The 56,583-nt window shown below is 48.2% G+C and carries 55 protein-coding genes (2 of these 55 only partly in view); 32 read left to right on the plus strand and 23 right to left on the minus strand.

From position 1 onward, the window contains the following. Positions 1–251, minus strand: the beginning of a protein-coding gene (locus FMS18_RS15855) for an ACP S-malonyltransferase (RefSeq protein ID WP_163295659.1). It extends 673 nt beyond the left edge of the window; the window shows 251 of its 924 coding nt (coding positions 1–251); its start codon is at positions 249–251; its stop codon lies beyond the left edge, outside the window. Between the two features lie 246 nt (positions 252–497). Between FMS18_RS15855 and FMS18_RS15860 the strand changes: the two genes are divergently transcribed. Continuing rightward, complete coding sequence (locus tag FMS18_RS15860; RefSeq protein WP_163295660.1) at positions 498–1,616, plus strand: FIST signal transduction protein; 1,119 nt, start codon at positions 498–500, stop codon at positions 1,614–1,616. Continuing rightward, positions 1,613–2,488 (plus strand): PAS domain S-box protein, encoded by an 876-nt coding sequence (locus tag FMS18_RS21090; RefSeq protein WP_163295661.1) that lies wholly within the window; start codon positions 1,613–1,615, stop codon positions 2,486–2,488. The genes FMS18_RS15860 and FMS18_RS21090 overlap by 4 nt, the downstream gene beginning before the upstream one ends. 1 nt (position 2,489) lies before the next feature. Here the strand turns inward: FMS18_RS21090 and FMS18_RS15870 are convergent, their stop codons facing one another. After that, the gene (locus FMS18_RS15870) at positions 2,490–2,849 is read right to left on the minus strand and encodes a response regulator (protein WP_163295662.1); all 360 of its coding nucleotides are present in this window, start codon (positions 2,847–2,849) and stop codon (positions 2,490–2,492) included. A gap of 420 nt (positions 2,850–3,269) precedes the next feature. On the opposite strand from FMS18_RS15870, the gene FMS18_RS15875 reads away from it, so the two are divergent. The 3 genes from FMS18_RS15875 (at position 3,270) to FMS18_RS15885 (ending at position 5,774) form a co-directional block, all read left to right on the plus strand. After that, entirely contained in the window at positions 3,270–4,778 is a 1,509-nt protein-coding gene (locus FMS18_RS15875; RefSeq protein WP_163295663.1) for a sodium-dependent transporter, read from the plus strand. Positions 4,779–4,781: 3 nt separating this feature from the next. Next, positions 4,782–4,877: a MetS family NSS transporter small subunit gene (locus FMS18_RS15880; protein ID WP_136675377.1), complete on the plus strand. Its 96-nt coding sequence runs from the start codon at positions 4,782–4,784 to the stop codon at positions 4,875–4,877. A 387-nt stretch (positions 4,878–5,264) separates the two neighbouring features. Continuing rightward, positions 5,265–5,774, plus strand: coding sequence for a nitroreductase family protein (locus tag FMS18_RS15885; RefSeq protein ID WP_163295664.1), 510 nt, complete (start codon positions 5,265–5,267; stop codon positions 5,772–5,774). A gap of 63 nt (positions 5,775–5,837) precedes the next feature. Here the strand turns inward: FMS18_RS15885 and FMS18_RS15890 are convergent, their stop codons facing one another. Together FMS18_RS15890 and FMS18_RS15895 are read right to left on the minus strand one after the other, a co-directional pair. Beyond that, entirely contained in the window at positions 5,838–6,530 is a 693-nt protein-coding gene (locus tag FMS18_RS15890; protein ID WP_163295665.1) for a dienelactone hydrolase family protein, read from the minus strand. Positions 6,531–6,536: 6 nt separating this feature from the next. After that, complete coding sequence (locus FMS18_RS15895; RefSeq protein ID WP_163295666.1) at positions 6,537–7,487, minus strand: cation diffusion facilitator family transporter; 951 nt, start codon at positions 7,485–7,487, stop codon at positions 6,537–6,539. 405 nt (positions 7,488–7,892) lie between these two features. Between FMS18_RS15895 and sstT the strand changes: the two genes are divergently transcribed. From sstT to FMS18_RS15910, 3 genes are all read left to right on the plus strand, one after another. Then, complete coding sequence (sstT, locus tag FMS18_RS15900) at positions 7,893–9,134, plus strand: serine/threonine transporter SstT (RefSeq protein WP_163295667.1); 1,242 nt, start codon at positions 7,893–7,895, stop codon at positions 9,132–9,134. A 180-nt stretch (positions 9,135–9,314) separates the two neighbouring features. Continuing rightward, positions 9,315–12,191, plus strand: coding sequence for a DEAD/DEAH box helicase (locus tag FMS18_RS15905; protein ID WP_163295668.1), 2,877 nt, complete (start codon positions 9,315–9,317; stop codon positions 12,189–12,191). A gap of 67 nt (positions 12,192–12,258) precedes the next feature. Then, positions 12,259–12,915 carry a toxin-antitoxin system YwqK family antitoxin gene (locus FMS18_RS15910; protein ID WP_163295669.1) on the plus strand — a complete coding sequence of 219 codons (657 nt, stop codon included), beginning with the start codon at positions 12,259–12,261 and terminating at the stop codon, positions 12,913–12,915. 47 nt (positions 12,916–12,962) lie between these two features. Here FMS18_RS15910 and FMS18_RS15915 read toward each other — a convergent pair whose 3' ends face one another. The 4 genes from FMS18_RS15915 to FMS18_RS15930 form a co-directional block, all read right to left on the minus strand. Beyond that, on the minus strand, positions 12,963–14,336 hold the full coding sequence (locus FMS18_RS15915) for a sigma-54 dependent transcriptional regulator (protein ID WP_163295670.1): 1,374 nt from the start codon (positions 14,334–14,336) through the stop codon (positions 12,963–12,965). A 3-nt stretch (positions 14,337–14,339) separates the two neighbouring features. Beyond that, positions 14,340–15,770, minus strand: coding sequence for a sensor histidine kinase (locus FMS18_RS15920; RefSeq protein ID WP_163295671.1), 1,431 nt, complete (start codon positions 15,768–15,770; stop codon positions 14,340–14,342). 120 nt (positions 15,771–15,890) lie between these two features. Next, positions 15,891–17,234, minus strand: coding sequence for a glucose-6-phosphate isomerase (locus tag FMS18_RS15925; protein WP_163295672.1), 1,344 nt, complete (start codon positions 17,232–17,234; stop codon positions 15,891–15,893). Positions 17,235–17,334: 100 nt separating this feature from the next. Then, positions 17,335–18,510, minus strand: a complete 1,176-nt coding sequence (locus tag FMS18_RS15930) for a pyridoxal phosphate-dependent aminotransferase (RefSeq protein WP_163295673.1) — start codon at positions 18,508–18,510, stop codon at positions 17,335–17,337. Between the two features lie 335 nt (positions 18,511–18,845). Between FMS18_RS15930 and FMS18_RS15935 the strand changes: the two genes are divergently transcribed. From FMS18_RS15935 to FMS18_RS15960, 6 genes are all read left to right on the plus strand, one after another. Continuing rightward, positions 18,846–19,199: a hypothetical protein gene (locus tag FMS18_RS15935; protein ID WP_163295674.1), complete on the plus strand. Its 354-nt coding sequence runs from the start codon at positions 18,846–18,848 to the stop codon at positions 19,197–19,199. 20 nt (positions 19,200–19,219) lie between these two features. Further along, positions 19,220–19,909 (plus strand): cell division ATP-binding protein FtsE, encoded by a 690-nt coding sequence (gene ftsE, locus FMS18_RS15940; protein WP_163295675.1) that lies wholly within the window; start codon positions 19,220–19,222, stop codon positions 19,907–19,909. Next, positions 19,903–20,784 (plus strand): ABC transporter permease, encoded by an 882-nt coding sequence (locus tag FMS18_RS15945; protein WP_163295676.1) that lies wholly within the window; start codon positions 19,903–19,905, stop codon positions 20,782–20,784. The genes ftsE and FMS18_RS15945 overlap by 7 nt, the downstream gene beginning before the upstream one ends. A 312-nt stretch (positions 20,785–21,096) precedes the next feature. Continuing rightward, positions 21,097–22,764 carry a dihydroxy-acid dehydratase gene (gene ilvD, locus FMS18_RS15950; protein WP_163295677.1) on the plus strand — a complete coding sequence of 556 codons (1,668 nt, stop codon included), beginning with the start codon at positions 21,097–21,099 and terminating at the stop codon, positions 22,762–22,764. A gap of 239 nt (positions 22,765–23,003) precedes the next feature. Further along, complete coding sequence (locus FMS18_RS15955) at positions 23,004–24,596, plus strand: hypothetical protein (RefSeq protein WP_163295678.1); 1,593 nt, start codon at positions 23,004–23,006, stop codon at positions 24,594–24,596. A 14-nt stretch (positions 24,597–24,610) separates the two neighbouring features. After that, positions 24,611–25,492 carry an alpha/beta fold hydrolase gene (locus FMS18_RS15960; RefSeq protein WP_163295679.1) on the plus strand — a complete coding sequence of 294 codons (882 nt, stop codon included), beginning with the start codon at positions 24,611–24,613 and terminating at the stop codon, positions 25,490–25,492. Between the two features lie 146 nt (positions 25,493–25,638). On the opposite strand, the gene FMS18_RS15965 is transcribed toward FMS18_RS15960, so the two are convergent. Continuing rightward, a complete protein-coding gene (locus tag FMS18_RS15965) occupies positions 25,639–27,306 on the minus strand; it encodes an FAD-dependent oxidoreductase (RefSeq protein WP_163295680.1) in 1,668 nt (555 codons plus the stop codon). Between the two features lie 173 nt (positions 27,307–27,479). Further along, a complete protein-coding gene (locus tag FMS18_RS15970; RefSeq protein WP_163295681.1) occupies positions 27,480–28,514 on the minus strand; it encodes an elongator complex protein 3 in 1,035 nt (344 codons plus the stop codon). A gap of 179 nt (positions 28,515–28,693) precedes the next feature. Here FMS18_RS15970 and FMS18_RS15975 point away from each other — a divergent pair, with 179 nt between their 5' ends. After that, positions 28,694–29,116: an HIT family protein gene (locus FMS18_RS15975; protein ID WP_163295682.1), complete on the plus strand. Its 423-nt coding sequence runs from the start codon at positions 28,694–28,696 to the stop codon at positions 29,114–29,116. A 128-nt stretch (positions 29,117–29,244) separates the two neighbouring features. Further along, positions 29,245–29,535, plus strand: coding sequence for an integration host factor subunit alpha (locus FMS18_RS15980; protein ID WP_163295683.1), 291 nt, complete (start codon positions 29,245–29,247; stop codon positions 29,533–29,535). A 243-nt stretch (positions 29,536–29,778) separates the two neighbouring features. Here the strand turns inward: FMS18_RS15980 and FMS18_RS15985 are convergent, their stop codons facing one another. After that, positions 29,779–30,648, minus strand: coding sequence for a septal ring lytic transglycosylase RlpA family protein (locus FMS18_RS15985; RefSeq protein WP_163295684.1), 870 nt, complete (start codon positions 30,646–30,648; stop codon positions 29,779–29,781). Positions 30,649–30,895: 247 nt separating this feature from the next. Between FMS18_RS15985 and FMS18_RS15990 the strand changes: the two genes are divergently transcribed. Both FMS18_RS15990 and FMS18_RS15995 read left to right on the plus strand, forming a co-directional pair. Continuing rightward, on the plus strand, positions 30,896–31,591 hold the full coding sequence (locus FMS18_RS15990; RefSeq protein WP_163295685.1) for a Crp/Fnr family transcriptional regulator: 696 nt from the start codon (positions 30,896–30,898) through the stop codon (positions 31,589–31,591). A gap of 144 nt (positions 31,592–31,735) precedes the next feature. Further along, complete coding sequence (locus FMS18_RS15995) at positions 31,736–32,017, plus strand: TIGR04076 family protein (protein ID WP_163295686.1); 282 nt, start codon at positions 31,736–31,738, stop codon at positions 32,015–32,017. 98 nt (positions 32,018–32,115) lie between these two features. On the opposite strand, the gene FMS18_RS16000 is transcribed toward FMS18_RS15995, so the two are convergent. From FMS18_RS16000 to FMS18_RS16020, 5 genes are all read right to left on the minus strand, one after another. After that, complete coding sequence (locus FMS18_RS16000; RefSeq protein ID WP_163295687.1) at positions 32,116–32,631, minus strand: cyclic nucleotide-binding domain-containing protein; 516 nt, start codon at positions 32,629–32,631, stop codon at positions 32,116–32,118. After that, the gene (locus FMS18_RS16005; RefSeq protein WP_163295688.1) at positions 32,624–33,772 is read right to left on the minus strand and encodes a potassium channel family protein; all 1,149 of its coding nucleotides are present in this window, start codon (positions 33,770–33,772) and stop codon (positions 32,624–32,626) included. Before FMS18_RS16005 ends, FMS18_RS16000 begins: the two co-directional genes overlap by 8 nt. Positions 33,773–33,936: 164 nt before the next feature. After that, complete coding sequence (locus FMS18_RS16010; RefSeq protein ID WP_163295689.1) at positions 33,937–34,419, minus strand: LysM peptidoglycan-binding domain-containing protein; 483 nt, start codon at positions 34,417–34,419, stop codon at positions 33,937–33,939. A gap of 56 nt (positions 34,420–34,475) precedes the next feature. Then, entirely contained in the window at positions 34,476–35,246 is a 771-nt protein-coding gene (locus FMS18_RS16015; RefSeq protein ID WP_163295690.1) for a hypothetical protein, read from the minus strand. A gap of 18 nt (positions 35,247–35,264) precedes the next feature. Continuing rightward, positions 35,265–37,676 carry an AAA family ATPase gene (locus tag FMS18_RS16020; RefSeq protein WP_163295691.1) on the minus strand — a complete coding sequence of 804 codons (2,412 nt, stop codon included), beginning with the start codon at positions 37,674–37,676 and terminating at the stop codon, positions 35,265–35,267. A 446-nt stretch (positions 37,677–38,122) separates the two neighbouring features. On the opposite strand from FMS18_RS16020, the gene FMS18_RS16025 reads away from it, so the two are divergent. The 5 genes from FMS18_RS16025 (at position 38,123) to FMS18_RS16045 (ending at position 40,867) form a co-directional block, all read left to right on the plus strand. Beyond that, positions 38,123–38,392 (plus strand): AtpZ/AtpI family protein, encoded by a 270-nt coding sequence (locus FMS18_RS16025; RefSeq protein ID WP_163295692.1) that lies wholly within the window; start codon positions 38,123–38,125, stop codon positions 38,390–38,392. Beyond that, complete coding sequence (locus FMS18_RS16030) at positions 38,370–38,792, plus strand: ATP synthase subunit I (protein WP_163295693.1); 423 nt, start codon at positions 38,370–38,372, stop codon at positions 38,790–38,792. Before FMS18_RS16025 ends, FMS18_RS16030 begins: the two co-directional genes overlap by 23 nt. A gap of 5 nt (positions 38,793–38,797) precedes the next feature. After that, entirely contained in the window at positions 38,798–39,484 is a 687-nt protein-coding gene (atpB, locus tag FMS18_RS16035; protein ID WP_136675343.1) for a F0F1 ATP synthase subunit A, read from the plus strand. Positions 39,485–39,559: 75 nt separating this feature from the next. Then, entirely contained in the window at positions 39,560–39,883 is a 324-nt protein-coding gene (gene atpE / locus FMS18_RS16040; protein ID WP_015853585.1) for an ATP synthase F0 subunit C, read from the plus strand. A 354-nt stretch (positions 39,884–40,237) separates the two neighbouring features. Then, positions 40,238–40,867: a redox-sensing transcriptional repressor Rex gene (locus FMS18_RS16045; RefSeq protein WP_015853584.1), complete on the plus strand. Its 630-nt coding sequence runs from the start codon at positions 40,238–40,240 to the stop codon at positions 40,865–40,867. A gap of 65 nt (positions 40,868–40,932) precedes the next feature. Here the strand turns inward: FMS18_RS16045 and FMS18_RS16050 are convergent, their stop codons facing one another. Continuing rightward, positions 40,933–42,408 carry a sigma-54 dependent transcriptional regulator gene (locus FMS18_RS16050; protein ID WP_163295694.1) on the minus strand — a complete coding sequence of 492 codons (1,476 nt, stop codon included), beginning with the start codon at positions 42,406–42,408 and terminating at the stop codon, positions 40,933–40,935. A gap of 174 nt (positions 42,409–42,582) precedes the next feature. Between FMS18_RS16050 and FMS18_RS16055 the strand changes: the two genes are divergently transcribed. Genes FMS18_RS16055 through rsmG form a run of 3 tightly spaced genes read left to right on the plus strand, consistent with a single transcriptional unit; the run spans position 42,583 to position 45,170 of the window. Continuing rightward, entirely contained in the window at positions 42,583–43,041 is a 459-nt protein-coding gene (locus FMS18_RS16055) for a MarR family winged helix-turn-helix transcriptional regulator (protein ID WP_163295695.1), read from the plus strand. A gap of 18 nt (positions 43,042–43,059) precedes the next feature. After that, positions 43,060–44,484 carry an MFS transporter gene (locus FMS18_RS16060; RefSeq protein ID WP_163295696.1) on the plus strand — a complete coding sequence of 475 codons (1,425 nt, stop codon included), beginning with the start codon at positions 43,060–43,062 and terminating at the stop codon, positions 44,482–44,484. After that, positions 44,484–45,170 carry a 16S rRNA (guanine(527)-N(7))-methyltransferase RsmG gene (gene rsmG, locus FMS18_RS16065; protein WP_163295697.1) on the plus strand — a complete coding sequence of 229 codons (687 nt, stop codon included), beginning with the start codon at positions 44,484–44,486 and terminating at the stop codon, positions 45,168–45,170. Before FMS18_RS16060 ends, rsmG begins: the two co-directional genes overlap by 1 nt. Positions 45,171–45,293: 123 nt before the next feature. On the opposite strand, the gene FMS18_RS16070 is transcribed toward rsmG, so the two are convergent. The 3 genes from FMS18_RS16070 to FMS18_RS16080 all read right to left on the minus strand — a co-directional run bounded on the left by FMS18_RS16070 (position 45,294) and on the right by FMS18_RS16080 (position 46,880). Then, positions 45,294–45,518, minus strand: a complete 225-nt coding sequence (locus tag FMS18_RS16070; RefSeq protein WP_163295698.1) for a hypothetical protein — start codon at positions 45,516–45,518, stop codon at positions 45,294–45,296. Between the two features lie 217 nt (positions 45,519–45,735). After that, complete coding sequence (locus FMS18_RS16075; RefSeq protein ID WP_163295699.1) at positions 45,736–46,206, minus strand: 23S rRNA (pseudouridine(1915)-N(3))-methyltransferase RlmH; 471 nt, start codon at positions 46,204–46,206, stop codon at positions 45,736–45,738. A gap of 2 nt (positions 46,207–46,208) precedes the next feature. Next, positions 46,209–46,880 carry a metallophosphoesterase gene (locus tag FMS18_RS16080; protein WP_163295700.1) on the minus strand — a complete coding sequence of 224 codons (672 nt, stop codon included), beginning with the start codon at positions 46,878–46,880 and terminating at the stop codon, positions 46,209–46,211. 212 nt (positions 46,881–47,092) lie between these two features. On the opposite strand from FMS18_RS16080, the gene FMS18_RS16085 reads away from it, so the two are divergent. Both FMS18_RS16085 and FMS18_RS16090 read left to right on the plus strand, forming a co-directional pair. Continuing rightward, positions 47,093–47,677 carry a 5-formyltetrahydrofolate cyclo-ligase gene (locus FMS18_RS16085; protein WP_163295701.1) on the plus strand — a complete coding sequence of 195 codons (585 nt, stop codon included), beginning with the start codon at positions 47,093–47,095 and terminating at the stop codon, positions 47,675–47,677. Further along, complete coding sequence (locus FMS18_RS16090; protein WP_163295702.1) at positions 47,665–48,411, plus strand: polyphenol oxidase family protein; 747 nt, start codon at positions 47,665–47,667, stop codon at positions 48,409–48,411. Before FMS18_RS16085 ends, FMS18_RS16090 begins: the two co-directional genes overlap by 13 nt. An 84-nt stretch (positions 48,412–48,495) precedes the next feature. Here the strand turns inward: FMS18_RS16090 and FMS18_RS16095 are convergent, their stop codons facing one another. From FMS18_RS16095 to FMS18_RS16105, 3 genes are all read right to left on the minus strand, one after another. After that, a complete protein-coding gene (locus FMS18_RS16095) occupies positions 48,496–49,461 on the minus strand; it encodes a chemotaxis protein (RefSeq protein ID WP_163295703.1) in 966 nt (321 codons plus the stop codon). A 220-nt stretch (positions 49,462–49,681) separates the two neighbouring features. Continuing rightward, complete coding sequence (locus FMS18_RS16100; protein ID WP_163295704.1) at positions 49,682–50,767, minus strand: glycosyltransferase; 1,086 nt, start codon at positions 50,765–50,767, stop codon at positions 49,682–49,684. After that, a complete protein-coding gene (locus FMS18_RS16105; protein ID WP_163295705.1) occupies positions 50,761–52,419 on the minus strand; it encodes a glycosyltransferase family 4 protein in 1,659 nt (552 codons plus the stop codon). The genes FMS18_RS16100 and FMS18_RS16105 overlap by 7 nt, the downstream gene beginning before the upstream one ends. A 328-nt stretch (positions 52,420–52,747) precedes the next feature. On the opposite strand from FMS18_RS16105, the gene FMS18_RS16110 reads away from it, so the two are divergent. The 4 genes from FMS18_RS16110 to FMS18_RS16125 form a co-directional block, all read left to right on the plus strand. Then, a complete protein-coding gene (locus FMS18_RS16110) occupies positions 52,748–54,220 on the plus strand; it encodes a GGDEF domain-containing protein (RefSeq protein WP_163295706.1) in 1,473 nt (490 codons plus the stop codon). A gap of 280 nt (positions 54,221–54,500) precedes the next feature. Then, positions 54,501–55,181, plus strand: coding sequence for a queuosine precursor transporter (locus FMS18_RS16115; protein ID WP_163295707.1), 681 nt, complete (start codon positions 54,501–54,503; stop codon positions 55,179–55,181). A gap of 70 nt (positions 55,182–55,251) precedes the next feature. Continuing rightward, positions 55,252–56,097, plus strand: a complete 846-nt coding sequence (gene dapF, locus FMS18_RS16120) for a diaminopimelate epimerase (RefSeq protein WP_203544671.1) — start codon at positions 55,252–55,254, stop codon at positions 56,095–56,097. Positions 56,098–56,468: 371 nt separating this feature from the next. Further along, positions 56,469–56,583 carry the beginning of a phage regulatory CII family protein gene (locus tag FMS18_RS16125; RefSeq protein WP_163295708.1) on the plus strand. It continues 371 nt past the right edge of the window, so only the first 115 of its 486 coding nucleotides appear in the window; the start codon lies at positions 56,469–56,471; the stop codon falls past the right edge of the window.

The raw sequence follows: 56,583 nt of genomic DNA on the forward strand, positions 1-56,583 counted from the left end.
GCAGGCTTGAGACTTTCTTTGAGGTAGGACCAGATGGAAAGGTTGACCACGGTCAGACCGGGCTGAAGGGCATCGGTCTTGGCCATATCAGCTGCATTGCCTTCCCAGTAGATTTCACGCAGGGGCAGGCCGGACTCAGCTTCGGCAAATTTCCACATATCCATGGCAGCAGACCATTTTTCAGCAAGATCACGTCCCATACCGGGTTCCTGAGAACCCTGACCGGGAAAAAGTATAGATAAATCAGACATTTTAAATACTCCTTGAATTAATGGCGGATAAAAAACCGACCATCTATATGATAAACATTGTTTATGTTTTAGTAGTTGCGCACTTTCACGCTGGAAGCGTGCCTATAGAAAGCAGATTTAGGAACGTTGTTCAAGCTCAATAATTATAAATTCATCAACGTATCTAATACATAACCTTTTTGCCTGCATAATATTAGTTTTTTTGGTAATCAGTTATGAAGCTCAAAAAAATAGTGGAGAATATGCATGCATTTTGAACTGGAAAGAACAGGCAGTGCCCAAGCTTTTGAGACCGTGTTGAAAACAATGTATTCTAGGAACGAGGTAAAAGGAATCATCGTTTTTGCCTGTGATAAAAATGGGTTTAAACCGGAGAATCTGGACCACATTCTCAAAGATTGTCCAGTTCCAATTGCCGGGGGAATCTTTCCGGGCATAGTCCACCAGAAAGAAACACTGGAAACCGGAACCCTTGTCATCGGCCTTTCCCACAAACCGGATCTCTCTATCATTCGGGAAATGAGCAATCCCGATACAGACTTCATGCAGTCCCTGCGTGACGTTTTCAACATAGATAATATCCCCGATACCATTTTCGTTTTGACCGACGGCTTTTCCAGCCGTATCTCATCGTTCATAAATGCCATGTTCGTTAATATCGGACTTGAACGCAACATTGTTGGAGGCGGTGCCGGGTCCCTGAGCCTTGAAAAACGACCTTGTATAATCACCAATGAAGGGTTGCTGGAGGACGCATCCATAGTTGCCCTGCTGGACACCAAAAGCACGGTGAATATCAGCCACGGCTGGCATCCCATTAAAGGTCCGTTCAAAGTCACTGAAGCGGACCGCAATGTAATCAAAAGCATCAACTGGATGCCTGCTTTCAATACCTACAGGGAAGTAATTCGCGAACATTCCGGGCAATACATCACCCCGGACAATTTTTCACGTATTGCCATGTCCTATCCTTTCGGCATTTCAAGGATGTGTTGCGACCCCATCGTCCGTGATCCGGTGATGGTTGATGAGACCGGAGCACTGACCTGCGTGGGTGAAATAGTGGAAGGCGCATTTGTGAACATATTACACGGTAACCCAGAATCTCTGATCTATGCCTCGAGTAAACTTCCCACCTGCACAGCCGGATTCAGTCTCGGAGACAACTCAGTGGGGCTGATAATTGACTGTATTTCAAGAGCCTTGTTCCTCAAGGATCGCTTCAAGCATGAGCTGGATGCCATCCACCTCCCGGACATTCCTTTGTTGGGCTTCCTTTCTTTCGGGGAAATAGCCACTCAGGAAAAACAATTTCTGGAGTTTCATAATAAAACCACTGTATTGTCCATACTGGAGGAATTGTGAGTATCAGAGTTCAAGAGCAACTTCTTTATGAAATAGCCATGTCTGTGGGCAAAAGCCTTGATCTGGAAAAGATGCTGGAAGCGGCAATTTCTACATACCTGCGCCGTTTATGCTGTATGAGCGCAAGAGTATTTCTGCGAGATGAAAAAAAACTCTTGTTCAGCAAAGCATTCGCCATCCCTCTCAGAGAAAGGAAGAACAATTATTTTGATGAGTTCATCGAAAAAATATCAATTTTCAACACAGAGGATGAACTTAATAATTTAAGGGAAAGCCTGCCGCTACATAATGCTATTGGAGAAAATCACTACTATCTCATGGACTTACCCGGAGCAGGATTTCTGATGTTCAGCAAAGGAGGATCTCCGCTTCCGCACTCCATGTTGAAATCATTGCAGAAAATTAACATCAGGATCGCTGAATCCATAATTTCCTGTCAGACCCACCGCCGCAATGAAATACTGAATATGAAACTCCAGAATCAGATTAAAGAAAGAGAGAAGGCAGAACTGGCAATCTTGGAAGAAAGACAAAAATACCGGATAATATTTGAAAACTCACCATTAGGCTTGATTTATTTCGACCATGAGGGAGTAATCAGGGATTGCAACCCGATATTCATGGAGATGATGGGGTCATCCCGTGACAAATTAATCGGTTTCAGTACTGCCCGAAAGGGAACCCCGGAAATGCGCCGGGTACTGGCAAAAGCCCAGACCGGTGAACCGGCAATTTTTGAAGGAAATTACATCTCTGCAACAGGAAATAAAAAAATGTACTTACGGGCTGTCTTCAATCCTGTTTCACCGGGCAGCACAAAAACCGAAGTTATTGCCACTGTGGAAAAACTGGGAGAATTCCGCGAAGAATAAATTATCCGGCTAACACGTCCTCTACCTTGGACTCCAGTTCTTCCTTATCGATAGGCTTGACGCAATACTCATTGGCTCCGTGTTTAAGTGATTCACGGGCAGTCTCAAGAGTCGGGTAACCGGTAAGCATGATCACCTTCAGTCCGGGCAATTGCTTTTTCATCTCCTCCAGCACTTCCACCCCGGTCATTTTCTTAAGCTTGATATCAAGAATGGCCAGTTCGACATCACTGCCGGACACAAAGGAAAGGGCTTCCTCCTCCTCGGAAAAAACACTGACTTTATGCCCCTTGCGCTCCAAAATGCGCTTGAGGAGTATTCCCGCATCAACAACATCATCAAGAACAAGAATATGTGCCATAAACAGACTCCTTAAAATTAACTGCCAAAGCATAATATCAACATCTGTTTTAGTCGAGTGCTCTATTTTATGTTTTCTTTTGCTCCCATGCAGCAGAACTCAAAATATTTTTCATTTCCAGCAAAATTGTTTTTACTCATATTTTCTTCAATGTACCTTTTGTTTTCGAAATACAAAATTTATCATACATAAATTGCTTTTTCCCTAATTCAACATTCAAGATATGCATAATAATATCACGACTACGCCTGTTTTTGTTTCCATCCCGAAAATGAGATGCCGAATTTGATAGACAATAATCGAAATGTATTCTAATGGGTATGCTCAATTATGCGTTTAGCGCATTTTACATATAGTTTTTGCTGAATCAGTAAAATGGTTGCTGTTTCAGCTTGTTTTTTCTTAAGGAGTTCAAACAACATGCAAAAAAGAGAAACATGGGGTTCCCGTTCCGGCTTTATTCTTGCCGCCGTGGGCTCTGCAATTGGATTGGGTAACATCTGGCGTTTTCCCTACATGGTTTATGAAAACGGTGGTGGTGCATTCCTCATCCCCTATTTCGTAGCAATGCTTGCTGCGGGTATCCCATTCATGATTCTTGAATTCGGCCTCGGCCAGAAATTCAAGGGTTCCGCGCCAAAAATTTTCTCATCCATTTCCAGAAAATGGGAATGGCTCGGCTGGTGGCAGGTAGTGGTATCATTCATCATTGCCTCTTATTATGTAGTAGTTATCGCATGGGCGATGAACTACGTGGGCCTTGCCTTCACTCAAGGATGGGGAGCATCTCCCAAAGACTTTTTCTTTGGCGAATTCCTCGGTCTTACCGACTCCCCCATGAACATGGGTAGTGTTCAGGGCTCTATCTTCCTGGCAACCGCCGCAGCCTGGGCATTCACTTTCGTGGCCCTGTTTACCGGAGTTAAAGCCGGTATTGAAAGGGTCAACAAGATCTTTATGCCCCTTCTCTTCCTGCTTGTGTTCATCTTCATTGGAAGAGGACTCATGCTCCCCGGAGCAATGGACGGACTGAACTGGCTCTTCAAACCTGATTTCGGAGCCATCATGGACGGAAAAGTCTGGGCTGACGCATTCGGCCAGATCTTCTTCAGTCTCTCCATCGGGTTTGGTATCATGCTGTCTTACTCCAGCTACCTGCCCAAAGAGTCTGACATCAACAACAACGCCTGCATGACTGTGTTCATCAACTGCGGATTCAGCATAATCTCCGGTATCATGATCTTCAGCGTGCTCGGTTACATGGCCCAGCAGCAGGGCGTTCCCATCAAGGACGTTGCCGGTGCGGGTGTAGGCCTTGCCTTCGTCACCCTGCCCACCGCAATCAACCTGATGCCCGCCCCGGCCTTCTTCGGCGTGCTCTTCTTTGCGGCTCTGACTGTTGCAGGTCTTTCTTCCATGATCTCCATCAATGAAGTTGTGGCCTCTTCCGTCATCGACAAATTCGGTGTTTCCCGCAAAAAAGCTGTTAGCGTATGCTGTGCCCTCGGTTTTCTGGTCAGCTTGGTCTTCACCACCGGTGGTGGCCTGTTGCTGCTCGATATTGTTGACCACTTTGTCAACAACTTCGGTATCCTCATCGGCGGATTCCTTGAAATCGTGTTCATTGCATGGTTCTGCAATCTCGATGAAATGCGCGTTCATGTTAACAAAACCTCTGAGTTCACTGTCGGTTCCCTGTGGCTGAACAGCCTGCGCTTCGTTGTTCCGGCAATGCTCGGTTTCATGATCGTGACCAACTTCATCGGCGATATCTCCAAAAACTACGGTGGATACTCCAATACTGCTATCATCGCATTCGGCTGGGCATCCCTTGCCGTATGTCTTGCTGTAGGCTTTGCACTTTCCAGTCAGAGTCGTGCATTCGCATCAGTATCCTCCACCAACAGCAGCTTCCTTAAAAGGGGATAGAACATGACTACCAGCGCAATCATTATGATGATCTTCGGCCTCGGTATCACCTGGGGCGGAGCAATCGCCTGCTTCCGCATCGCTTTTAAAAACAAATAGCGTTTCGGACAGAAAATAAAATCAAAGAAAGGGTGCACTTCTCAGGAAGCGCACCCTTTCTTCTTTAGGAAAAGGATGACGGTGCCGAACGGTTAGCGAGGGAGGAGAACGGCACCGCCAAAAGGGGTTGGACTGCAAAATAACCAAAAGTATTTCAGACCAAATCAGGGGTGTGATTATGTGTAGAATACAATAGTGCGAGCTAAAATCAAGCACTATTTATAATTACCCCTGTCCGTTTATAAGAAATTATAATTCAGAGCTATCCATGACCTGCTCCAGCATCCATAAATATCTATCTTATAATCAGACAAAAATATGATCCTTTTTATTAATTTCATGTGGTACAAACAACCATTCACTCAAATTTAAACGGAGATAATAAAAATGGATGTATTTGAAGCGATCCACTCCCGCAGAAGCGTCAGAAAATATGAAGATAAGCCTGTTTCCGAGGAAATAATTAAAGAAATCCTCAGCGCGGCCATGATGGCTCCCAGTGCCGGGAATGCCCAGCCGTGGCAGTTCGTGGTTGTTGACGATCGCGAAAAACTTGAAACTATCTCAGCCATTAACCAATACGCAGCTATGGCTAAAAATGCTCCCATGGGTATTCTGGTCTGCGGTGATTTGAGCCTTGAAAAATATCCCGGTTACTGGTCACAGGACTGTGCAGCAGCAATGCAGAATCTACTGCTGGCTGCTCATGCAAAAGGTCTTGGAGCGGTCTGGACTGGAATTCATCCAGAAAAAGAAAGGGTCGAGGGATTTAAAAAGCTGTTCAATCTGCCCGAACAGGTCATCCCGCTGGGTTTTGCGGTCATGGGCTGGTCCAAGCAGGAATCGAAAAGAAAAGACCGTTACAAAGAAGAAAGAGTTCGCCGCAACAGCTGGTAAATTTTTTTATCCCCGGTGCAAAAGTGCCGGGGATTTTGCTATTTTAAAAAAGTGTACGCTCGGTTACTTTTTGCCGTCCAACCAGTCCAGCACCTGCGCCCACATTTTTTCCGCAAGCCTCGCATCAAAACCATCATCATCCGAGTTGGCAAAGCCGTGTTGTGCGTTATCAAGACGGGTCAAATCATAATCCACTTTTGCGTAGTCCATTTCTTCTTCAAACATGCGCAGATGCTCTGCGGGAACTACGGGATCATTATTCACATGAATAGCCAGCAGGGGACATTTCATGTCTCCGGGAGATGCAAGATGCGTGGTATCAAGATAGCCATAAACAGATACCGCCCCTTTCAACTCGGCTCCGGAACGGGCCAGCTCCAGCGCAACTCCTCCGCCAAATGAAAAACCGAGAGTGTAAATACAGGACGAACCAACTTCAGGTTGACCGCGCAGAACATCAAGACAAGCTTTAGCCCCCTCACGCATTAAAAGACGGTCATTGCGATAAATACGGTGGGTGGTGCGCGCTTCATCTATAGTTGAAGGCCGATTGTGAACTCCATAAAAATCAGCGGCTAATACTGCATATCCATTCCGGGCCAGCCTACGCGCATGGCTGATAATAACCTCATTCAGCCCGGTATATTCATGAAAAAGCAACACAGCCGGAAACGGCCCTTGGCCCTCTGGAAGCAGCAGGACGCTCTCAAACTCTATATTTAAATGAATATGACTGATGCTGCGTTGCTCATGCATCGGTAACTACTCCTTCTCCCCGAACTTCTCTCTAAGCCTGATCATGGAACCGCATAAGCCGCCGGTCTCTTCACAATCGTAGGAAGCAACATCTTCCTTGGGTTCCACATGGATAGTCACATGGCAATTTTTAAGATCCGACTTGATACAGTCTTCAATCTCCGTACACAAATTATGGGAATCAGTGATGGAAGATTCACCGGGTAGAAGCAAATGAAAATCAACAAAGCGTTGTGATCCGGCCTTGCGGGTCCTCAATCCATGATAAAGCACATCTTCACCGCCGCAACTACGCACAGCAGCGTCAATTACCAGCAGCTCTTCATGAGGCAAGGCGTTGTCCATAAGTCCGGAATACGACTTTTTAATCAGCGAGAATCCGGTGAAAACGATATTCCCGGCCATGATCATGGCGATAAGCGGATCAATGAACGCCCATGACGGAGGAGTAAAAAGCATTGTTCCTAACCCGGCTACCAGTCCCACCGAAGTCCAGACATCGGCCAGAAGGTGTTTTGCGTCCGCTTCAAGGATGATGGAATCGTGAACTTTGGCCCCTTTAAGCATAATCTTGGCTGTCACATAATTCACTACAGACGAGAGTAGCGCGATACCCAGACCGATCTCCAGATTCTGCGGAATAGACGGACTCAGAAATCTTTCCACCGAAGCGTAAACAATTCCAATCGCAGCAATAAGAATAAGCATCCCCTCGGCTCCGCTGGAAAAATACTCAGCCTTGCCATGCCCGTATGTATGATTGTCGTCAGCAGGCTTCAAGGCCAAAGTCAGGACCGTAAGAGCAAAGAGTGCGGCAGAAAGGTTAACCAGAGTTTCCAATGCATCGGAAAGTAATCCCACTGAATCAGTAAGGTACCAGGCCCATGTTTTAAGGACCATGGTGATAATTGAAGCCGCAATAGAGTAATAAATGTACTTCTGTGGAGATTCAGCCATGCTTTTATCCTGTTTTCAATTAAGGTCTCAAAAAAAGTTACATAGTGGTCATCAGTACAACAATAAACCTTGGCAATTGCGTTTTTAGTAAAATATGAGCTTAAAATTTTGCAATTAGAAATTATTCAAATAAATAATATCGAATTAGTTTATAATAAAACGCATTATTGACTGAATATTCATTCAGTAATTTATTCTAAACTGATCAATATACAATAGTAACCTAATGTTGTGCAACTATCTATGCTTGTGTTTTGCTTATTGTTTTTTTGCTCAATACGAAAAAAAACAGGGATGAAATTAACTATTCGTTTATTTATCACAAAATTGTTGACAAGAATCTCAACATCTACCTATGACCAAAACCGTCTAGCATAAATTTTTTCAAAAACACGGGGGATAAACATGACACAATCATCCAACATCTTTAAGCGTATTGCATCCGGCAGTCTGGTAGTCCAGATCATGGTCGGTATTGCAGCAGGTATTGCTCTGGCAACCGCTGCTCCTGAAGCAGCAAAATCCGTAGGACTTCTGGGAAGCCTCTTTGTTAAAGGCCTCAAGGCAGTTGCTCCTATTCTGGTTTTCGTAATTGTTGCGGCATCCATCGCAAACCAGAAAAAAGGCGCACACACAAACATGCGCTCCATTATTTCTCTTTACCTTGTGGGTACCTTCATGGCTGCACTTGTTGCTGTTACCATGAGCTTCCTGATGCCCACCACCCTGACTCTTGTTGCCACCGACACCGCAGCCACCCCTCCCGGCGGCATTGCAGAAGTTCTGAACACCCTGCTCTTTAAGATTGTGGATAACCCGGTCACCGCCCTCTACAACGGCAACTTTATCGGAATCCTTGCCTGGGCTCTCGCTCTCGGCTTCTTTTTCCAGCACGCAAGCGATGCAACCAAGCAGGTTCTGACCGACCTCTCTGACGGCGTATCCAAAATCGTTAAGCTTGTTATCCGCTTTGCTCCCCTCGGTATTTTCGGCCTCGTATCCAACACTATTGCCAACACCGGTTTTTCCGCACTGGCAGGCTACAGCCACCTGATTATGGTTCTGCTCATCTCCATGGGTACCATGGCCCTGATCATCAACCCCGCGATTGTATGGTTCAAAACCAAACGCAATCCCTATCCCCTTGTTTTCACCTGCCTGCGTGAAAGTGGTATCACCGCATTCTTTACCCGCAGCTCCGCAGCGAACATTCCTGTGAACATGGAACTCTGTAAGAAACTCGACCTGCACGAAGACACTTACTCCGTATCCATCCCCCTCGGCGCTACCGTAAACATGGGCGGCGCAGCTATCACCATCACAGTTATGACCCTTGCTGCTGTACATACTCTCGGCATTCAGGTTGATATTGCTACCGCACTGCTGCTCAGCCTTATCGCTTCCGTATCCGCATGCGGTGCTTCCGGTGTTGCCGGCGGTTCCCTGCTGCTGATCCCCCTCGCATGTTCCCTCTTCGGTGTTCCCAACGAAATCTCCATGCAGGTTGTTGCTGCCGGTTTCATCGTTGGTGTAATTCAGGACTCCGCTGAGACCGCACTGAACAGCTCCACCGACGTAATCTTCACCGCCGCTGCCGACATCGCAGCCAAGCGTGGCGAAGTTGCAGGTGAAACTGTAAAGGCATAAAGCAATGCCTCCGGCGGCCCTTCGGGGACCAAAGAACCTTTTTGAAAAAAGGTTCTCTGGACTCTCCCAAAACTTTTAGTAGGGCTTCGCCACATATAGCTTATTAAAAGGACCGTGTATTTCGATATGCGGTCCTTTTTTCTTGACTGATTGCCGTTCCATGATGACTCTGTTTGTCTGATGCATGATCAAGACAGAATACAGGAATATATAAGCTCCCTTTTAGCCTCTCCCACCATGGGTGATCAGGTGGTCCATCACCGGACCATGGACGGAACCGATGCCTCCTATGGAGAACCTCGCCGTCCTTTCTCCCCTTCAGTAAACTCTGTGCTCAGCTTTCGGGATATTGAACAACTTTACTCCCATCAGGCTGAAGCCACCGATTACGCCCGCGCCGGACGAAATGTGGTCGTTGCCACCCCCACTGCCAGCGGAAAAACCCTGACCTACAACCTGCCCGTGCTGGAGCAGTGCCTGCGTGATCCAGACTCCCACGCCCTCTATCTTTTCCCGCTCAAGGCCCTTGCGCAGGATCAGCTCAAGACATTTAATGAAATGGCGGCTCTGCTCCCTGAACATGCCCGTCCAGAAGCTGCAATCTACGATGGGGACACTTCTCCCTACAGACGCAAGAAAATCCGCGACACCCCGCCCTCGGTGATCCTGACCAACCCGGAAATGCTGCATCTTTCCATGCTGCCCTACCATGAAAGATGGTCGCCCTTCCTTGCCGGACTGACCCACATTGTGGTGGATGAAGTACACACCTACCGGGGAGTGATGGGCTCGCACATGGCCATGGTTTTCCGTCGTCTGCTGCGCATCTGCAAATATTACGGAGCCAATCCATCATTTATCTTTTCATCGGCCACCGTGGGCAACCCGGCGCAGCTTTGTCATGACCTGACCGGACTCGACGTAAGTCCCATAACCGAATCCGGCGCGGCTTCAGGCAAACGCAATTACATTTTCTTCAACCCGGTGGTTTCGCCCTACAGCGCGGCGATTCAATTGCTAAAGGCCGGACTTGCGCGGGGCTTACGGACCATCGTCTATACCCAGTCCCGCAAGATGACCGAGCTTATCGCCATGTGGGTCAATGAGAAGGCCGGAGAATACAAGGACCGCATCAGTGCCTACCGGGCCGGATTCCTGCCCGAGGAACGGCGCGAAATTGAACAAAAGATGTCTTCCGGGGAACTATTGGCGGTTATCTCCACCAGTGCCCTTGAACTGGGTATCGATATCGGCGGTCTTGATCTCTGCATTATGGTTGGCTACCCCGGATCGGTCATGGCGACCTTGCAACGCGGAGGACGCGTAGGACGCAGCCAGCGCGAATCTGCGGTCATCCTCATCGGGCAGGAAGATGCCCTTGATCAATATTTCATGCGCAACCCGGAAGACTTCTTTTCCCGTCCGGCGGAAAACGCGGTACTCAATCCTTACAACCCGGTAATCATGCAGCGTCATCTGGTCTGCGCCGCAGCGGAACTGACCCTGCGCGACAACGACTACCTGCTTCGCGATGATGAGATTAAAAAAAGAGTCTACGAGCTTGAGAAGGAAGGAATACTCCTGCGCAACAAACGCGGAGACGAAATCTATTCCACCCGCAAACGCCCGCACCGTGAAGTATCCTTGCGCGGAGCCGGATCGACCATGCACATCGAGGACTCCGCCAACGGTGCCACCATCGGCACCATTGATGAAGTTCGGGCATACTCCGAAGCCCACGAAGGCGCGGTCTATATTCATCGCGGTTCTACCTATTGCATCAAGGAACTGGATCTTGGAGCCAAGAAGATCAAAGCCGCCAAGGAACGGGTCGGTTACTACACCCGGGCCCGCAAAAACAAATCCACGGAAATTCTTGAAGTCTACGACCAGAAAAAAGTCTTCGGCATTGTCATGCGTTTCGGCAGGCTGCGGGTAACAGAAGAGGTCACCGGATATGAAAAACGGGCTGTAAGGGGCGGTAAACTGCTCGGGATCGTACCTCTGGACATGCCCCCGGTAGTTTTTGAAACCCAAGGGCTGTGGATGGAAATTTCCCCGGAAATAAAACGTAGGTCTGAAGATGATTTCATTCATTTCATGGGCGGTATTCATGCGGTGGAACATGCGGCCATCGGCATCACTCCGCTGATGGTACTCACCGACCGCAACGATCTCGGCGGTATCTCCACACCCATGCATGAGCAGGTCGATGGTCCGGCGGTTTTTATCTACGACGGCATCCCCGGCGGCGCAGGGCTGACCATGCAGGCTTTTGCACAGGCAGAGGAACTCCTTGAACGAACCCTACAGGTCATTGTAGACTGTGAATGCGAACTTGGCTGCCCCACCTGCGTGCATTCCCCTAAATGCGGTTCCGGCAACAGGCCCATCGACAAAGCAGCGGCAATCTATGTTCTTGAAAATATGGTCAACGGAAAACCACCGGAAAAAATTGAGGATTTACCTATGGTACTGGTCCCCTTCGGCGAAGACGTGAAAAAGGAAAACACATCCAAGGAAATTAAAAATTTCGGCGTGCTCGATGTGGAAACCCGCCGCTCCGCGCAGGATGTGGGCGGCTGGAACAAAGCTGAACGTATGGGCATTTCCATTGCCGTTCTTTATGATTCCACAGAAGACAAATATTTTGAATACGAGGAAGATCAAATCCCGGAAATGATGGAACGGGTCAAAAATCTTGATCTGATCATCGGCTTCAACATTGAACGTTTCGACTACAAGGTCCTTTCCGGTATCCATCCCTTCAACTACAAAGGTTTGCCCACACTGGACCTGCTGCTCAAGGTCCATGAACGACTCGGTTACCGCTTAAAACTCGACAACATTGCCCAAGCGACCCTTGATGCCGCTAAAAGCGCAGACGGTTTACAGGCACTTGAATGGTGGAAGGAAGGACGTCTGGACCTGATCACCGAATATTGCAAGCAGGATGTAGCCGTGACCCGCGATGTCTATCTGTTTGGCAAAGAGAACGGATACGTGCTATTTACTAATAAAGATAAGAAAAAAGTGAGATTACCCGTAGACTGGTAATCAAAGGGCATAGAAAGTGCCAGTTGCAAGGTGCAGATGGTGCTTTATAGGTCCTTTGGAGGTGTTTATGCTCAGAAAGTTGCATATTTTAATCGCTGCCCTGTTCTTAATGCTGCTGACCGCATGTAATCCGCAGGAAGCAACTTTCTACGAGCTCACCTTTGAGCAGGATAAAATCCTGTTTCTGGACACCAATAAGCCTTTCAGCGGTATCTACAGCGAATATTACGACTCAGAACAACGCTTCCCCAAGAGCCGGATCGTAGTCAAAAATGGAGTCATGGACGGCGGGTTCTACCATTACAACCCGGATGGCACACTGCGCGAAAAGGGCACCAACCGGGATGGTAAAATTTACGGCTACCATTCCTTGTATTGGCCCAACGGCAAAATCAAGGAGAAATTCTTCGTTGACCGCGACAGGTCCGGCTATAACTACAAATATTTTGATAACGGCGAACTGCGTGAAATGCGCCACTACAACGCTCAGGCCCAACTTGACGGCAAATCCTTCACCTTCCACCGCAACGGCAGGGTCAAGGACGAGATGAATTACAAGAACGGCAAGCGCGAAGGGTTATTCATCACCAAGGACAAGGCCGGATTTCTGGTCAATGTCTTCGAGTACCGCGACGATGTGTTGCAGGAGCGCGCCCGCGAGCACGACGATCTCTCGGACCACTCCAAATACTCAGCCATGGTGACTATGTATTATAATTTTTAAATAAAAAAAGGGGTGGTGAACCAAGTTCAGCACCCCTTTTAAAATATTTATTTCCCGGTAATCTTATGCTTCTTCAATTTATACTGCAAAAGGCTCTTGGAGATACCGAGCATATCAGCGGCATCAACCTTGACGAAATTTGCAGCTACCAGTGCCCGGCGCACCAGCGTGGCTTCGATCTTATCCAAGGTATCGGCAAGATTGAGCTTTGCGGGCAGTAAATCCACCGCACTTTTGAACTGCGCTTCCTCATCCTTGATCTCGGCAGGCAGGTCTTCGGTATTAATTACCGTACCGGAAGTGAGCACAACGCAACGCTCCACAACGTTCTGCAACTGACGCACATTTCCGGGCCACTCATAGGCGGTCATGTAATCCATAGCAGCCGGAGCAAAGCCGTCAAATTCCTTGTTGTTGTCAGCGGAATAGGTGGCAAGAAAATGATCCACAAGGAACGGGATATCCTCGCGCCGTTCACGCAGAGGCGGCATTTCAATGCTGACTACGTTCAGGCGGTAATAAAGATCTTCGCGGAATTCGCCCTTTTCCACAGCTTCCTTGAGATTTTTGTTTGTAGCGGCAACAATACGGATATCCACCTTGATAGGATCGACCCCGCCTACGCGCTCAATGGTCTTTTCCTGCAACACACGCAACAACTTAACCTGCATGTCATGGGAAATTTCACCAATCTCGTCGAGAAAGAGCGTGCCCTGATCCGCAGCCTCAAAACGTCCACGCTTGAGGGCTACGGCTCCGGTAAAAGAACCTTTTTCATGCCCGAAAAGTTCGCTCTCCAGCACCCCGGCGTTAAAGGCCATGCAGTTCACGGAAACAAAAGGCTTTTCGCAACGCGGGGAAGCCTGATGTATAGCCTGCGCCACCAATTCCTTACCTGTACCGGATTCCCCGGTAACCAGCACGGTGGAGCTGCCCGGAGCGGCTTTGCTGATCATGTCGAAGACCTGCATCATGGGCTTGGAACGACCGATGATATTGCTGGGTGAATAACGGTCCTTGATCTGTTCACGAAGCTGCCTGTTTTCCTGCTGCGCCTTAGCGAACTGGGCTGCCTTGGTCACTGAAAGAAGCAGTTCCTCATTGGCAAAGGGCTTGGTGATATAATCAAAGGCCCCGATTTTCATGGCCTCGACAGCTGATTCAATGGAGCCGAAAGCGGTCATGATGATTACCGGGATGTGCGAAAAATTCTTTTTCACATGTTCCAGCACATCCTGTCCGGTCAGCTTGGGCATCTTCATATCGGTGATGACCATGTCAACTTCCGATTCATCAAGATAGGCCAATCCGGTTTCAGGATCGGAAAGAGCAGTGATGGTGTAACCCTCGTCTGAAAGCAGGGCCTCCAGAATGAGCAGGTAGTTCTGTTCGTCGTCCAGTATGAGAATATTTGCAGGCATTTTCTAGCAGTCTTTCTTTTCAGGTAAAAATATTTCCAAACGCGCCCCGCCTTCGGGATTATTCCCGATACGCAGCTTTCCGTTATGGCTTTCCACAATATTGGCCACAATGGCAAGCCCCAAGCCTGTTCCGTTATCTTTGGTAGTAAAAAATGGATCCTTGGCTTTGTCGATAATTTCAGCAGGAAACCCAGCTCCGGAATCAGAGACGACCACATTAATCCCGCCTTTAACCTCATCAATGGAAACAGCAATATGCCCGTCATTTTCCACCGCCTGCATGGCGTTGCCGATAAGATTGTAAAAGGCACGGTAAAGCAGGTCATCGTCAGCACAGACCTGATGTCCGTGCTTATAATCCCTTCTCAATTCAATCTTGCTTTCCCGGCATTTTGATTCCAGAAACATATAAATTTTGTCCAGCAGATCAGCAGGGTCAAGCCCGTGCATAGCTATTTTGCGCGGCCTCGCATAATCAAGAAAATCACTGACCGTGCGGCTTAGACGCTTAGTTTCTTCATGAATGGCACCCAAAATTTTCACATTAACCGGATCGCTTTCCTTCATCCTTTTGAGCAGCAATTCTGAACTGGAGCGGATAATGCCCAGCGGATTACGGATTTCATGGGCCACCCCGGAAACCATACGCCCGATACTGGCCAGTTTTTCGCTCTGGTTCAATTCTTTCTCAAATTCCTGACGTTCCTGCATACGCTGTTCATTAATAATATCAGCACGGCGGATGATTGCCATGATCGTAGCAAAAAGAATCAGGGCCGAGAAACTGGATGTAAACAGGATCAGCCTCTCAAAATTAATAACCGACTGATAATCTTCGGTAATATCCTGAGTAAGTTCCATCACGCCCATGATCACATTTTCCTCAATGTTCAAACTTTTTTCCGAACGCAAAGGATAAACGATCTTGAGCTGCATTGTCCCGGGACGCATATTAAAATCAAATATGAGGGCCAGTGTGGATTTCTTTTTTATGAATTCATATTTCGGTTCACCGCTATCAAGAACCTCCTTGATAAATTCCCCGGCAAGATCGGTTTTACCAATTTTTTCTGTATCAGTAGAATAGGAAACCGTCAGTTCCGGATCATATACACGAACTTCATTGACCTTGAAGCTATGCACAGTGGAACGCACCACTTGATCCAAGCGATCCATTTGATCTTTATTTTTCAGACCGATACGCCCGAATCCGATAAGGGTAGGTAAAGTAAAACGGCGATAAATCTGGTGGTTCAGGTTTTCAGCCTGCAACAAAGCAAATTCCTTCTGCTTTTCCAGAAGGGTTTCATCAGCATGTTTTGCCAGAAATACAGAAAGTCCCAGACTGCTGGCAATGATGACAATCAGCAAAGTCCACGAAAGAAGCTTAACAAGCTGAAATGATTTAACCTGCAAATCTTGATTATTTTCCAAAGTGCCTCCGGGCAGCTTAATTTATGTTGTTATTACTTATAAGCCTTCGGCAGCAAAAGCAAATCGGCCGCCTTATTAAAAAAGACGACCGATTAAGATTTAATGTAAGTTTTGTAATATTTAAAATTCCTGCTCTTCACGCTTGGTATTCAAAAATGCGTTAAGGCTGTCTTTTTCTTTTTGTAAGCCATCTGCGCCGAGCCGTGCTTTGGCGAGCAGCTTGCCCATCTCAACTGCGGGCTGGTCAATGGGATTGATCTCGATCAGCCAGCCGGTGAAGATGGTCGCAGCCATGAGTAATCCCATAAGCCGTCCAGCAGCTTCCTCGGAATCATCACCCATCTGCATTTCCACCAGCGGGACCTTGTTGGCGGAAAGAGCCATCTTGGTTCCGAGACCTTCAGCATGGATCAGTTCACCAAAGCTTTTACCTTTAAGGTATGCAAAATTGTCCGGGATATCTTCCGGGAAGGACGCACCTTCGGGAAGAGACGGGCAGGTCAGGAACAGGCAACCCTTGTTACGCGGCCCGTCCAGAAACATCTGGTTCACAGAATGCTGATCCGTAGCCCCGATTGCCGGGAGCGGTTGGCTGCCTTTGCCGTCCTTGCCGAGACTTTCCGCCCAGAGCTGGGCAAACCATTGCCCGAAGCAGGCCCACTGCGGAATATAGGAAAAGAAAATCAGTTCATTGTAACCCTCATTCATCAACCCGGAAGCCCAGCAGGCCAGCTTGAATGCGGGGTGGTTATTCAAAGTATCTCCGTTGAGATCAGGGGAGGCCAGAGGTGAGAGCACAGCGGAAGCACCTTCGACCATGGAACGGTAATCAACGCCCATAAACATGGCCGGGAGCAGTCCGACTGCGGAAAGCACGGAATAGCGTCCGCCGAGGAAATCAGGGACTTCGAGGGTACGCACGGAAAATTCATCAGCCTGCTCACGCAGGAATCCTTTTTCCTTATCAGTGACGAACAGGAGGTTGCGGTTCCAGTTGTCACCGAGGTCCTGTTTAAGCTTGTCGCGGACAAGGAAATACTGGCTGATGGTTTCGATTGTTCCGCCGGATTTGGAAACAACCGCAACCAATGTTTTCTCAAGGGGAAGTTTCTGGAGATAAGCGTCAAGGGTCTTGGCGCAGACATTGTCGCCAATCCAAAGCCATGGACCTTCGTGTCCGGGCTGATCCTGCTGTGGAAAAAAAGCTTTCTGCAAGGCCCTTGCGCCGAGGGCGGAACCGCCGATACCCAGCAGAAGCATGTGGTCAAAACTTTTTACGTAATCTTCAAGGCCGTCCAGATCGTGGAGCAAAGAAGCCATGAAAGGCATGGAACAGAAAGGCAGTTTGCCTTCAGCCACTTCTCCGCTGAATCTTGCAGCAATACCTGCTGCGGAATCGCAATGGGATTCAGAGTCAAGTCTTTCGTACCAGCTGTCGGTCCAATCAAGAATATTGGCAGCCATATTCGATCTCCCTTTGTATGGGTTGCAACCTCTCCCGGCAGTTATCACCGGGAGAGGTTGATTTTTTCATGAATCAAATATGACTATCTTTACTTGCTTTTTATTTTCCCATCAACACTTTGCCGATTTTTTCCAATGAATTTTTGAGCACTTCATCATCCACGGCGTAAGAGAAGCGGATGCAGCGGTCATCACCGAAAGCAGAACCGGGTACAAGGGCGACTCCGGCTTCTTCCAGAATCTTGGTACACATGGAAGCGGAATCAGGGGTTTCTTCGGTGAAAAAAGTATCCAGAACCGGGAAGAGGTAGAATGCTCCATCCGGTTTGGGGCAGATTGCGCCGGGCCAGGAAGTAATGATGTCATAGGCAATGTCGCGACGACGCTGGAACTTGACGCACATATCATCAATGAGATCCCACGGGCCTTCAAAAGCTGCCAGAGCTGCTTTCTGAGCCATGGTGTTCACATTAGAAGTGGACTGGCCCTGAATCTTGACCATGGCTTTGACCAGGTCTGCATGGGCAAGGGTGGTTCCAACACGCCAGCCAGTCATGGCGAAACTCTTGGAAAGTGCACCGACGATGGCTACGTCTTCGGGGTTCTTTTCCCAGAAGTTGGCAAGAGTGGAGTAATCAGCAGGCTTGTAAACCAGACGGTCATAAACTTCATCGGAAACAATGAAGATACCCTTGGACTTGGCCCAATTGGCGATCTCATCCAGCTGTGCCTGCGGGTAATGCCCGCCGGTGGGGTTGGAGGGGGTGTTCAGGATAAGCAGTCTGGTTTTAGCGGTACAGGCAGCTTCAAGATCCTTGATCTCGGCCAGAAAACCGGACTCGGCAGTTGTGGGCACTATAACCGGCTTACCTTCAGCCAGCTCGACCATGGCCGGATAGCTGACCCAGTAAGGAGCAGGAATGAGCACTTCATCGCCCGGATCAATCAGGGCCATGAACAGGTTGTACAGAGAATGCTTACCGCCGTTGCTGATGATGGTGTTTTCAGCTTCGGCTTTTGCGCCGTAGAACTTACCATAGTAGTTAGCTACGGCTGTGCGCAGTTCAGGAAGTCCCGGAACTGCTGTGTAACGATGAAAACCGTCATCTACAGCTTTTTTCATGGCTTCACAAACATGCGCCGGAGTAGGGGAATCAGGTTCGCCAACCGCGAGGCTTACGATTTCCTTACCCTGTGCGCGCAGTTCCTGTGCCTTGGCGTTTACTGCCAGAGTTGCTGACGGCTTTGCTCTCATAAGTCTTTCAGAAATTTTCATATCTCTTTCCTGCTGCTTGAGTTATATGTTTATCCACGGCCATTGACGATAATTAAGCACACACCGCAACTAATTATTTCAAACAGTTACGACATTAAATCTGAAGGTACGCCCAAAAAACGCGCAATTGTCAGGAATGTTGCTAAGGTCCATGCTCTATTGGGGAACTTAATTGAAAACAGCAAAAACGTAAATCTCTCTGTGGAAGATATCCCACTTTCCAACTCTGTTTTTTGACCGTTTACCGAAACAGATGCCCGGCAGGCTGCTTAATATAATGTTTTTTGCAAAACTGTCCCACCCCTGCTACAAACCCATTTGAGGAGTTTAATAATATGATTTACAGATTTTTTATTCTGACCACCATCCTGCTCGGCCTTGCTGCCTGTGCACCTGTAATGATGAATGGTGAAGTCACCTCTGATAAAGGTACCGATCTCGGGCCGGTGGAAATGTCCGCTTTCAAACAGCGTGGACTCAAGACTTACGCCGTAAAAGCCCAGCTGCCTGACGAAACCGTCTTCAACGGCGAAATGAAACGCGGTGATAAATCCGTCACCCTGTACAGCCATGACGGAGTCAGCATGAAATGCGACTTTGAACTGAAAGATCCGGCACAGGAATTCGAAGGCGGCGGAACAGGTGCCTGCACCACTTCTGACGGCCAGAAGCTTAAGGTTAAATTCTAGCTATTTTTCACGGTGATTAAATGATCCGGCTTAACCGGCTTTCATACAACTTCGGTTCCAACTGGGCCTTAAAGGATATTTCCCTGCATATTGAAAAAGGGGAATTCATCTTCCTTACCGGACATTCCGGTGCGGGCAAGACCACACTCATGCGTCTGCTTTACGGTGCCCTGCCGCTCACACGCGGACAGGGTTCTGTTGCGGGATATGACTTGCACAATATCAAAGGCGGACAGATTCCCATGTTGCGCCGTGATCTGGGTGTGGTTTTTCAGGATTTCAAAATTCTGCCGAACCGCTCAGTTTACGAAAATGTTTCCCTTGCCCTCACTGTACGCAGCATGCCCAAATCAGTTGTGGATAAACGGGTCCGGGCCATCATCCGAGCCCTTGGCCTTGAAAAAAAGAGCTACTCCAAATGCGGCAGTCTTTCCGGTGGTGAACAGCAGCGGGTGGCAATCGCCCGGGCCATGGTGGTTAATCCCAAATTGATCATTGCTGACGAACCCACCGGAAACCTCGACTTTGAGCTTTCCCTGCACCTGATGGATGTTTTCAAGCAATTCCACACCCACGGCACTACAGTAGTCATGGCTACCCACAGCCGGGAGATCCTGCGCTGCGTTCCGGATGCCAGAATCATACACCTTGAAGACGGACAACTCAGTGAACCTCCGGAATTCCTGACCTCGGAGCTTTGCCCATGTTAGCACTCTTTTTCAGGCTTGTAGGCCGGGGAATCCGCGACATGGGTCTGCACCCATGGGCCAATATCTTCACCCTTGTGGCTGTAACCATGGTTTCCATCATGGCCGGGCTGTTCATGCTCACCCTGCACAACGTCAATCAGGAACTCCTTAAGAGCAAAGGACAGGTTGAAATCCAGATTTTCTGGGCCGCCAACACCCCGGCTGAAGATTACGAAAAACAATGGGCCGACCTCAAAAGGATTGAAGGTCTCAAAGATATCCGTACCTTCACCCCGGAAAATGCCCTCAAGCAGCTTTCCGAAGCCCTCAGCGATACAGACGATTTTTCATGGCTCGGTGAGTCACGCAATCCCCTGCCGCCCACAGCCCTGCTCTCTTTTTCCGTTGAGCCGGGTGTGGAAAACGAACGCTGGGCCGCTGATTTATTACACGACCTTAAAGCACTTCCCTTTGTGGACAAGGTGCATTACAATCCGCTACAGATTGACCTTGCAAGAGGCTGGATCAGCCTGACCCAATCCATAGTCTGGCCCATCATCGGCTTTCTCGGCCTGATCGTTGCACTGGTAGTAGGAAACACCATGCGCCTTTCACTAATGACCCGCAAAGACGAAATAGAAATCCTCTATCTTGTGGGTGCCAAGCAATGGTTCATCCGCCTCCCGCTCTTAACCGGAGGGGCACTGCTCGGACTTATCGGAAGTTCTACAGCCCTTGGCATCCTATACGCTGCCCAGCAATTTTTCGCAGATATCCTGAACTTTCCGCCGCTATTCATGAAACTGACCTTCCTGCCCCCGGAACAATGCCTTATACTTGCAGGAACCGTCACCCTGATCGGAATGCTGAGCAGCTTTGTGGCTGTTAAGAATTAAGATTTATTGCCTCCGGCGGCCCTTCGGGGACCAAAGAACCCTTTTGGAAAAGGGTTCTCTGGACTCTCCTAAAACTTTTATTAGGGCTTCGCCGTTTTCTAGCTTAGATGAGCATTTTCAATATCCAAAGGCCATTCCTCATAAAAGGAAATTTTTCATATTAACCTGCTATCTACTGCAACACAGAGCGATAGCTTATTAAGAAAGTTTGGGATTCTTAAACCCTTTTCAAAGGGTTTAAGCCCTCGGAGAGGCCCCCGGCAGGGCCGTCGGAGACCCGCCGGAGGCATACCAATCAGGAGAGTAATCATTATGAGAAGTAAAAAAATGACTGGAGGGCTGGAGAAGGCCCCGCACCGTTCCCTGCTTTACGCACTGGGCATGTCCAAGGACGAGGTCAACCGTCCGCTGATCGGTATCTGTAACGCGGCCAACGAGATCATTCCCGGCCACGTGCACCTGCACACCATCACCCGCGCGGTAAAAGACGGCGTACGTCTTGCCGGCGGTGTGCCCATGGAATTTCCGGCCATCGGCGTCTGTGACGGTCTGGCCATGAACCACGCGGGCATGCGTTATTCCCTGCCCAGCCGTGAGATCATTGCCGACTCCATTGAGATCATGGCTACTGCGCATCCCTTTGACGCGCTGGTACTCATCCCCAACTGCGATAAAATCGTTCCCGGTATGCTCATGGCTGCCCTGCGCCTGAACATCCCGACCATCGTAATCAGCGGCGGCCCCATGCTCGCAGGACGCAAAGACGGCAAAAAAGTCGACCTCATCACCGTATTCGAAGGCGTAGGTCAGGTTAAGACCGGAAATATGACTGAAGATGAGCTTACCGTACTTGAACAGAGTGCCTGCCCCACCTGCGGTTCCTGTTCCGGTATGTTTACTGCTAACTCCATGAACTGTCTGTCCGAGACCATCGGTCTGGCTCTGCCCGGAAACGGCACCATCCCCGCAGTCATGGCTGAGCGTACCCGCCTTGCCAAGGCTGCGGGTTCCCAGATCATGACTCTGCTCGAAAAAGACATCAAACCGCGCGACATCGTCACTGAGCAGAGTCTCAAGAACGCGGTAACCATGGACATGGCTCTCGGTTGCTCCACCAACACCGTGCTGCACCTGCCCGCCATTTTCAACGAAGCAGGCCTGAATCTGGACCTGACCGTATTTGATGAAATCAGCCGCAACACCCCCAACCTGTGTAAACTTTCCCCGGCCGGTCCCGATCACATCGAGGACCTGAACACAGCAGGCGGCATTCAGGGCGTTATGGCCGAACTTTCCAAGACCGGACGTATCGAGCTTGATCCTATGACAGTTACCGGTAAGTCTGTAGGTGATAACCTCAAGGAATTAAGCGCAGGAATCACCGATCATAACATAGTACGTCCGGTTGATGATCCTTATTCCAAGGAAGGCGGTATCGCTGTTCTGTTCGGTAATATTGCCGAGGACGGCTGCGTAGTTAAGCAGTCCGCTGTGGCACCTGAAATGATGAAGCGCACCTGCAACGCCAAGGTCTACAATTCCGAAGAAGAAGCTGTTGAAGCGATTCTCGGCAACCAGATCGTTAAAGGCGACGCTGTAGTAATTCTTTATGAAGGTCCCAAGGGCGGACCGGGCATGCGTGAAATGCTGACCCCCACTTCTGCCATCGCAGGTATGGGTCTGGGCGCAGATGTAGCCCTGATCACTGACGGACGTTTTTCCGGCGGTACCCGCGGCGCAGCCATCGGGCATGTTTCCCCGGAAGCGGCTTCCGGCGGTGCCATCGGGCTGGTTCAAACCGGCGATGTAATTGAAATCAACATCCCCGAACGGTCCATCAACGTAAAGCTCGATGAAGGTGAACTTGAAAAACGCCGTGCTGTATTCAAGCCCATTGAAAAGGAAATGCCCTCCGCATTCCTCAAGCGTTACAGTCAGAACGTAACTTCAGCATCAACTGGTGCTGTTTATAAAAAGTAATTTGCCTCCGGCGGCTGGGGAAGGTCTTATTAAGTAAGAATTTCTCTGTTTGTCATATCGAGTAGTGTATTTTGGGCGTCTGTTTATTAAGCAATCACTCACTTTCTTTTTCCTGTATGGGGTAATTTTTAAAAGGGCGGACCTGAGTTGGGTAACTCAGGTCCGCCCTCGTTGGTATTTCTCCTTCCTGTGTTTGTGGATTTATTTATTAAATCAATAACTAACAGGAGAAAGTGACAATGAAAATTGCAAGTTTAAAAGGTGGAAATGTTTTAACGGGACAGGGTTTCGAAGGATTGCTCGGTGCTGAAAAAGAGCAGATGATAAGCCCGGAACTGGAAAGATTAAGCTTGCGGGAGAGTCTTGATCCTGCACTGCTTCAGCGTGCCCGGGATCGGGAGGAGGAAGAGCGCGATTTACGGGTATTGGACGCTTACAACCGTTTTGAATCCGGATTACAGGAGATTCTTGCTAACCCTGAATCCGGTTTGATGATACTGCGTGCGGGTGATGCCCAGTCAGCGGTGTTCAAAGTTAATGATTATTTTGCGGAAGAAGGGGGCAGGCTGCGCGATGCATTGCCCGATGATGATTGCCGGACCCGGTTTATGGATATTCTGGAGTCCCGGCGCAAGACTGCTGTGGATACAGTGGCTCGGCATCAAAGTCAGGAATACCAGAACTGGAAGGAACATACTGCTGCGGAAACCATTGATTCCGTGCTTAAGGCAGTCAACCTCAGCCCGGACGCTGCTTCACTTATGCATGGGGAAAGATTGCTTGAAGGGGCAATTTTGCGACTTTACCGGGGAAGCAACCCCGAACTTCTGCAACTTCGTTTGATCACAGCCAAACAGGCTATGTATGCCGGGGCCTTGGAAAAAATAGGTATGAAGGACCCGGTCAGCGCATTAATTTTGTGTGAAAGCTGGAAGAATCAACTGGGTGAGGGGCATTTTGAACGGCTTTATGGAATATTTGAACCGCAGGCCCGGAATCAGCATATGAAGCAGGAGTTTCATTCCCTACGCCATATGGATGAAGAGCAGCTGGAAGCAGAGCTGGAAGATCTGAAAGATGCTGACATGCGTCGCGAGCTTTCGGAAATGCTGATTGCGGACCGGGAGTTGCGCCAAAGGGCAGAGCTCAATGCTGAAGATGAGCGCACAAACATAACTTTCCGTGAATTATTTAAAAGATTTGCGGATGGCAATTTGACTGTTGAAAGCATCCTTGATTCCGGCCTTGAACCTGAAATGCGTTCCATGTGGTTGCTTATTTTCAGCCGCAAGGGTGAAAAAGGGAGTGATGAGACCCTGCTCAAGGTTGTGCAAGGGGTAATCAACGATGAGATAAGCGAGGAATATCAGATATACGCAGCCATTGTGGATGGTCTTGGTGAAACGGATGTATCCATGCTGGCCGCGCTTTTTATGCTCAAGGATAATCCCGAATCCCGGCTGATGGTGAACGGATTGCTCGAGATTAATGAGCGTTGTGAGTCTGTTTCCGGTGATCAGCGTGATCAGGCAGCTGCAATCCGTGATTTCATGTACAGGGTGGCTGTGCTGGTCAGTAAGGGTGAGCCGTTCAGTGTTACCAAGGTACGCAATGAGGTTCTCGCGGATCATTTAGGAAATGGTCAGGGTCTGAAAAGTGAGCCGTTTGAAGATCGAGCGCAGAAATCGTCCGAATTAATAGAATCCACAAATGATTTTGAAGAGACGGATCATGTCACGGATGAAGTGGATGAACCAGATTCATCAATAGAAGATGAAACTGAGCAGCTTTCCAAAAAAGATGATGAAGGGTATCCTGCCCAGGAATCCTAAAAACGGAGTTTGCCATGCGTCGGCTGATCATGCCTTTAGTGCTATTGTTTCTGCTGGTCGGATGTGTTCATAAGAACCTTCCTGATTCCGCACAATACCTTACCCCCTTGCCTAAGTCGCAGGTTCAGGTGGACGATGTTAAGCTTGCATACCGTACATTCGGGGAAGGTCCTCCCCTGCTTATGATCATGGGTTTTGCCGGGACCATGGACCTCTGGGATGCACAGTTGATTCGCGAACTGGGAAAGGAACATACGGTGATCATCTTTGATAACCGGGGTATGGGCGGATCTACAAATGGTACAGAAGTCATCTCCATTAAACGCATGGCTTCAGATTGCGCCGGATTATTGCGTGAACTCGGTTACGTACAGGCTGATATGTTCGGCTGGTCCATGGGCGGGCTTATCGCGCAGGAAATGGCTCTCAATTATCCAGAGAAAGTCCGCAAGTTGATTCTTTTAGGCGCGTCCTGCGACGCAAAGCCTGTAGCTGATATCACCCGCAGGTTGTTGAAGATGGATGTTAAAGAGTTACTCGGTCATTTCTTCCCGCCCGGTTGGGTTGAAAAATACCCCGATGCCTATGAAAAGCTTCCGCGTCCGGCAAACCCGCCTGATCCGGCAATAGTGCAGGCGCAGGCCGATGCCATGATTGTCTGGCCCGGCTGTTGTTCCCGATTAAGTAGATTGCAAAAAAATACGCTGGTTATTTCCGGCTTGGATGATGACATTTTGCCGGAGAAATTAAGTGTTGAAATTGCGGAGCAGATCAAAGGAAGCTGGCTGGTGCGCTACAAGAATGCAACCCATTGGCTAATGTATCAGGACCCGGTCGGACTTGGGCTCACAGTGAATAATTTTTTAAACGTTAGGCAGGATTTGTTTGCAAATTAAATAGTAAAGCGTCCTGTTTTATCAAAAAACAGGACGCTTAATTTTTATAGATGGCGAAGCCCTAATAAAAGTTTTGGGAGAGTCCAGAGAACCTTTTTCCAAAAAGGTTCTTTGGTCCCCGACGGGCCGCCGGAGGCATTCAAAAATTACCAAATATTTTTGTTGCTCTTTTCAGTATCATCAAAGAGCCGGGTAAAATCATCAAAAGCGGTCAGTGCTGCTGCGGCTCCTTGCCCGGTTGCGGTGATGATCTGGCGTACTCCTCCGGTAACGTCCCCGGCGGCGTAAACCCGTTCCACGCTGGTGCGCTGGGTGGGATCGACCTTAATAAATCCGTCTTCGCGTAGCTCTACGCCAAGTTTTTCAGCAAGCTCGGTATTGGCGGTATGCCCGATGGCGACGAAAACCACGTCAGTGTCCTTGATGGATTCGGTGCCGTCCTTGTTGATGATGCGTGCGGATTCCACCTGATCATCGCCAATTACTTCGGTAACCTGACTGTTCCAGATGATTTCGATTCCCTCACGGTCAACGGAATCCTGAAGGACCTTTTCTGCCCGGAATTTGTCGCCGCGGTGAACTATGGTGGTTTCAATGCCCAGATGTTTGAGGTGCAAAGCGTCGGTTAAAGCGGTATTGCCCCCGCCGACCACAACGGCCTTGCCGCCCTTGTAAAAGTTCCCGTCACAGGTGGCACAATAGCTGACCCCGTGACCGTAAAATTTGTCTTCGCCGGGAACACCGAGCATGCGCACGTTAACACCGGTTGCCAGCATAACCCCTTTGGCCCGGTAGGTCTTTTCTTCGGTGGTTATCTCAATGCGGGGCCCGTATTTAACATCACTGACTTCGGCGAACTGGTGAATGTCGGTGTATTCGCGGGCATGGGTGCCAAGTATTTCCACCAGCTCGAATCCTTGAATATTGGTGAAGCCGGGGTAGTTTTCCACTTTGGGAGTCAGAGCAACCTGACCGCCTACACCTTGCTTTTCAAGGATAATACAGCTCAAGCCGCTGCGCTTGGCGTAAATTCCGGCACTCATTCCGGCAGGGCCGCCTCCTATGATGACCAGATCAATATTCACGTAGGTTGTGTCTTCGGGAGTTTCTTTTTTTGCAGTCCGTTGCTCTTCTACAACTTCCTCGAGTGGTTTGAGGAAGAGCAGCTGGAGCATGAATTTCTCTTCCGGCTCCAGTCCGGTAAAGGTCGCTTTATCGTTGACGTCGGTGTGCGGAACAGAGCCGACATTGTATTCATGGGCCATGTTTTCATTATCAAGGGTGGAGATGTTCCATGCTGAAATTTTATCAGGTCTGGCAACTGCGGCTTTGAATGCATTGATGGCCTGTCCGGGGCAGTAGGGGCAGGTGGGGCTGGCAAACATCTTGATCAGTCTGTCTTCTTCGAGCGGTTCGAGTATTTCTTTTGTAGAGTCAGAGATAGCGTCAATACCCTTGGATGCTAGGTTCAGTGCTTCCACCAATGCGCGTCCCTCTTCCCCGGCAGGAGCACCGAGAAAGCGGATATCATATTCATCCGGCGAAATGAGTACAGTGGGGGTGGTGATAATATTGCGGTTTTTGCCCATTTCGCTGTCCACTGCGTATTCACGTAATTCAATTTTGTCGCTCATCACATTGAATGCCCGGCAGATATTGAGGGTGAATTCATTATATTCGCGGTGTTCACCGTCAGTGGTATATACCTCAATAGTTACGATCCGCTTGAATCCGGCAAAGAGTTTTTCAAGATATTCGCGGCTTTCTTCAGGTATAAAATTGCGGTATTTCTCTTCTGCGCTCAGGGTACTCATGTTTGGTCTCCTTGTTGATCCCGCTTGAATTATGCGGGTACTGATCTTCTCATCAACAATAAATATATTGCTTTCATCAATATGACTTATTTTACCGTTTCGGAAAAGGGGTTTTCCTAAAACAGCCACACCTTGCTATCAGTAATGATTATTAAAAGCAATGATAGGGTAAGTTATTTGTAGATTAAATTAAAGAGGACAGCATTTGAGAAGCTGGTATTGGCAGGAAAAATTCCGAGTTTAGCGTAAAGCGGCTTCAGGCTGGATTTATGGCCCCAAAGTTCTCCGGAATATTGTTTCGGTACTATTAATTTAATTGGGTCAGCCCCGGTCCCGGCTAGCCGGGAACGTAGAAACAGGTAGAGAGCTTTGGAGCGTATTTTCTGACCCAGTGCAGGATGAACCGGACCGGCTACAATGCTGTCTTCAAAACCGTCTTCGTGAGCCACGCCGATGCGGATGACGTGGATTTTGTGCATCCATAGTCTGAGCAGGGCCGGAGCCAGTTCTTCTTCAGTACGGCTTAGGGACCATGGGGTGTATTTCCCGGCCCGGTATAGTTTTTCAAGTCCGGTGCCTTTGACTGTCAGGCAGGGGTAAATGCGCACTGCGTCGGGGCTTAGCTCAATAGTCCGGCTGATGTCACGCTGGAAATCACCGCGTTTTGTTCCGGGCAATCCGGGGAGCAGCTGAATGCCCAGTGAAAGGCCGCTTTCACGTACAGTGCGGCAGGCTTTGACGGCTGTTTCCGGGGAATAATTACGAGCGGACCGGCGCAGTACCAGTGCTGAAAAACTCTGGATACCCAGTTCGATCATGTCCAGTCCGTTTTTGCGTAGCTCTAAAATTTGATTATGTTCAATGCAGTCCGGCCGGGTGGAGCAGCGGACTTTGGTCAGAAACCCTTGTTTTTTAAATTTTGCGGCGAGTGAGACAAAGCGCAACTGCCATTCATACGGAAGAGCCGTAAAAGTTCCGCCAAAGAAAGCCAGCTCAAGTGGATCGCGGTCCTTTTTAGAAAAAAAAGCGGGAATATTATGTTCAAGATCTTGATATATTTCGCTTAATGTCTTAGCTCCTGTTCCAGTCTGCCTGTTTTGAGAGCAATAAATACATTTCGACGGGCAGCCCATAAAAGGCATGAAAACCGGCCAGATGCGCGTTTTCTGTTGTGCCGGTTCCGGGTGTTTGAAAATTGTAGTGTTCATATTTTCGGGCTGCTCAGGTAAAAAAATAAGACAAATCATGCCTTTGTTTAATAAATTAGCTTGATTAAAAAAACGTGGTCGGTTATTTATTTAAATATAACTGTCTCTTGAAGATTTCAGGATCGGTTTAAGACTATTTGTTCTAACATGCAACTACAGGAACAGCAGCAGTACTTATTATGAGTGATCAGGATTGTATTTTCTGTAAAATCGTGGCCGGTGAAATACCCTGCTTTAAGATTTATGAAACTGAGAAAGTGCTCAGCTTTTTGGATATCGGCCCGGTTAACAAAGGCCATGCCCTTGTTATCCCCAAGCAGCATTGCGAAAATATCTGGGATCTTCCCGCGGAACTGGGGCAGGATATATTTACAGCCGCCCAGCTTGCCGGGGATGCCATAGTCAAAGCTACCGGGGCTGACGGATTGAACCTGATTATGAATAATAATGAAGCGGCAGGCCAGCTTGTTTTTCATGCTCATTTCCATCTTATCCCAAGATTTAAAGAAGACGGTTTTGTCCATTGGGATCAGAGTGAATATGAAAGCATGGACGAGGCAATGGCCCTTGCTCAAAAGATAGAAAAGATGATAAAAGGATAAATTAATTGTAATTTATTCTCAGACGATAACGCCTTTTACCTGAATCGCCGTGCCAGTTTTTTGTCTGCACGGTTAACTTTAAACCCGCCGCCCCTGCCCACAGGGCCGAGGACAACGGAGGAAAGGAAATGGCTAGCGGAAACACCCTTACTAAAGCCAGCGTTGTTGATTACATCTACGAAAAGACTGACCGGAACAGAGCTGAAATCAAGGAACTGGTTGAATCCATCCTCGACATCATGAAACAGGCTGTGAAAAAAGATCACGCCATGTTGATCAGCGGTTTCGGTAAATTTGAAGCTTACGACAAAAATGCTCGTAAGGGACGCAATCCCCAGACCAACGAAGCAATCACCCTGCCCGCACGCAAGGTCGTTGTTTTCAGGCTCTCCCGCAAGTTCAGGTCTGAACTGAACTGATTGGTGAGAAGACCGTTTTTTTGCGGTCTGGATTCCTCCCGGTTTAATATTTTGCAAGGAAACCAGGGAGCTGGGGTATCTCCGGCTCCTGTTTTCTGCTTGTGTGCAATTTATTGTTCCGCGGGTTCTTTTCAGATTTGATGTGTGTAATGAAAACAAAAAACCGCCGTATCTCGAGATACGGCGGTTTTTTGTGTGCTTACTACTTTAAACTAAGATGGGTCCCAAGGGACCTTGGTGCTTTTATTCAGTAACAAGAATTACGTTGCCGTATTCGTCACCCAGAGTAGCCATGGCATCTTCAGCAGCGGGGATATTGTAAAAGTATCCGGCCTGCACACGCATGAATCGCTGACCGTTCACTTCAACCTGAACCATGCGCGATTCTTTGTAACCGCTGTTCTTGAGGGTTGCCAGTATTGCCTGAGCGCGGTCGTGATCGGTGAATGCACCGACCTGAATGTAGTAATGGGCCTGCGCGGTGGCTTCTTCAGTGATAATGATTTCTTCTACTTCCGGTGCGGCCTGAACCGTTTCTTCTAGCACAGCCTCTTCGTCCGGGGCTGCTGTTTCTGCTACGATTTCAGTTGCTTCTACCGGCTCTACATTGACATCCTCAATGGCCCGCAGTTCAACAGGAGTAATTCCCTTGTTGACGATACCGAGCTTGGATGCTGCGGCGTATGAGAGGTCGATGATTCTTACATCAGGATCTGCAAAAGGGCCGCGGTCATTAACTCTGACGATTACCTTGCGTCCACTGCTGCGGTCTGTGACCTCAAGCATGGTGCCCATGGGCAGGGTACGGTGTGCGGAAGTCATGGCGTACATATTATATGTTTCGCCGTTAGCAGTAGTTTTGCCATGGAAATCATCACCATACCATGAAGCTAGTCCCTGAGCTTTGTAGCCTTTGGAGCTGAGATGCGGAACATAGCTTCGGCCATGCACGGTGTATGGGTCTGTCTTCAGGACTGGTTTAACCACATTTGGCGAATCTTGTTTCTTTACCTTGTGATGGGTAACTGCGGGAGTGGAATAAATTCTTTTTTTTGCACAACCTGCGGGAAAAACCAGCAACAGGACTGCAATAAGAAGTATATACTTGGACATTTGTGCCTCCGTCATATGAAAAACTTTATTTTACCGATGCAGTGTGGCTTTCATCGGTAACCCTTCCATAGTGGCTGAGTGCTATAAAGTCCAGTGGTCATTGTTATAGACTTACAAACGTGCAGGTTGTTTCATTCCTTTTTGGTATGATAATATAGAGAGCTATGCCTGAAATACTGGACCGTCTGTTTCTGCTGTGCCAGATGACCGGCAGAAATGTTATTAACGAAGGTAAGGGTCAACAGGTATGGAATGTATATGTGATCAATGCGCTGCAGGGGATTCAGGCGGAACAGGTGCATGCTTAAAGGATTTGTGGATATTCGACCATTTTACTGAAAGCCAGCTTCAGGAGTTGCAGACGATCGGCCTTAGAAGGGAAATTCCTAAAGGCCAGCTTGTTTTCAGTCAGGGCGGGGTGGCTGATGAACTGTTTCTTGTCAGGTCGGGAAGAATTAAACTTAGTAAAGTTAACGAAGACGGCGCTGAAGTTACTCTTGACTTTAGAAAGGATGGTGATGTTCTCGGTGAAGATCTATTTTCAGGAGTTGAAACATACCCGGTAAGTGCTTGGGCAATAGAAGAAACAATAACATGTGGTTTTAATCTTGGCAGTTTTCAGTCTCTTATCCGCCAAAACCCGGAGATCGGACTTAATGTGATTAAATCCATGAGTAATAAAATGTCTTCCATGTCCAGCAGGATTGAAAGCATCGCAGAGGTCAGTCTTGCAGATAGGCTTTACAGTGTCCTTGCCAGTATTTCTAAAGAACATGGGCTCAGGATTGGTAATACCTATAAGCTGCCTATTAAGTTAACCCACGAAGAGCTTGCTTTTTTAGTGGGAGCACATCGGGTCAGTATTACCAAGGCTATGCAGGCTTTGGTTGCTAAGGGTAAAATCAGCTGCAAGGATAAAATAATCACCTTAAATAATATCTGATGTAGCTTTCGCTACAGAGTTTTTTCATTTGTTTCTTTAGTTGTTTGAGCATTGCTTCAGCATCAAGTCGCTTTGGCTGGTTATGCAGAGCCGGGAGAGCTGTAGCAATCGTCATCAATCAAATAAAACTGAAGGAGCAAAGCAATGTCTGTTAAATTTCCAGCTATCGGCAATAGGGTTGTAGCAAAAGTTGTTGAGACCAAAGGGAACTGCACAATCGGAATGAAGTCCGGTGATGAGTTTGAGCTCAGCACCCATAAGTGTGGTGATTTTTGCGGATTATTTTACAGCAATATCGCAGGCTGGGTGACAACGCTGCAATTGGGAGGGACGTTTCCTTTCGGTGATGATCCTGATGTTCAGGTCTGGGAGTGTCCTAACGCTGCCAACAGGGTAAAAGTGGAGCTTCGCCGTATCTGTAAATAAAAAATTTATCGGTATTACTTCGGGAGTCGGGGGAAAACAGCCGATGTTGACTCATATGAGTCAGCTGAAGTTTTCTTTCGCTCCCGAGCTGTTTTTCATCACCTGTTAGTTCGTGAAAGAGCCAGAGCCAGTGCAGTGGTCAGCTTGACCAGTTCATTGTTGTTGCGGCGTACTGTAGCGGTTAACCTTTTGCCGATGGTCATGAGCAGCTTGCCGCCGATGGCAGGATGTTTTCCGACAAATTCAAAAAATTTCATACGGTCGGTAACCAGAAATTCTGAATCCTCCACCACTGTGACTGTTGCTGAGCGCTGGTCACGGTCGATGAGTGCAATTTCCCCGAACATGGGAAAGCTGCTGTCATCCAGATTTGCCAAGACCTTGCTGGGATTCTTCAGTTCACTGAGAGGCAGGGTCATGCCTTTCATGAGCATGGCTTTGCTGATGCGGACTTTTCCGTCCACAAGGATGAACATCTCGTCCCCTTCTTCGCCTTCAGATATAATATCCGTGCCGGAGCGGACTGCAATGCTGGCAAAAATATGTTTTACCTGTTGCAGTTCATCCTCGTTGAGGTTCTGGAAAAGGGGGATGTATTGCCAGTAATCAGCCATGCTCGGAACCTCCGGGAGAACTGATTACCAGCAGGGCGTCGTATTCTTCCATGGATTCATTATCCGGGGGATTCATTTGCACTTTCGGCCCCTGCATGCCCAGTGAGGTGTCCTGCCCGGAAGTTTTGAACAACTCCATGATGAATTGATCCAGTGCCGAGCTTTCGTCGAGTACATCCTGCAAGGTCAGATTCTTTCCAAGTTTACAGGCTGCAACCGGGAGACAGCCGTTGCTGTTTCTTATTTTGGAGCTGAGTTCGCCCCAGCTCATTCTTTGTTCCTCGGCATTGCAGGGCCGGAACTTAAGCATGCCCGATTCCCCGATGCCGAGCAGGTTGCGAAAAAATGACCACATGGAAGGGCTGGCCCCCATCATACCCATCATGTGACCGGAAATTTCTCCGCGTACAAGGATCTCATTGGCTCCGGCCCGGAGCAGATGTTCCTTGTTTTCCTGACGGGCTATCTCTGCATAAACCGGAACCTTTGGAGCTAATGTGCGCAGGGCCAGCACCGCGTATATGGCCTGTTGGTCCGATTCCTTGTCGTCGATACCATTCTGGCAGAGTACGTAGACATTGCGGGCAACCGCAGGATTAGCTCTGGAAATGACATTGGCCTGACTGATGTTGCCGTGCACAAAATTTAGTCTTTCACCCATATCCAGCCTGAAGGCGATTTCATCCCTGATCTGGCTTTCAAGGTCGCTGACAATTACCAGCTGTATTTTATTGGAAGCGGTCTGTTCGTTAAGGGATTCGATCAGCCCGAAGGCGTAGTCATTCCAGCCGAGTATGATTACGTGGTCGCTGGCTTTCACTGATAACAGCCCCTTGCGTTTTTTGGCTTTCTGCTCCACCAGCATGGAAGCCATATTACCGGTAAGTGAGGTAACCAGCCCGATGCCGGAGATCATGACCAGTCCGCCGAGTATTCTACCGGGTACCGTGGTTGGCACCATGTCTCCGTAACCCACGGTGGTCAGGGTTACAATGGCCCACCAAAAAGCATGGGAAATCCGTGCATCCTCACCCTCGCTGAGTTCTATCCAATAGAAAGCGAGTGTGCTTAGAATGAGGAGCAGGGCAGTGGCAATGACCAGCTTGCCGAATCCCGACCTGAGCCAGTTTAGAAATGTCATTTTCTTCCCATGTTAATTAATGCGGATAATTCTTATGCCGTTGGAAAGGGCCTACTATTTATATACCCTGTAATTGCGCTAAGATTCAAGGGAAAGAAAAAAAGAAAACCCGGTTTCCACTGATGTGGAAACCGGGTTTTTAAAATCTAAGTTTACTTGTATTTCTACAGGTAACCGAGAGCAGCTTTCATTTCACCGGGAACAACTGCGTTCTCAGCAGGCTGAAGAGCTTTCCAGGAAGCACCGGCCTGTTTGCGGACATCCTTAACTTCGTCAAGGGTGAAACCGGCGCGGGGAACTTCAAGACTCTGGCCTGCGTAAATCAGGTCAGGGTTCTTGATCTGGTCCCTGTTTGCTTTGTAAATAAGGGGCCACATGAAAGGATCATTGTAAATCTGCTGATATTCAGCGATCCACCAGAGGCATTCGCCTTTGGTTACTACGTGGGAAGTGGGCAGAGTTTTGTACTCACTTTCGTAGATTTCCATGGGAGTCGGGGGAACAACTTCAGCTGCTGGTTCTTCTTCAACAACTACAACTTCAGTTTCCTCTACAACCACAACCTCTTCCTGGGCAACCTGCTTTTTGGCACATCCCCATGTAAACATCAGGCTGAATGCGATTGCGAGCCAGATCAGTTTCTTCATTTTCAAGGCCTCCTGCTATTTGAAATTTAGTACTTGGTACCCGTAGTTTGCAATAGTTATACTTTAACTGTTTTCGTCCAATTATCAACAATTTCTTTTTCTTGCAACACCCTATGGTTGTTCGGGTTTAATTTGTAAGCCAGTCCGGTGGCCTCCACAGCCTTTTCCATCCAACCGCCCAGACGCAGGCTCCGTGAGGCTAAGACATAAAGCATTTCAGGCTCATCTTCGTATATGGTGTCGATAAGTAGTTCATATTCTTCACGAAAAACTTCGAGAATAAGATGGTTCTGGGAAAAAAGCAGCCTGCCCAAAAGGGCGTTATCCTTGTGGCTTTTAAGGTAAATAGGAAAAAGTTTGCGGCAGCGGGCAATAATAAATCTTATGCGGCTGATTTCCCTTTCCATACTTTCTTCGGTCTGTTCCACCACTTGTACAAAATCCTGCCCGATCATTGATTCCGGCAGGGTGGTGTCTTTTCCGCGCAGGTTTGAAAAAAGCGGTGCGTAATTGAGATTCTGGTAGGCATCCTCGCGCAGCTTGAAGGCTTCGTGAAAAATATAGCCCATTCCCCAGTCCAGAAAACGTCCGGAAAGTGGATCGCCTTCCTCATTGCGAAAGAGCAGGTGCGCAGTATCCTTGAGACGCCAGAGCAGCCCTTTGTTCATTTTGGTTCCGATAAGGTCGTCAAGAACTTCAAAACTAACGCTGCCTTCGCGGTCGAATGTTTCGAACTGTTCCTCCAGTGCGCTGCCCGCAAGGCAGAAATCCCTGAAAGTGTCACGGACAAACTCAGGTATTTTGGACATTATCCATGAGTTGGACATATGAATTTCCTGTCGGGTTTATTTTTTACATTCTGCAAGTCTGGCCAGCTTTGCCAGTTCCGCCAGCCTGTCATCCGCTTTGCGGTAAAGTGTTCCTTCCGGGAATTTGCCGTCTTCACCCCGGACTCCGGCTTCCATTCCGGTGAGGATATAAATGGCCTCTTCAATGGTTTTGACCGGGTAAATGTGGAATTCTCCGCTTTCCACAGCCTGAACAACCTCGCTCCTGAGCATGAGATTTACCACATTATCCGCCGGAATGAGAACACCCTGTTTGCCGTTTAATCCCCGGCGGCGGCAGACCTCAAAAAAACCTTCAATTTTTCGGCTGACTCCGCCCACGGCCATGATGGAGCCGGACTGACTCACCGCTCCGGTGAAGGCATAGTCGAATTTGATGGGTACCCCGGAGATTCCGGAAAGCAATGAGGCCAGCTCGGCCCCGGAAGCGGAGTCTCCTTCGATTCCGGCATAGCTCTGTTCAAAACAGAGGGACCCGGTAAGCACGATGGGTTTGTCCTGTGCAAAAAGTCCCACGAGGTAACTTTTAATAATCATCATCCCTTTGGTATGGATGGGACCGCCCATACGGGCTTCACGTTCAAGGTCGAGAATACCGCCGTGACCCACGCCGACGGTGCAGGATATCTGGTGCGGCAGGCCGAATTCGTAATTACCGAACAGGGTAACAGAAAGTCCGTTGGCCCGTCCGACTCCCTCGCCGGAGGTTTCCACCTTGATGACCTCGCGGTCATACTCATTCATGTATTCATCTTCATAAAGATTGGAGCGGAAGTCTTTCATGGATATGGCTTCTTCCAGTGCGGGAAGATCCACATTTTCTTTGCCGTCCAGCTTTGCCAGTGCCGAGGCTTCGACCATCATTTCCTTGATTAACGGAATGCGTAGGGAAAGTTTCTTCTGGTCTTCAGCCAGACGGCTGGAGTAATCCACCACCCTTGCCAGTGAATCCTGTTTAAAGGGCAGCAGCTTGGAATCCTGAATAATTTTGCCCAGCACCCGGACAAACCGTTCTACGTTGTCCGGCTCACGCTCAGCACTGAGTTGCATGTGGGCCTTGAGCTTGAAATATTTACCGAACCTTTCGTCATTATATAATAATATTTCGTATGTTTCTTCGGAACCGATGAGAATCACGGTCAGATCAAGCGGGATAGGTTCCGGCTCAATAGTTTTGGTACGAATCTGATCCCCATCACCGGGATCTTCAATTTTGGCCTGACCGGTGCGCAGGGCGCGTAACAATCCTTCCCAAGAGGAGGGAGTGCTCAAAATATCATCGACATAGACAATAAGGTACCCGTGGTTGGCCTTGTGGATGGCCCCGGCCCGGATAAGGGTGAAGTCCGTATATAGGGCACCCATTTCAGATTCACGTTCAATGGAACCGAGCAGGTTGAACAGGGTCGGGTGGTCGGCCATAACCACCGGGGCGCCTTCGGTCTTGCTGTTGTCCACCAGCAGATTGACTTCAAAGCGCGAGAAAAGTTCTTCCATCGGTGAGGCTTCCGGAAGCTGTAAGCCGGGGATAGGTGAAGCCGGCTGTGGTTCCTTGGGCATGAACAGTTCAATATTATCAAGCAGTTCTTCTTCAAGTTCACCCAGATAGCCCTTTATCTTGTCGAATTCATCAAATTTTTCATGTAGCGGGGCCAGCAGATCCTTGAGCAGTTCCTTGGCAGAATCCTGATGCAGTTTACGTTCATCTTTGCGGAAACCTTCTTCAGTTTTACTGATGCGACGCAGGATGGTGGTCATCTCAGCCAGCAGGTCGTCAGCGGCATTGCGCAGAGTTTTGCGCATATCAGGATCAAGACGTTCGAATTCGTCATCGTTCAGGATGCGTCCTTCTATCAGCGGGATCAAGGTCAGTCCGCCGTGATCGTCAATTTCAAGACTGAAGCCACGTTCTTTAGCCAGATCTTCCATGTTGCTGAAAAGGCCTTCCCGCTCATCTTGAAAAGTGCGTGAAATCTGTTCAAGGGCTTTTACGTGGGGCTCGCGTTCAAACCATGTGGGAAGTTGTTCCTTGATCTGGTTTACTGCTTCGGACATGGCATCTTTGAACTCTTGTCCGCGTCCGGCCGGCAGGCTGACTGAAATGGGATGGTCCTGCTGTGAAAAGTTATGCAGGTAAAGCTGGTCCGGCGGGGTATCCTGTTTCGCGGCACGCAGCTGGAAATATTCACGGGCAAAGTAACTTCTGCCGAGATTGGGATCACCGGAGAGATAAAGGTTGTGACAGGTTCCTTTAATGGCAAGAGCCATGCGGAAAGCCTGTAGTGCCCGCGGTTGAAACTGGTCGTAATCGTATTTTGATTCGGGTATTTCGTTGCTGGAAATATATTTAATTTCAGACGGCTTTTGTTTGGAGCTGAGTCTGTCCAGAGTCAATTCATTGATAGTCATATTTAGTATTCTTCCTGTATTAAATCTGTATCCGGTTAGAGTTATAAGACTTACGTGGATATGAAAAAAAAGTCACTCTGTAGGATTCAGGTTTGTTTATACCCTAGTTGCTGATTGTGAAATTTTTTACAAATACAAAAAAGCTATAATTTTGAATACTTATGTAGAATTTATAGCGAAAAAAGAGTTGAATATGCGTTCAAAATTGATTTTGCAGTTGCGCGCGGGGCTATTCAGGGCTATGAAATTCAGGTGCTTTTAGTTGCGAGGTGGGTTCCTCTGCTGATCTTTGGAATAAAATTTCAGTTAAATAGAGCTTCTGGATAAAGAATCCGTTGACTCTTATTTGAGGGTTGTGCTAGACGGGACTCACTTGTGAAGGTTTGCGCAAAGTCCGCTTTGCGCAGCAAATTCCATCCCGGATAAAATAAAGGACCGGAAGCAACATGTTCTTCTTAAATGGGAATAAAGAGACCTTCGATCTGCTCGGCAATGCCGCTACGATTGGAACTCATCTGGTTGTCTCCACCTTTGTCGGGTTGGGTATCGGGTGGTATCTCGATAAATGGTTGGGAACGAAGCCTTGGCTTCTAATTGTTTTCTTGTGTTTCGGAATCGCTGCCGGCTTCAAGAACGTATTCGATGAAGTTCAGCGCATTCAGAAAAAGGATCAGGGGAAAGGTCCAGAAACCAATGAAAATAAATCAGAAGATTGAATCATTCCTCCACAGGCGGGGCTTCACTCATCCGGACGTACGCAGTCTGGTGCGAAATCAATTGTACCTTGCTGCCGGAACATGTCTTATCGCTGCAATAGTATCCATCGGGTTTGCCCCCTGGGCACTGGGTCTGGCAGCAGGAGCGGTTCTAGTTACGTTCAACTTCTGGTCGCTGGCCAAGTTCGGTCAGCATCTGGCTTACATGCGCAAGGGCGCGGTTGTGTCCTTGTTAATTCGCTTCTACGGTCGGCTCATTTTATCTGGGCTGGCTATCTACGGGCTAATAGTCTGGGGACAGTGTTCTATATACGCTCTTCTGGCAGGTCTTAGTACGGTAGTTGTGAATGCGATATTTTGGGGCGTAGCCGGGTTACGGCAAAAAGTGAAGGAGGCATAAGGATCATGGCTGGAGGTTTACCACATCCATTATTGATCATGACAGAGCTTAACAATGCTCTGGGAACTCACATCCCCAACCACGTGTGGTACACATGGTTCGGAATGAGTGTTCTTTTTGTACTGGGTTTCATCGTATCCAGAAGGCTCAGTCTGGTTCCCGGCGGGGTGCAGAACCTTGCCGAGATTATCATCGGGGGACTGGAAGATTTTGTCGTCAGTAACGTCGGTGAGGGCGGACGTCAGGTTTTCCCTTTCATGTGTACTCTTTTTGTATACATCCTCGTACTGAACCTCATGGGTCTTGTTCCCGGTTTTGACGCTCCTACAGCGAACGTCAATACCAACGCAGCGATGGCTGTATGTACTTTTCTTTATTATAACTATATTGGTCTCAAACTTCATGGGGCCGGTTACATCAAGCATTTCATGGGCCCGATTCCGGCTCTTGCTCCCTTGATGTTTATCATCGAAGTGGTTTCCCACATCTCCCGTCCGCTTTCGCTTACACTGCGTCTGTTCGGTAACATCCGGGGTGAGGAAATCGTTCTCGTACTTCTGTTCCTGCTTGCACCTGTAGTTTCCACCCTGCCCATGTACTTCCTGTTCATGCTGGCAAAGGTTATCCAGGCTTTCATTTTCTTCATGCTGACCATGATTTATCTGAAAGGTTCTCTGGAAGAAGCTCACTAGGATTCAGGTACACTTAATTTTGGGGAAATGGTCTAACGACCTGTTAAATAAACTTATATTTTGGAGGATTTTACAATGCGTAAAGCTCTGCTTATCGTTCTGAACACCATGGCTCTGGTTCTCGCTGCTGGTGCAGCATTTGCTGCTGGCGTAGCTCCTGAAGTTGCTTCCGCAACCGCTACTGCTACCGCTATCGGTATGGCTATCGCTGCTGCTGGTTGTGGTATCGGTCAGGGCCTCGGTCTGAAAGCTGCTTGTGAAGGTACTGCACGTAACCCCGAAGCTGGTGGTAAAATCACTGTTACTCTGATTCTTGGTCTGGCATTCGTAGAATCCCTCGCCATTTACGCTCTCGTTGTTAACCTGATCCTGCTCTTCGCTAACCCCCTCATCGGTTAGTCTTAAGGATTTGGAAATATTTAAAGGAGGTCTTCGGACCTCCTTTTTTTTCCGCAAGTATTGTTAATTTTTTCACATATTTTGATGCCGGTATCGGGGTTTTACAGGCATTAAGGCTATAATCCCCTGCATAAATTAATATTATGCGATTAACGGGGTAGCCGAAACCAAGGGTTTTAGTGTATATAAATCTAATGGAAGGTGGCGGAAAAGGTTGCTTTCGCATCCACTCTCCAGTAGGGGAGTGAGCGAACTTGCGAGGGAAGGTGTTGGTCTTTCCGGACCTCTGAACCTTTAACTACCAGCCGAGACTTTTCGGGCAAGTGCATTTGTCATGGAAAATAGGAAACTAAAGTGAAAACCCAGAATATCCCCAAAGCGACCATTAAAAGGCTTGCTGTTTACATACAGGTTCTGACAGGACTCAAACGGGACGGAGTAGAGGTTATATCCTCGGAGAAACTGGCCCGGGCCTGTTCGGTTAATCCTTCTCAGATTCGTAAGGATCTGGCATATTTCGGTGAATTCGGTGTGCGTGGCGTTGGCTATTACGTGCACGAGCTCATCTCTTCAATCAAGCAGTCCCTCGGTGTTGACCGGGTTTGGGGCTGTGCTCTTGTTGGCGTCGGTAACCTCGGGCGTGCTTTGTTGCGCCATAAGGAATTTGCCCTGCGTGGTTTTTCCATTCGCGCCGCTTTTGACTGCGACCCCTATAAAATCGGGGAAGTTGTTTCCGGACTTGAGGTTGTCTGCACCCGCCAGTTCAAGGCAAGAGTTGAAGAGTTGGGCCTTGAGATTGGAATTATCACCACCCCGCCGGAAAGGGCGCAGCGCGCTGCGAACTATCTTGTTGACGGTGGTATTAAGGGAATTGTCAACTTTGCTCAGGCGAGGATCGATGTTCCTAAAAATGTTCCGGTTGAATATGTTGACTTCACCCACCACTTTTATTCCGTAGCTTTTAATATTAGCTCTATGGAATAATCAGTTTATACAAATCAGTAAGAAACGAATCCCCTGCGGCATTAAGTCGCAGGGGATTTTTTATTTTATTCCACAGAGTACTGCTTCTTGATATTGTGTTTTTTCAAGAGTGCATAAAGTCTGGATACCGATATTCCGGATATTCCGGCTGCCTTTGCCATATTGGCCTGGCTGATGAGCACTAATTGTTCAAGGTAGATTCTTTCGGCATTGTTGACTGCTTCCTCCCGGTAATCTTTGAAAAGAGGAAGTTTATTTGAAGCAGGTACTGTTACTTGAGGCAGGACGATTTCTTCGTTTTGGCCTAGAGGTTTGCGGGCTTTATTACCCTTGATCAGAGTCAGGCTGTTGCGGGTTTCATGCTTGGGCAGCACCGCAGCCTGAGCTGCTGATACACGCAGCCTGACCGGAAGGTGGATGGGCAGAAATTCTCCGGCACCGGGATTTGAAGTGAAGACCTGCTCCAGTACGTTGAAAAGTTCACGCACATTCCCCGGCCATGGAAATGATTTGAGGGCATCGAGAAATTCATCTGATATGGCGATGGGCGGGGCGTTGAAGTCAGCAGCCAGCTTGTTCAGATAGTAGCGGGACAGCCTGTGAATATCTTCGCCGCGTTGCCTTAAAGGGGGTAGTTCTATGGTGAAGGCCTGCAATCTGTAGAGCAGGTCCTGCCTGAAGCGTCCACTCTGGACCAAGGCATCAAGGTCGCGATTTGTTGCAGCTACCAGTCTGAAATCACTTAGTCTTTCTTCATTTCCGCCAACGGGGCGATAGGTGCGTTCCTGTAATACTCTGAGAAATGATTTTTGCAGGGAGACCGGGAGTTCGCCTACTTCATCCAGAAAAAGGGTTCCGCCGTCTGCCTTGGCAATCAGTCCTTCCTGACTTTTGTCCGCACTGGTAAACGCTCCCCGTTCGTGTCCAAATAGAATTGATTCAACAAGATTTTCCGGGATTGATGCGCAGTCAACAATAATGAAGGGGCCGTTACGGCGCATGCTGTTGTCATGAACAGCCCGAGCGAAAAGTTCTTTGCCAGTACCTGTTTCGCCGAGCAGGAGTACCCCTACATGGCTTTCTGCGGCCTTTGCAGCCTGACCGAGACAACGGACTATAGAGTCCGAGCGACCTACAATGTTGTGGTGCCCGAGTTTTGGGCTGGAAGATTGTTTTTCGCTGCGGTACTGGAAGACCCTTTTCATATGCAGCATGTATTCTTCTTGACTGGCAGGCTTGGCAATATAGTCCCAAGCACCTGAATTAATAGCCAGTTCCGCACCTTTAGAATCACCTTTGCCTGTGATGATGATAACTTCCGGCATGTTGTTCAGTTGCTGTAATTCAGGCAGGGCATCAAGTCCGTTGCCATCGGGCAGGATAACATCAAGAAAGACAACGTCAAAACGTTCTTCTTGGGCAAGTGTCAGCCCCTTCTTGAGGGTGAGGGCTTTTTCCCCATTGTGGTTCAGGGCTTCGGCTATGGCGATCAGCAGTTCTCCGATAAACGGGTCATCATCAATAATTAGGACATTGGCCATCTGTTGTTCCGATTGATTTTCAGTGAAGTATAATGTTAATAATCGAGCGTGGTTTCTAGCATATGAGCATACGTTCCTGTGCTAATCAACTGTTTTTGTTTTTTTCATTGACTGTTAAAAAATCTTTATTTAGTTGATAAGTCAACAGTTGACTAATCAACAAAGAGAAAGAAAATGTTAAAAAAACACGTTTCATTCGGATTCATGAATACTCAGATGGGCAGGCTTCACAAGGCCATCCTTGCTGAAAAACTCAAATCGATAGGCATCACCTACGGTCAGGTGGGCTTCATTATGCAGGCAACACGTTATCCGGGCAGATCGCAGGAAGAATTATCTACGGTTTTGAGTGTGGATAAAGCTGCCACTGCTAGAGCTGTGGCAAAACTGATCAAGCAGGGTTTGCTTTACCGGGAAGAAAACCCGGAAAATAAGCGGCAAAAACTGGTTTACCCCACTGAAAAGGCACTGTCGATTCGCGAAAACTTACATCGGGAATTAATGGAAAGTAATAAGATAATGATGTCCGGTCTTTCAAATGATGAATCTGAGATGCTGATTAAATTGATGGTTAAAGTCATTGATACGAGCCGTGAAAATCTCGATATGCCTCGTGTTTGGGATTATTTATAGATATTTCAGGAGAATATAATGGATGATGCAAAGAAAAGAGCTGTCATATTCACAGTGGCGGTAACCCAGTTCACCATGCCGTTCATGTTTTCGGCAGTGGGTATTACCCTTCCGGTCATGGGACATGAATTCGGAGCCAGCGGCCTTGACCTCAGCCTGGTTGAATCGGTCTATATCGGTAGTGTAGCCGCCCTGCTGCTACCCTTTGGTAGATTGGCGGATATGCACGGCAGGCAGCCCATGTTCAGGCTGGGAGTGTTTTTGTTTTCAATTTTTACCATGTTGATCGGATTTGCCCAGAATATTGAGACCGTTATCGGATTGCGTATGATTCAGGGGATGGTCGGCGGTATGGGTATTGCCACCAATATGGCCCTGCTTACCAATTCTGTACCCAAGGAAGAGCGGGGCAAAGCAATGGGCTTGGCTGTGGCCGCTGTCTATGTGGGGCTTTCCGCCGGACCATATGTGGGCGGGCTGGTAACTTCACATCTCGGCTGGCGTTGGTTGTATTTTCTGGGCATGATTCCACTGGGGATTTCCTACTACGTTGCCCGGCGCAATCTTAACGGTAAATTTCGTCCCTCGGATGAAAAATTTGATTTTCCCGGAAGCATAGTCATTGCTCTGTCTGTTGCTGCAATTGTTTTCGGTGGAACCAGTCTCGGTGCCGGGTGGTTCGGCCCGGTGACTTTGATTGCAGGATTGCTCGGAGTTGCCCTGTTCATCTACATGCAGGATAAGTCTGACCATCCTTTGGTCGAGTTGACCCTGTTCAAGGAGAGACGGGATTTCTCTGATGCCGCTCTGGTGCAATTCATCAACTATGCCGGGACATTCGGTATTGTATTTTTGTTCAGTCTGTATATGCAGTCCGTTAAGGGCTTCACTCCTCATGATGCCGGACTGGTGCTGGTGATTCAGCCTCTGGTGCAGGCTGTGCTTTCGCCCCTCTGCGGCAGACTGGCGGACAGGTTTTCCCCGCGGGTATTGGCTTTGCTGGGTATGTTGGCCTGTACAGGCGGGACTATCATGGGGGCCATGGTTACTTCGCATACCGGACTTCCTTATTTATACACCATGTTTGTGGTATTGGGGATCGGTTTTGCTCTGTTCTCATCCCCGAACATGATCATTCTCATGAGCAGTGTGCCGCCGTCCCGCTACGGTTTTGCCTCGGCAATCTCCGGGGGCTTGCGTACTTTGGGCATGGTTTTCAGTATGGTTATCATCGCCATTTTTCTTTCAACCATCATGGGAAAAGCTCCGGTAAGCCCTGAATCAGCTGTGGATTATCTGAATGTAATGCGTTTTTCATTGTCCACCCTTGCTGTTTTGTGTGGAATCGCGGTGTTCATTTCCATTCGCGCGGTATTCAAAAGGCAAAGAGTTGCCAAGGACGGTCTTTGTGTGCAATCTGCCGGGAACAGCAAGGAGGGCTAATGGCGGAAATTAATATATGCGCAGCAGATATTCTGGGCGCGGCAAGCAAATCCGGGCGCAAGCTTAAAGATAATCCGGCGCAGGATGAAGGGTTCAAGGCTGCAACCGATCAGGCAAGGATTTTAGCATATTACATGACCTTGCTGGTCAAGTGGAACAAGTCCATGAATCTGGTCGGGCCGCAGAGCTGGGAAGAGGTCTTCCGTTCCCTGATTATCGACAGTCTGCATCTGGCGGATTTTCTGGATAGGCTGGACCTGCCCGCCGATCCCGTTTCTCTTGATCTGGGAGCCGGAGCCGGGCTGCCCGGAATCCCTTTGCGTACTCTCTGGCAGGCCGGTGATTATCATCTTGTGGAAGCGCGTGAGAAGCGTTGTATTTTTATGCGTACTGCCCTGCGCATGATGAAGCTTCCGCGTACCAATGTTTTTCAAGGCCGTGCGGAGAAATTTCCACAGGAAACACTTCCCGCAGACCTGATTCTCAGCAAGGCTTTCATGCCTTGGAAGGAGCTTCTGGAATTCGTAAAGCCCATGCTGGCCGAGCAGGGCAGGATTGTAGTTCTTTCGAATGATCCCGCGCCTTCAGCTCAGGAGCTTGAAGCTTTGGGGCATGAGCTGGAAGATTCCATGCAGTACAAGGCCGGGCACAAAAAACACCATTTCTGGTGTTTACGCAGAAAGTAACAGCCTTCCCTTCTCCTCTATACTTCTTTTCCCAAAACGCATTAGTTGGGATATGTGAAATTTGTTGAGAAATAAAAAGCGGCCTTGATTCGGATGAATCAAGGCCGCTTTTAGGTAAGATAATTACTTCTCTTCTTCCTGTCCTGCTCCTGAAAGTGCATCCAGCAGGCCGCCTTTGAATATCAGCTTGGTGGCGTGTTCGTCGGCTATCTCTGCCACGTCCATGAGTTTTTCAAGGAAGTCGAGAATTTCAAACCGCTTTTCTTCGGTGCCGTTATCAAATTCAAATTTCATATCACCGGAAGTCATGTATTCTTCCAGTTTTTCAAGGTAATCCATCTTAAGCATAAGAGTCTCCAGTTGCAGGTAGTTCTCGCAAAATTTATATATCCCAAACGGCAAAGCCTAATGAAAGTTTTTGGGATTCTAGCACTAGCTCTTAGACAAGCGGTCTTTCCGCGAGTCTTAGAGATAGCGACAGTGAATCAAACCCTTTTTTCAAAAAGGGTTTAAGCCGCCGGAGGCGAAATCAAATCGATAAAAGCGCGCAGCGCATCAAATCTTTCTAAACATGGTGATAAGGCGATCCGCGAAGTATGGAAGCAGCGCGGTAGAGCTGCTCAAGGAGCATGGTCCGGGCCAGCTCGTGAGGCAGGGTCATCTTGCTCAGCGACAGTTTGACTCGGGCTGCATTCTTGACTTCATCGGCCAACCCGAAAGGCCCGCCGATGACGAAAGTCGGGGTCAGGTTAGGATCTTCAGACCAGCGCTGTAATTGCTTGGACAGCTCAACTGAGGTCATTTCCTTGCCCTTTTCATCTAGGCAGATGAGCAGGTCCGAAGGTTTGACCTTAGCCATGATGGCCTTGCCTTCATGCTGGACCTTATCTCTGGGGGGCAGCTTGCCGGGAGCATCCTTGAGGATGGTTTCTTCCAGTTTGTGAAAGCGTCCAAGTTTTTTGGTGTAATGGGCGCAAGCATCGCGGAAAAAAGGTTCCTTGATTTTGCCGACCCATACAAATCTTATTTTGCTCATGATTAAATTTGTTTAAGTGTTGCTTCCAGTTTGCCGTTTTCAATGGAGACAAGCACGTAGCCGCCGCCGGAGGCCATGCCGGGATTGAATATTCGGGATTTGCCGATGTTGTCTTCGCCGCTGGCTTCATGGATGTGTCCGCAGAGAACGATGTCCGGCTGATGCTTTTCAATGAAACTGCGTACAGACTTGCTGCCTACATGCATTCCATTTCCGATGACGTCGAGTTTGGTATTAAAAGGAGAATCGTGAACCACAAGGATCAGCTGTTTATATTCTCCGAGACGGGCATAGGTTTCTTCAAGAAAGCGGGTCATCTCTTCTTCGGTTATTTCACTGGGAGTTCCGAAAGGAGTAGGAATGGAGCAGCCTACACCCATAATTTTTATGTCTTGTGCAAGTTCGCGGACTTCACAATGCAGATTTGCTCCTTTCCCCTTAAGAAAATCAGTGACATTGTTTCTGTCCATATTTCCCAGCTGAGCGAGGATATTCTTGTTCCTGCTGGAGATGGTGTCCCAGATCCTTTCAATTGTCCCGGCCGGGGAGTGGTTGGTCAGGTCTCCGGTGATGATCACCCCGGAAGCTTCTTCAAGTCCCGGTAGTAGTTCAACGAATTTGAGGCTTTGGTGTATATCACCGAAAGCGATCCAATCTTTCTTGGATTCAGACATGTCGCCTCCGTTTGTAAATAGCTCAGTTGTTGATTTTATTCATTGTTTCCAGAAGTCAGTTGAATACCATTAATGGTCTTAAAAACCAATGGCGGTCCAGTCCCTGAGCTGGTCAGGATGAGTATATTTTCGGTATTGTCGCACTTGGTGATTGATCTTTGTTACATAGTTGTGCTTAGTTTTCTTATCCCATGATTAAAACTGAGGAACAGGTGGCGGATTTGGATAAAGAAATTATCAGGCGGCAATTGTTGGAAAAGCGTTCCGCCCTGCTCGGGCAGGACGTTAAATCCATGAGCCGCAACATAGTGAATACGGTATTGTCCCTTGAACAATGGGGGCGTGCAGAGGAAGTGCTGCTTTATTGGCCTATCAGAAATGAAGTAGATATCCGGCCTTTACTTGAAAATGCCTGGAATAGCGGCAAGAGGCTGTTTATGCCCTGTTGTCGCAAAAATGAGCCGGGGCAGATGGATTTCGGTGTGGTCCGCGCTGAGGCTGATCTTACTTCCGGTTCATTCGGCATCAAAGAACCCTGCCGGACTCGTTGCGAATTCCCGGATGCGGTTTCACCTGATCTGATTATTGTTCCCGGTGTGGGGTTTGATCGCAGTGGGTTCAGAATAGGATTCGGGGGCGGATATTATGATCGTTTTCTGGCCCGCCCGCAGAAAGATGCGTTTCTTTCTGTAGGGGTTTGCTACGATTTTCAGCTGGTGGAAGGCTTTCCCGTGGAACCGTGGGATAAAAATGTGCAGTTGGTCTGCACTGATAAGGAATTAATATGGCAAAGATAAATTTTATACCTTTTGTATTTCCGGGGCTTGAAAAGGTCTCGGTTGTTTTCAGTACCAGAGAGGGCGGCAACTGCAAGGAGCCGTTTGCTGGTGGCAATATTTCCTACGATGTCGGCGATGATGCTTACGATGTACGTGCCAACCGTACAGAACTGGCCGCTACCCTTGGTATTGCCCATTGGCATGAATGCATTCAGGTTCATGGGGATGTGATGCATTATGACCTTGAGGAAGGTTCTCCGGCAGATCCTCCCAGCCTAAAAGGGGACGGCCTTGCCACTTTTTCTGCGGGGCATGCCCTTGTTATTAAAACAGCAGACTGCCAGCCGATTATGATTGCCCACAAGAACGGGGATTTCGTAGCCGGCTTGCATAACGGCTGGCGGGGCAATGCCATTAACTTTCCCGCCAAGGGTGTTGCGGATATCTGCGAACGTTACAGCTGCGATCCAAAAGACCTGCTGGCTGTGCGTGGTCCCAGCCTCAGTCCTGCACTTGCCCAGTTCGTTAATTTTGAATCTGATTTCAAGCCGGGGTTTGAACCATATTTTGATCAGGAGACCAGCACTGTTGACCTCTGGAAACTGACCATTGATCAATTGGTGGGAGCCGGATTGACCCGGCGCAATATTCATTCCCTTGATTTATGTACTTATTCCATGGCGGATAGTTTCTTTTCCTATCGCCGTGAAAAGAATACCGGACGTCAGTGTTCATTGATTTGGATCAAATAGGTATTTTGCTTTGAAGCATAAGAAAATCCCCCGCAAAGCTTAACCACTTTGCGGGGGATTTTTAATTGTTTATGTCAGTGAAGGCTAATTGTTGTCTGCTTTCTCAATAAGCTTGAAGACCCTTTCAGCCAGCTGGTTGATTTCAGCTTTTGAAATCTGGTCGTCAGCACCAACGGATTCCCCTTTGTGGAAAAGGGTATCGGTGATGATGGAGGAACAGAGCAGTACCGGGAGATGGCGCAGTTCGGGGTCGTCCTTGATGCGTTTGGTCAGGTTGTGACCGTCCATGACCGGCATTTCAATATCGGTGACCATAATGTCCAGATAGTCGTTGATGGTTTTGCCTTCGGCTTCAGCTTTTGCTTTCCATTCAACAATCTTGTCCCAGGCAGCCTTACCGTTATGGGTTCTGGTTACCCGGAATCCGGCATCTTCGAGCATCTGGCCGATCATGCGACGGATCATGGTGGAGTCGTCGGCGATAAGGGCCTTGAGCTGGCGTTTTTCAATCTTGTCGACCAGAGAAGCTTCCGGCACATCGGTGAGATCCATGTCCGGGTTGAGGTCGGCAACGATTTTTTCAAGGTCGAGCAGGAATACAATACGTCCTTCAAGCTTGACCACCCCGGTGATGGAGTTTGCGGTCAGCGAGGAAACCTGCCTGCTCGGCGCTTCTACCTGTTCCCAGCTGATGCGGTGGATTCTGGTCACACCGGAAACAAGGAAGGCAGTGGAAATTTTATTAAATTCAGTGACGATTACCTTGGGTGCTTCGTCTTCAATTCTGTTTTTACCGACCCTGCGGCTTAAATCGATCAGGGGGATAATTTCCGACCTGAGATCGAATGCACCCAAAACGGCATCGTTTGCCGCATCAGGCATATCAGTCAACTCAGGCAAGCGAATGATCTCGACGACCTTGGCAACGTTGATGCCGTAGTAGTTACGGCGGGTTGAACCGTCATGAACATTGTCAACTTCGTCAATATAAAATTCAACTATTTCAAGCTCATTGGTGCCTGATTCAAGTAGAATATTCGTTTGGGACATTGGCATCCTCCCCTGGGAAAATAATGTATCAAGCCTGCATCATGTTACAAAGCAACCTTTGCTCAAATTAATGTTAGCCTGAAATGCTTGTTTATGAAAGATTTTTTTCATCTTCATATTTAGATTAGTAAATTTAGTTCCAGTTTAAACAGGGAAAAAAGTCAACTGACTTTTTGTGAAAATTGAAAGAAACACGAAAAAAATAACACGGGAAGCAAAATTAGACCAGACTAGCGTATATTTTGTTGTAGTCGTCGATCATCCTTACATGTGAATATCGTTTTTTTCCTTTATGAAAACCTCGACTGCCCATTTCTCTGGCAGCTCTACTGTTTTGCAATAGCATAATTACCTTTTCGGTAAAAATTGTTTTTTCATAAGGGGGAATCAGGAGACCGTCCTCCCCATCTGAAATTTGTTCTACCACACCGCCCACGGCGTAACTTACAGCAGCAAGGCTCTGGGCCATGGCTTCCAGTATGATCAGGGGGTGATTGTCACCCAGTGTGGGGTAGGCCAGCACATCCGCTGCGGCCAGAAATTTTGCAAGGGTGCTGCTGTCTACATAAGGAATGGAAATAAAATCCCCGTCCCTGCTGTTTTCGCTGCCCCCGATGGCAAAACAGAGAGCTTCAGGCACAGCTGATTTGATTGTCGCCCAATAATTTTTCCATTGCGGACCTGATTTGTAGGCGGCCTGCATTCCTCCGTGGGCCACGAAAAGCATGACTTTTGAGGCCGGGTGGATCCCCAGTTCTCTCCGGGAGTGGATTTTGTCTGCTGGGTTTTCCGGCCACGGTATGCCGTTGGGGATTATTTTAGGTTTTAAATCCGGATGAGCTTTGCGGGCCTGTCTGCCCAGCCACCCGGAAGGGCAGACCAGTACGGCATCTGAATCAATAATAGCTGCGATGCGTTCGCCACGTACTTTTCGGGATTCCGGGAATTTTCTCGGGCAGAGGTTGCATTCCCGTTCAAATTCCGGGCAGTCCATGGGTGAAGCACAGCCTCCGGTAATCATCTGGGAATCATGCAGGGTGATTACTGTTTTGCAGTCCTCTGGCAGGGAGCGCAGGAAGAGTGCAGGGTCAGTGGAGGTATGCAGGTGAACGATGCTGTTTTCAGGGATCTCCTGAGCAGCATCCTGCGGTGAAGTCAATTCCTCACTGGAAATTTCTGATGCTTCGAAAGAATGCAGTGAGTTGTGTCCCCGCTCCAGTAATCCCTGATGGAGCAGCAGGGCTACCTTTGCAGCACCGCCGCTTTTTTTTAGGATAGTATGATGCACTACGGTCCGGTTCAGCATACTTTTTCCAGAATATCGTGCTTCAGGCTCCAGAGAATATGGAACCGGGCGTCGTTATCGCTCATTTTTCCGGCGATTGATTTAATTTTTTCTTCGAGCTGGTCAGCGGTCAGCGGTTTGCGGGCAAAGAAAGCCATCTTGCGTATAACTTCTTCGTTCAGAAGTCTGTCCACTCCTTTATAAATGAGCGGGAATTCCCGGCCTTTGTAAATGGCCATTCCGGTGGTTCCGGTGACCAGTTTTGTTTTCGGATTTAAGACTTCCGTGGGATAATGGGAAAATGTTTCCCCCAGCCGGACCTGAACCGGGTGAAGTATGTCACGCAACTCATTCTCATCCACCGGGACCGTATTCAGCTCTTCCCAGAGTGAAACATGCTGTTTAACCACTTTGGTCCAATTGAATTTGTCCCGGACCCGTTTTGCCCCCGCAGCACCCATCTTTGATCGTAATTGAGCATCGTTGATAAGTTTTTCCAGTGCCGCAGCCAGTTTCGGGGTGTTCACAGCTGTCTGCTGGGCCATGAGCAGGTGGTAGTGGTTGTCAAAGCAGAGCGGTGCTATGATGTCGAGATCAGGTGTGGCTTCAGGGCCGATTGTTTCGATGAGTATTCCGCTTTCGCCGTTAATCACCAGATCTTTGTAACCGTCATAATCGGAAGCAATGACCGGGAGGCCTGATGCTCCGGCTTCCAATACGGTCAGCCCGAAGGTTTCCTGCGGATTATCGGAGATGGAAACAAAGATGTCTGCTGCCCGGTAAAGATCCAGTTTTTTGTCATCGGAAGGACATCCGATAATAGAGAGTTCCAAGCCCATGTTGCGGCCTAACTGAGCAAGGGTGGCCGGAAAATCATCATCTTCATCGATCCATCCGCCCAGCATGACCCGTACTTTGGTCCGTTCTATTCCTGATGCAAAGAGCTTTTGCAGGGCGCGCAGCAGCGGCAGAATGTCCATCTTGGAATAATGAGCGATACGGCCGAAGACGAGGATGTTAACCCTTCCGTCAGCAGCGTCAATGCCGAGATTCCTTTTAGCCTGAGCCTTTAAATGTTCATCCGGCGGAGTTAATTTCCCCGGATTGATTCCCAGCGGAATTTTTTTGATCTGCGGTGAAGGGTGTGTCTCTTCACTCAATCCCAGCCCTTCGCGCAGGTGCTTGAAATATTTTTCAACAACCTGCACTCCGGTGCTGGAGGTGGTCACAATACAGTCCCGCTTGGTCGTGCCCTTCCATAGATAATTGAGGAAAAATGATCCGTAGTTGCTGTAACTTAAGGAATGGGTGGTCCCGGTAATGGGGAAAATGTTCTTTCCGTATTTATTGCGGACCCGGGCCAGATGGGCAGGATAGTTGATGCAGTCTGACTGGTGGAAGCAGAAATATTTACGGCTGGCTATTTCTGCGGGCAGATCCCGGCGATCCATAATTTTGACTCTGCCTTGCTCGAATATGGCCGGATAGCTGTTTTGGAAAAAGGAAGTCAGGCCTTGCCTGCCGCCTGCCCCGGAGAGAAAGAAATGATATTCGTCAAAAGGGTCCAGTCCAAGTAATCCATTGAGGAAACCCATGTTTGCGACTTTTCTTCCCAAAATAGGTCCGCTTTCGTAGAATGGGTCCAGACTACCCCATATTCTTTGAGTTTTCATACGTTATTTCAAGCCACATTTGGCCTGCTCTTGTCAAAGGATTTATTTGCCGCACCCTTGTTCTAAAGGGTGACGGATTTCCGGCACTCTTTTCCTTTATATAAATGATAAGAGGTTTGCTGCGTTCTGCCATACTGCTGTTAAAAATTTATAAAAGCATGTGTTTCAAGTGTCTAACGTACCGTTCTAAAAGCTTTTATCTTTGTCTATTCGTTCTTTTTAACATCTAGGCTGTTCCTGTTTTACTTCTCTTGAGATTGGCTGGCCCCCTTTTTGCAAAAATACGGGTGGAAAATTGTTTCTGACAGCTTAATCAAGGAGACCAGTAATGAAAAGAGGAAGCAGACCTGAACTGCTTTGGGGGTTCGGTCTTAATAGTAGTGAAGCCGGTAAAATCGAGGATTCCCTCGGTCCCGGATTCTTTTTGAGAAATTTTTCCGAGCGTTCCCTGCCCGGTGAAAAGGAACTCAGCAATAATGAAAAGCCCGCCGCGACCTGGATTCCGCAAAGAGTCTGGGATGAACTGCCTGAAGAAAGGCGTTCGGCATACCGCAACCTTGAATCCACACAGCGTATTCTGATTCAGGATGACATGAATCACGCTGATCTGGAAAAGGTGCTGGAAGATGGTTTTCTTGCTGTAGTCAGCTCTCCGCTGACCAGTTCCAAGGTGCAGGACGCTTTATTCAGGGCCAAGGAAATTTCCGGTCTTTACGGTGATCTTTACCGCATGACCGAGGAAATCATCCTTGAGCGTGAATTGCTTTCCCGTAAGACTGAACAGCTCATGTTCCTGAATACCGTGCTTTCCAATGCCACCGAGCGTCTTGAAGTGGCGGATATTCTCGGTCAGGCTGCTGAGGATCTCAAGATGCTTCTGCCGGTTTATTCCGTGCAGGGTGCTTTTTGGGATGTTTTGCCTACTGGAAAGCATATTGATGCTGAAATTTTTATCAATCCCGGTCAGGTCGAGAACGTCCAGAACGAGTGGATTGAATTGATGATTGAAAATGTAGTCGCACTCAGCGGTATGGAAGTTTCCAGCTACAATATGTCTGAAACCGTTCCTCCGGGCAGCAATTCCATGGTCTACAGCCCCGGTTCCGGAAGGATTCTGGCTCTGCCGCTGGTGGCCCGTGGTGATAAGTTCGGTTGTCTGGTCATGCTCTGTGAACGAAATGTCAGGCTGGCCAAGGATCAGGTTGCCACGCTTAATGCAGCGGTCAATCATCTTTCTCTGGCTCTTAGCAACGCTATCATGTTCAACAAGATCAAGACCCGCGCTAATCGTGACGGACTGACCAGAGTTTACAACCGTCGCAGTTTTGATGAAAGGCTGGTTGAAGAATTTAAGCGTCACCAGCGTTTGAACACTGATCTTTCCCTGCTCATGGTTGATCTCGATCATTTCAAGGCAGTGAATGACACTTACGGTCATATGGCCGGGGATATGGTGCTTGAAAAAGTTGCCCGCATATTTGAAAAAACTTTCAGGTCCACTGACTTCATCGCCCGCTACGGCGGTGAGGAATTTGTGATCCTGCTTCCGCATACTAAGGAAGAACAGGCCGAGATGCTGGCTGAACGGGTCAGAGCCAAGATTGAGGCCAGTACCATGACCTATCAGGATAAAAGCTTTAACGTAAGCGCGAGCATCGGTGTCTCTTCTGTGTGTCCCGGCAGTCTTGAAAAAGACAGTGAAATTGTACGCAAGGCCGATGAGGCTCTTTATGATGCCAAGATGCAGGGCCGTAACCGGGTGGTTGTTTCCCCCATGCGCCCTAAGCTGAGAATTATGTAATTTACGAGGTTTCCTTCAGCCTATAGCTGTCAGGCTGAATCAAGGGGTCCCGGTTGTCGGGGCCTCTTTTTTTTTGCTAAAAGGTAAAGAAACGTTCTGGTTATATATCTCTGTCTGGTTGTTATGTTATTTGTATTTTCAGAATACTTAAAAAACTGAATGGCTTTTCAATTTGATTTGGGCTAGGAGCAAGGTCTTGGCTCATCAGGAGCCGTCTTTATTATGCTGCGGTGTTTTTGAGATATGTTTTCCTCACGGAATGGCCGTACAGGAGTTAATTATGAATGAATTATTATGGCTTGGCTTTGCGGTCATGGACCTGAGCCTCGTACTTGTTATTTATAGGTTTTTCGGAAAAATAGGCTTGTTCGGCCTGATCGTTTTCAATCTGATTCTCTGCAATATTCAGGTATTGAAGACCATTGAACTTTTCGGGATGACGACCACTCTGGGGAATATCCTTTATGCCAGTGTCTTTCTTTCCACTGACATGCTCAGCGAATTTTACGGTAAAAAAGAAGCAAAAAAGGCCGTTTATCTAGGGTTTGTGGTCCTGGTCATGGCTGTTGTTTACATGCAGCTGGCCCTAATGTTTACTCCGGCAGCAGATGATTTTGCCCAGCCCCACCTTGAAGCTATTTTCGGGTTTCTGCCCCGTATTGCGCTTGGAAGCATGGCCGCTTATATTGTCTCCCAGCTGAATGATGTTTATATTTTTCATCTGCTCAAAGAGAAGATGGGCCAGCGTCACCTCTGGCTGCGTAATAACGCATCCACACTGCTCAGTCAGTTTCTGGATTCATCTGTATTCTGTTTTGTAGCTCTGTGGGGCCTTTTCCCCTTTGAGGTCTGGGTGGAAATTCTTTTTACTACCTACCTGTTTAAGGTTATAGTGGCGGTTATGGATACTCCTTTTCTGTATCTGGCCCGCCGGATGCACTCCCGTTTGTCCGAGGCTTGATCGCCTGTTTTTGAGCTGTACTTGCCCTTGAGGACAATTCTTATTTTATTTTCAAAAAACGAGGCTGCCAATGAGTAAAATGTTCGGAAAATCAGTTCCTTTTTATAAAATGCAGGGTTGCGGCAATGATTTCGTGATTATTGATAACCGTGAACTGGGCGTACCGGTTGAGAAGATGCCTCTCTGGGCTGAGAAGCTTTGCCAGCGCGCTTTCGGTGTTTATGCTGATGGTCTGTTTTTTATTGAAAATGCACCGGAAGGTTCCGGTCTTGATTTTATCTGGCAGTTCTATAATTCTGACGGTTCAAGGGCGGAAATGTGCGGCAACGCATCCCGTTGTGCCGGCAGGCTGGCCCATGCATTGGACATTGCCGGGGAGCAGCATGTTTTCGGCTCAGATGCAGGCCCCATAAAGGTACAGGTTTTTCCAGTTCTGGAAGAAGTTAAGGTGCAGCTTACCCCGCCCGAAGGATTGGCAATAAAGCAGACTCTGGAGATTGACGGGGAAGAGTATGAATATCACTTTGCCAACACAGGTGTTCCGCATGTTGTCGTGCAGGTTGCCGATGTTGAAAATGTGGATATCAAAAAACTCGGCGCAGCTTTCCGTTATCATGAAGCCTTTGCTCCGGCAGGAACTAACGTGAACTTCGTCCAGATCGATGATAACGACAGTCTTATCGTGCGTACCTATGAGAGGGGCGTTGAAGATGAAACCTATGCCTGCGGAACCGGGGTCAGCGCGGTGCAGGTTACCCTTCATGAGCAGGGCTTGACCGATGCAGCTGTGCGGGTCCGAACCTCCGGCGGTGAGATTCTCAAAGTTATTATTGAAGATGGTAATGTGTTCTTGCAGGGTGGAGCAGAGCTTACCTTTTCTGGTGAGGTCTATCTTGAATCCCTGGGAATTGAATAGCATAGCAGGTTGATTTTTCGTGAAATGGGCACCGCATTTTTTGCGGTGTCTTTTTTTCCTATTTTCAAAAACATACCTGAATAGGCTAAAATTTAATATAGCTGAAATCAGTTCTTGCAAGGGATGAGTATTCCTTGTATAGCCTTGTTTTCGCAATGGTAATGATTTGTTGGATAATGAATTTTACTGTTTTTCAGTAAATAGTCTTGTTTTTCAAGAATAGGTGTAAAGGTCCATTGCGGATTTGAATGCTAATAGTCTGAAATTAAAGTGTTTAATGTATGTGTGTTATTGCATAATAAACTGGCATGGATTTAGCTAGTATTAAGAGTGATAATAAACACAAAATAATGAACTAAGGGAGAGATAAAATGGCAAATAATGAACTTACCAAGCTTTTGCAGGATGTTGTACTCAAAAATGACAAGCCTGCACGTGATGTGGCAACCGAAATCAGCAAGCCTTACCCCACCCTTCTTCGTGAGA

It is taken from the genome of Desulfovibrio sp. JC022, assembly GCF_010470665.1.
In the GTDB taxonomy this organism is placed as follows: domain Bacteria; phylum Desulfobacterota; class Desulfovibrionia; order Desulfovibrionales; family Desulfovibrionaceae; genus Maridesulfovibrio.

Bases quoted from the DNA above. Each gene is read 5' to 3' on its own strand.
- FMS18_RS15860 (WP_163295660.1), top strand. From the start codon at position 498: ATGCATTTTGAACTGGAAAGAACAGGCAGTGCCCAAGCTTTTGAGACC.
- FMS18_RS15870 (WP_163295662.1), bottom strand. From the start codon at position 2,849: ATGGCACATATTCTTGTTCTTGATGATGTTGTTGATGCGGGAATACTC.
- FMS18_RS15875 (WP_163295663.1), top strand. From the start codon at position 3,270: ATGCAAAAAAGAGAAACATGGGGTTCCCGTTCCGGCTTTATTCTTGCC.
- FMS18_RS15880 (WP_136675377.1), top strand. From the start codon at position 4,782: ATGACTACCAGCGCAATCATTATGATGATCTTCGGCCTCGGTATCACC.
- FMS18_RS15885 (WP_163295664.1), top strand. From the start codon at position 5,265: ATGGATGTATTTGAAGCGATCCACTCCCGCAGAAGCGTCAGAAAATAT.
- FMS18_RS15890 (WP_163295665.1), bottom strand. From the start codon at position 6,530: ATGCATGAGCAACGCAGCATCAGTCATATTCATTTAAATATAGAGTTT.
- FMS18_RS15895 (WP_163295666.1), bottom strand. From the start codon at position 7,487: ATGGCTGAATCTCCACAGAAGTACATTTATTACTCTATTGCGGCTTCA.
- sstT (WP_163295667.1), top strand. From the start codon at position 7,893: ATGACACAATCATCCAACATCTTTAAGCGTATTGCATCCGGCAGTCTG.
- FMS18_RS15905 (WP_163295668.1), top strand. From the start codon at position 9,315: ATGCATGATCAAGACAGAATACAGGAATATATAAGCTCCCTTTTAGCC.
- FMS18_RS15910 (WP_163295669.1), top strand. From the start codon at position 12,259: ATGCTCAGAAAGTTGCATATTTTAATCGCTGCCCTGTTCTTAATGCTG.
- FMS18_RS15915 (WP_163295670.1), bottom strand. From the start codon at position 14,336: ATGCCTGCAAATATTCTCATACTGGACGACGAACAGAACTACCTGCTC.
- FMS18_RS15925 (WP_163295672.1), bottom strand. From the start codon at position 17,234: ATGGCTGCCAATATTCTTGATTGGACCGACAGCTGGTACGAAAGACTT.
- FMS18_RS15930 (WP_163295673.1), bottom strand. From the start codon at position 18,510: ATGAAAATTTCTGAAAGACTTATGAGAGCAAAGCCGTCAGCAACTCTG.
- FMS18_RS15935 (WP_163295674.1), top strand. From the start codon at position 18,846: ATGATTTACAGATTTTTTATTCTGACCACCATCCTGCTCGGCCTTGCT.
- ftsE (WP_163295675.1), top strand. From the start codon at position 19,220: ATGATCCGGCTTAACCGGCTTTCATACAACTTCGGTTCCAACTGGGCC.
- FMS18_RS15945 (WP_163295676.1), top strand. From the start codon at position 19,903: ATGTTAGCACTCTTTTTCAGGCTTGTAGGCCGGGGAATCCGCGACATG.
- ilvD (WP_163295677.1), top strand. From the start codon at position 21,097: ATGAGAAGTAAAAAAATGACTGGAGGGCTGGAGAAGGCCCCGCACCGT.
- FMS18_RS15955 (WP_163295678.1), top strand. From the start codon at position 23,004: ATGAAAATTGCAAGTTTAAAAGGTGGAAATGTTTTAACGGGACAGGGT.
- FMS18_RS15960 (WP_163295679.1), top strand. From the start codon at position 24,611: ATGCGTCGGCTGATCATGCCTTTAGTGCTATTGTTTCTGCTGGTCGGA.
- FMS18_RS15965 (WP_163295680.1), bottom strand. From the start codon at position 27,306: ATGAGTACCCTGAGCGCAGAAGAGAAATACCGCAATTTTATACCTGAA.
- FMS18_RS15970 (WP_163295681.1), bottom strand. From the start codon at position 28,514: ATGAACACTACAATTTTCAAACACCCGGAACCGGCACAACAGAAAACG.
- FMS18_RS15975 (WP_163295682.1), top strand. From the start codon at position 28,694: ATGAGTGATCAGGATTGTATTTTCTGTAAAATCGTGGCCGGTGAAATA.
- FMS18_RS15980 (WP_163295683.1), top strand. From the start codon at position 29,245: ATGGCTAGCGGAAACACCCTTACTAAAGCCAGCGTTGTTGATTACATC.
- FMS18_RS15985 (WP_163295684.1), bottom strand. From the start codon at position 30,648: ATGTCCAAGTATATACTTCTTATTGCAGTCCTGTTGCTGGTTTTTCCC.
- FMS18_RS15990 (WP_163295685.1), top strand. From the start codon at position 30,896: ATGGAATGTATATGTGATCAATGCGCTGCAGGGGATTCAGGCGGAACA.
- FMS18_RS15995 (WP_163295686.1), top strand. From the start codon at position 31,736: ATGTCTGTTAAATTTCCAGCTATCGGCAATAGGGTTGTAGCAAAAGTT.
- FMS18_RS16000 (WP_163295687.1), bottom strand. From the start codon at position 32,631: ATGGCTGATTACTGGCAATACATCCCCCTTTTCCAGAACCTCAACGAG.
- FMS18_RS16005 (WP_163295688.1), bottom strand. From the start codon at position 33,772: ATGACATTTCTAAACTGGCTCAGGTCGGGATTCGGCAAGCTGGTCATT.
- FMS18_RS16010 (WP_163295689.1), bottom strand. From the start codon at position 34,419: ATGAAGAAACTGATCTGGCTCGCAATCGCATTCAGCCTGATGTTTACA.
- FMS18_RS16015 (WP_163295690.1), bottom strand. From the start codon at position 35,246: ATGTCCAACTCATGGATAATGTCCAAAATACCTGAGTTTGTCCGTGAC.
- FMS18_RS16020 (WP_163295691.1), bottom strand. From the start codon at position 37,676: ATGACTATCAATGAATTGACTCTGGACAGACTCAGCTCCAAACAAAAG.
- FMS18_RS16025 (WP_163295692.1), top strand. From the start codon at position 38,123: ATGTTCTTCTTAAATGGGAATAAAGAGACCTTCGATCTGCTCGGCAAT.
- FMS18_RS16030 (WP_163295693.1), top strand. From the start codon at position 38,370: ATGAAAATAAATCAGAAGATTGAATCATTCCTCCACAGGCGGGGCTTC.
- atpB (WP_136675343.1), top strand. From the start codon at position 38,798: ATGGCTGGAGGTTTACCACATCCATTATTGATCATGACAGAGCTTAAC.
- atpE (WP_015853585.1), top strand. From the start codon at position 39,560: ATGCGTAAAGCTCTGCTTATCGTTCTGAACACCATGGCTCTGGTTCTC.
- FMS18_RS16050 (WP_163295694.1), bottom strand. From the start codon at position 42,408: ATGGCCAATGTCCTAATTATTGATGATGACCCGTTTATCGGAGAACTG.
- FMS18_RS16055 (WP_163295695.1), top strand. From the start codon at position 42,583: ATGTTAAAAAAACACGTTTCATTCGGATTCATGAATACTCAGATGGGC.
- FMS18_RS16060 (WP_163295696.1), top strand. From the start codon at position 43,060: ATGGATGATGCAAAGAAAAGAGCTGTCATATTCACAGTGGCGGTAACC.
- rsmG (WP_163295697.1), top strand. From the start codon at position 44,484: ATGGCGGAAATTAATATATGCGCAGCAGATATTCTGGGCGCGGCAAGC.
- FMS18_RS16070 (WP_163295698.1), bottom strand. From the start codon at position 45,518: ATGCTTAAGATGGATTACCTTGAAAAACTGGAAGAATACATGACTTCC.
- FMS18_RS16075 (WP_163295699.1), bottom strand. From the start codon at position 46,206: ATGAGCAAAATAAGATTTGTATGGGTCGGCAAAATCAAGGAACCTTTT.
- FMS18_RS16080 (WP_163295700.1), bottom strand. From the start codon at position 46,880: ATGTCTGAATCCAAGAAAGATTGGATCGCTTTCGGTGATATACACCAA.
- FMS18_RS16090 (WP_163295702.1), top strand. From the start codon at position 47,665: ATGGCAAAGATAAATTTTATACCTTTTGTATTTCCGGGGCTTGAAAAG.
- FMS18_RS16095 (WP_163295703.1), bottom strand. From the start codon at position 49,461: ATGTCCCAAACGAATATTCTACTTGAATCAGGCACCAATGAGCTTGAA.
- FMS18_RS16100 (WP_163295704.1), bottom strand. From the start codon at position 50,767: ATGCTGAACCGGACCGTAGTGCATCATACTATCCTAAAAAAAAGCGGC.
- FMS18_RS16105 (WP_163295705.1), bottom strand. From the start codon at position 52,419: ATGAAAACTCAAAGAATATGGGGTAGTCTGGACCCATTCTACGAAAGC.
- FMS18_RS16110 (WP_163295706.1), top strand. From the start codon at position 52,748: ATGAAAAGAGGAAGCAGACCTGAACTGCTTTGGGGGTTCGGTCTTAAT.
- FMS18_RS16115 (WP_163295707.1), top strand. From the start codon at position 54,501: ATGAATGAATTATTATGGCTTGGCTTTGCGGTCATGGACCTGAGCCTC.
- dapF (WP_203544671.1), top strand. From the start codon at position 55,252: ATGAGTAAAATGTTCGGAAAATCAGTTCCTTTTTATAAAATGCAGGGT.